Source organism: Pseudomonas sp. 43mfcvi1.1 (assembly GCF_900115935.1).
Taxonomy (GTDB): Bacteria; Pseudomonadota; Gammaproteobacteria; order Pseudomonadales; family Pseudomonadaceae; genus Aquipseudomonas; species Aquipseudomonas bijieensis.
On record NZ_UETT01000012.1, the window covers coordinates 112,997 to 170,019 of the forward strand.

Genomic DNA, 57,023 nt, shown 5'->3' on the forward strand with positions numbered 1-57,023 from the left:
ACCTGCTTGGCGGTGTCAGCGAGGGCGTGCTCGATGGCCGCGAGTCGGCCCAAGGCACCGATGGCGCCGCGATCATTTCCTCCGGCGAGCAAATGAAAGACCGCATCGCCGTTGAAGTGTTGAAGCTCGAACCCAGCGACGATAACGTCAGCATTACCCTCGGTTTCAAGAACAGCACCGACACCCAACTGCGCGTGGTCAACCTCGGCCAGACCGGCGTGCTGCTGGCCATTGACCAGGCGGGTTACTCCAACCGCCTCACCGGCCTGGAAAACCCGGATGAAGTCACCATTCCGCCGAAGACTGCCGTGCGGCAGAAGTTTGTTTTTGAAGGCATGAACGAAGCGGTCAGCACGGTACGGGTGTGGGGGCAGGATTACCCGGTCAAGAAATAGTGCGCCGGGCAGCCGAAAACATTGGCGGCGTGCTCCAAGGCCTTGGCATATGGGATTTCAGGCATCGATCTGTCCTCACGATATAAAACGAAGCTGAGCATGCCGGATACCACACGGAGCACCGAGGCAACGCCAGATCGTAAGTGCGGTACTTCCGAAGGCCAACCCTAAAAAGTTGTCAGAGATTTCCTCGACTTTCCCCAAAGTGATCACCTGTCCGTAGGACAGGGTTTCGTGGCACTCCGTGTGGCGACAACATCCAACGTCATTGCCCATATACACGACAGAATCAACCAACTTTTGCCCCACTCCCCGGCTCAAGCCTCAACGCCAGCACGCTCATCAACACAATCACCGCCCCAACAACAACCATCATTGACGGGCGCTCGGCCAGCACCAAAGAAGCCATCAACATCGCCGTGGGCGGTATCAGGTAAAGCGCCATGGAGGCACGGCTCACGTTGCTGTGCGCCAGCACGTAAGCCCAAGCGAGGTACGCCAGCGCGCTGGGGAAAATACCGAGAACCAACATCGCCAGATTCACCGAAACCGGAGCCTGTCGCGCCGCGCTCGACATTCCTGGCGCGAAAATGAACAACAGGATCGTGCCCGACCAGACGGTGTAACAAACCAGGGTCAATCCGTCATAGCGATGGGAGTGGCGCTTTTGCAAAGTGAAATACAGGCTCCAGGACAGCGCCGCCAACAGGATCAATAGTCCATGGGCGTCCATGTCACCCAAGCCACGATCCCCCGCAACCACCACGCCGGCGCCAAGCAAGCCGCACAGTACACACCCCCACTGCCACCCGCCGACTCTTTCCTTGAAAACAAAACTCGCCAGTAACGTGCTGAACAAAGGCGTGGACTGGGCCAGCACACTGGCCGCCCCGGCACTGACGCCCCGCTGGCCGTAATTGAGGGCGATGTGATGCAGACTGACGGCAAAGAAACCCAACACCGCCAGCAATGGCAGATCCCTGATACGCGGCAGGGAAATGCCCTTCACCATCGCGACAAGAGCCATGAACGCCGAAGCAATGAGAAACCGCATCAATGCCAGTTGACCGGGCTCGTAAGCCTGCAAGCCGATGCGAATGCCAATCGGCGAATAGGCCCAGCAAAAAATCACGAACAGCGTCGCCAGGATAATTTTCGCACCAGGTTTGCTGGAAAAACCTTCAAACGGCACACAACGCGTTTCCATCTAGAGTTCCTGCTCACTGAGCGCCTGGCCTATTTGCCTGGAAGTATCGAAACCACCTCCCCTCAGCACAAGTGACTTAAACTCAGTTCATCATTCACTTTTGGTGAGCCATGGAACTGTCTCAACTGCGCATGCTCAAGACGGTCTGCGACACCGGCAGCATCGCCCGCGCCGCCGAAGTGCTGCACTGCGTACCGTCCAACATCACTGCACGCCTCAAGTCCCTGGAACGGGAACTCGGCACGCCGCTTTTTTTTCGCGAAGGTCGCGGGCTGCGAGTCAGCCCGGCGGGCGAAGTGTTTCTGGAGTACGCGACAAAAATACTGAGCCTGACGGAAGAGGCCCGCCGCGCAGTAGCCCCCACCCGCGCACCGAGTGGCCCACTGCGCATAGGCGCGATCGAGTCCAGCGCCACCGGCCGCCTGCCTCAGTTGCTCGCCAAATACCACGCGCAGTACCCGCAAGTGTCGCTGGAACTGAGCACCGGCACCTGGGCGCAGTTGCTGGACGATATCCAGCATCATCGGCTCGATGGAGTGATCGTGGCGGTGGACATAGAACGGCCAGGGCTCAAGCGAGCCGTGATGTACCGCGAAGACCTGGTGCTCATCGCCTCCGAATCTCACGGCCCATTGCGCAGCGCCGCAGATTTGCAAGGCAAGGCAATCTTCATGTGGCCCACAGGCTGTCCGTACCGGTTAGCGCTGGAGCAATGGCTGCTGCGTCATGACCAAGTGCAACCGATCATCAGCATCGCCAGCTATGGCGCCATCGTCGGCTGCGTCAGCGCGGGCGCAGGCGTCTCGCTGGTGCCCCGGGGGATCTATGAACAATACCGCCAGGGGGCGGGTTGGACGGGGTATGAATTCCCTGAGTTGACGGGGATCGATAACCTTTTCTACTGGCATGAAAACGCCGGGAGGCATCCTGCCCGGGAGGCGTTTTTGGCGATGTTGCAAACGGAGTTCGAAGGCTAGCCGCATCACCCTCCCCTGTGGCGAGGGGATTTAGCGAAACGTCCTACCGTCCCCACTGGATTGCGAAGCAATCCCAAGATGCTGCTAGGTGATCGACTGCTAAATCGAGATGTAAGCTTTAGTCGCATGTAAGCCCAAACCGCAGGATGACAGGGAGTCCATTTTGGAATTAGCTCTTTAAGTGAGAGAGTCATGACAATGCTTGATAAACACGACGAGGATGCCGAACAGCAAGACGCCCCAACCGATAGCGCGCAATCCAGCAGCCTGCTTCGATCCTGAATCCTCTGAAGACTGCTCTATCCACTCAAAACCACAGACAAGTCGGGGTATCTGGCGCATATGAAATCCACGAATGCGCGGAACTTTGGAGGCGCAAGGCGCCTGGAGGTATGCAATACCCAAAGCGCGGGATTAGCCAACTGCCCCCTGGCTCGGCGAAATCGTCAGTAAAGCGTGCTCGCGATACGCCCTGGCAAGGCCTTGTCGTACGCGTCGCCATCCACTTTCGATGGGCAGATGCGCTTGAACACCTCGCCTGCGGTGGGCAGTGCGCTGCGTTCGATCTGCCGCGTCACATCCCACAGCCCCGCCCTGATCACAGCCCTGCTGCACTGGAAGTAAACGCTGGCTACGGTGATCTCCAGCACCGTTCGAGGGAGTTGCCCATTTACCGCGAACCGAGCCAACAGCGCTGGCTCGACCGATATCCTGGCCGTGCCGTTCACGCGCAAGGTTTCCCCTACGCCAGGCACAAGGAAGAGCAGTGCAACCCGGGGATCCTCGACGATATTGCGCAGCGAATCGATGCGGTTGTTGCCACGGCGGTCGGGCAAATACAGGGTCTTGCTGTCGTGGACATGAACGAACCCGTTCGCGTCGCCCCTCGGTGAGGCATCCAGCCCTCCAGGGCCTGAGGAAGCGAGGATCACAAAGGAAGCAGCCTCTATGAAGGGCTGGTAAACCGGATGAATATGGTCGACTTCCTTGAGAATCGAGGGCGCCGCGACGGGGCCGTAAAGGCTTTCCAGCGCTTGTGTGGTCGTGATGTAGGCGCTGCTGTCGTTATCGCGTTCCATGCTCATCTCCTCTGTAGATGTCTAAAAACCGCATTCAGGGATTGGATTTCATCCGGCCCTGGATCGCCGTGCGCAGGCAACCCCAGGCGACGACGCCGACGATCAATACCTCGGCGATGCCCACAAACAGGTTGAGTGAAAAGCTCAACGGTTGCTCGGCCCAGTAGAAGGTCGTCGAGCGATAGCCACCGACACGCAGCCGTCCGGCAAACAGAGCCGGAACCAATGCGATAACCTGGCTCAGCTCCAGCACAGCCAGGAAAGTGCCCACCAGCATGAGCAAGACGCGCGCGGGAATGCCGAACTTCTCGGTCGGCTCAGGCGCCGGCGTAGCCCCCTTTCCTCGGCGCTGCCTGGCTTCCCTCACCGCCTTACCGCTGGTGGGCGCTGGGGCAGGCCTATAGGGTGCCTTCACACCAGGCGCCAACCCCTCGATGACCTCGGCGGGCACCGCCACGTTCAGGTAGTCGGCCAACTCGCGCAACCATAAGTCGGTGCGTTGACTTCCCGGCACGACCGGAACGTTGTCGGACGTTAAGCGGTGCGCAGTGCCGTCGCGCAGCATCAGCCACAGCTGGGTGTGGGCTCGCTCAGCCTGTGGACGGCGGCGTAGCTCGAGGTACTTGGCGGCATCGATCCGAAAGACCGACTGCACCCGCTCGCGGCGTCCAAAAAAGTTTCGAGTGAGGCGCTTGCCCTCACCGTCGACTCGCGACAACACCAAGGTCTCGCGGATGCCGGTGTAAACCAGCAGTAAAAGGCCAAGGGCAGGAATCAGCAGCAGCCCGAGAACGATCAGCAGAGAGGACAGCGGATCCGCGTCAGCCAACGGCGAGAGACCATCAGCCATCACAAATACGGCGAACGCCACCGGCAAGATGAAGGCCAACGCGCCCGTCAGCAGCACGAATATGCTCTGCACCAGGTTGCGCGAGTGGATGTGCAAGTCGTCCTGCGCGGTGCGCTCGAACCGATATCCAATCAATATGCAAGCCTCCTGGTGCGCCGCTTTCAGACCGCTCGAGGGCTGAGACAGGCGATTTGCATGCCGCAGGCCGGGATGGTGTTTGAGGGCGGAGAATACCTGATGTCGGAGGGCTTGGGGGGTGGGGCTGAGTTCGAAGGCTAGCCACACCACCCTCCCCTGTGGCGAAGGAATTTAGCGAAACGTCGCACCGCCCTCTGGCCGGCGAAGCCGACCGCAAACCAACACCACGGTCGATCTGTCGATGGTTTGAATAAGTCGATTCGACCCTGTCAGATCCCTCCGGCAAAAGACGATCACAGCTCCTACGGAGCTTTAGGAACCCATCACCTTCCCCGCCCAATCCGACAAAACCTATAGTGATGCCCATCGCTCAATGGCGATCAGGTTTGGCGACCTGAGGATCGAGTGCGAAAGTGCTGCGTTTTTTGCAGAGGCTTTGGCACACTTGCACGGCTGCCCGTTACGGCAGTTGTGCGTGGGAGACCTTCGGGTCTGCCGGTTTCCGATCCCGGTTCGCCAACCTGCGTACAACTGCCACCCAATTGTTTGGCGACGATTGAGTGGTTAAAACCTCATTAGATCGGAGTTTTTAACATGGAAAGATACGTCCCTATCACTGGCATCGACTGCACCCCTGCTTCCCTTCTCATTGATACTCAAGCCCCGCTGGACGTCCTGCACGCCACCGCCGATTACCGCATCCGTGTGGTGACTCAGGTATTGGAGAACATTGCATTTCGCTCTGAAATCACCAGCGATACGGTGGTGCTTTCGGACTTTGCACAGCTTTTGGTGATCCCGTTGCGAGATGGGTGTGATTTGCTGGAGGTGATTGGTCGGCGGCTTCAGGCGCAGGTTGAAAGTTGATAGCGCTTCGGGCGCATAAAGCGCCCGTTTCTGCTTATCTACCAGATAGGTTCTGCACGGACTTCCCCTGCGGCGTTAATTCGACCTTACCTGCCATTTGTATCGGACTTGACCACCTATGACCGGCAGAGAGTGGCTATGTGCAGACGTTCGTCAAAGTCTGCTTTCGGCCGATTCTGTTGAAAAAGTCGGTTTTCCCAAAGCGCTCGAATTTTGATGGATGAAAACACCTCTTTTACACGCTGCTACGTGAAATCCGAGTCCTGAACCTTCTGCCCAAAACTCAGACTTCAATCTCAGGTGCGTACTTTTCTGCAGTGGAATTCGAAGCCGACTTTTTCAACAGAATCGGCCGAAAGCAGCCTATCCAAAGCTCGATTATGACCTCATATGAGCGCCAACCCGCGCACAAAGGGACCGTTGATTTATCTGTCGCCCCGTCGCGCACCTCTGAAGCCATTAATACCCAAACAGCGACTTGCTCTCCAGGTATTCTTCAAACCCCATCTCCCCCCACTCGCGCCCATTACCCGACTGCTTATAGCCGCCAAACGGCGCGGCCTGGTCGGCCCGGGCGCCATTGAGATGGACCATGCCGGTGCGCAATTGCCGCGCAACCCTGCGACTGCGTTCGAGGCTGGTCGAGGTGACGTAGCCTGACAAGCCGTAAGGGCTGTCGTTCGCGATGGCTATCGCCTCGGCCTCGCTGTCGTACGGCATGATCGCCAGGACCGGGCCGAAGATTTCTTCCCGCGCCACCAGCATGTCCGGGGTGACGTCGGCAAATACCGTAGGTTGCACGTAGTAGCCGCGCTCAATCCCTTGTGGTCGTCCCAGCCCTCCGGCGATCAATCGCGAGCCCTCGGCGATGGCTTGGGCGATCATGGCCTGTACCCGTTCGAATTGCAGGGCATTCGCCACGGGACCGATGGCGCAGGTCGGGTTACTGTCGTCGAAGCACACCTGCGCCAGCACTTCCCGGACGATATCAATCACCGCCGGTTGTTGCGCGCGCGGTACTAGCAGGCGCGTTGGCGCATTGCACGACTGGCCGCTGTTACGGATGCACGCCTGTACCCCGTGGCGCACCGCGCTCGGCAGGTAGGCATCGTCGAGCAGGATGTTCGCGGATTTGCCGCCCAGTTCCTGGGACACACGCTTCACTGTATCGGCCGCCGCCTTGGCCACTGCGATGCCGGCGCGGGTCGAGCCGGTAAACGACACCATGTCCACCTCGGCATGACTGGCCAGCGCAGCGCCAACCTCCGGCCCATTACCGTTGACCAGGTTGAACACCCCCTTCGGCACCCCGGCCTCATGCAGGATTTGCGCGACGATATACGCCGACAACGGCGCACACTCACTTGGCTTGAGTACGACCGTGCAGCCCACCGCCAGGGCGGGTGCGAGCTTGCAGGTGAGTTGATTGAGTGGCCAGTTCCAGGGGGTGATCAGGGCGCACACGCCGATAGGCTCACGCAGTACCAGCGTCTGGCCCAGGCGCCGTTCGAAGCGGTACTCGCGCAGCACTTCCAGCGCCTGCGTCAGATGGCCCAGGCCTGCCGGGACATGAGCGCTTCGGGCCAGGGACAGCGGCGCGCCCATCTCCAGATGAACCGCCTCGATCAACGCCTCGCTATGGTGTTTGTAGGCTTCGATGATGCGCTGCAGCAAGTCGATACGTGCCTCGATCGAAGTCGCGGCGAACGCCGGAAAAGCCCGCCGGGCGGCGCCGAGCGCACGGTCTACATCGCGAGCATCGCCCAGGATGATGCGCGCAACCCCCTGCTCGGTGGACGGGTTTACCACGGTCTCGACGGTTTCGCCGTGGGGTTTGACCCAGGCGCCGTCAATGTAGAACTCAAACAAATCGTACATACCATCGACTCCCTTCAGGCAACCTGGTTCAAGGCACCAGCCAAGGTGTCGAACACCTGGGCGATCTCGTGCTGGCTGATGACCAACGGCGGCGAAATCACGATGGTGTCGCCCGAACCGCGTACCAGTACGCCGTGCTCAAAGCACCACTGCGCAACTTCACTGCCACGCGCGCCGGCGGCACCGGGGCGCGGCTCGAGTTCGACGGCGCAGAGCAAACCGATGGTGCGTACGTCCAGCACCGGCCCCACACCCTGCAGCGCCAGTGCGGCCGACTGCCAGGGCCCGCTGACCGAATTGACGTGTTGGTTGATGCCCAGTTCGCGATGCACCTCGATGGTCGCCAACCCGGCCGCACACGCCAGCGGATGCGCCGAATAGGTGTAGCCATGCATCAGCTCGATGACGTTCGTCGGCCCGGCCATGAACGCTTCGTACACCGCCCCGCTTACCAGCACGCCGCCCATGGGCACGGCGCCGTTGGTCAGGCCTTTGGCGGTGGTGATCAAGTCTGGCGTCACGCCGAACGCCTGGGCGGCGAAGCTGGCGCCGACGCGGCCAAAACCGGTGATCACTTCGTCGAAAATCAGCAGCACGCCGTGCCGGGTGCAGATCTCGCGCAAGCGCTGCAGATAACCCTGGGGCGGCGGGTACACCCCGCCGGAGCCTGTCACTGGCTCCACGATCACCGCGGCCACAGTGCTCGGATCCTGAATGTCCAACAGTTGTGTCAGCGCGTCGGCGTAACCTTCGCCCTGCCGCGGTTGCCCGGCGCTGAAACGCATACCCGCGTCGTAAGGCAGCGGCAGGTGTGACACTTCGCCCAACAACGGACCGAAGTCACGCTTCTGCCGGCCGATACCCGACACCGACAGCCCACCGAAACCCATGCCGTGATAGCCCTTGGCACGGCCGATAAACTTGGTACGGCGGCTGTCGCCGCGGGCCTGGTGATACGCCCGGGCAATCTTCAACGCGGTGTCGACGGCCTCGGAACCTGAGTTGGTAAAGAACACCTGCGCCATGCCGGCCGGGCTGATGTCGATCAGGCGCTCAGCCATCTCCAGGGCGTGGGGGTGGCTCATCTTGAATGACGAGACAAAGTCCAGGCGCCCCGCCGCCTCGCGAATGGCCTCGACGATTTTCGGCTGGCCATGCCCGGCGTTGACGCACCAGAGTCCCGCCATTGCATCGAGTACGCGACGCCCATCGGTGGTGGTGTAGTACATGCCGTCAGCACTGGTGAACATCATCGGTTGTTGCTGGAACTGGCGCATCGGGGTAAACGGTGCCCAGAACGCGCCACACTTGGAATCTGTCGGGTTGGAAATATCGTTCATAGCGACTCCTGCAAAGCTGTTCTTGGATGGCCGATCAGCGTCGGGCGCTGCAACGGGCCGGCGTTAACGTTGACGCTGCGGTCCACGTACAACTTGCCGTGCTCAATACGGCAGCTGACACGGTCACAAAACGCCATCTCGACAAACTGCCAGGTCATGCTTAATACCCCGTCGTCGGTCCAGCGTGCCTGCGCCACCACCGGGGTGAGTTCCGGCTGGTATTGGTGATGCAGATAATGGCCGGTCATGCTGGTCTGACTTTCGATGCCGTTGGTAATGCCGGCGCGAATGCAGTGGGTGCCACGGGGGTCGGTGAGGTAGAAGTCGCAGTGGTCAGGGCCAAGCACCAAACGTATTTCGCTGACTTGATCTTCGTTGGCCTCCACCACAAACGTGCCGTTGAACTCGGCGTGACGCGGCGAGGTCGACGCCCCCGAGAGAGCCGGCCGCCGCTGGCGTGCCAACAGCGCCGCCAACTCGGCATCCGCCGCGCCGTCGGCGGGTACACCCAGCGCCGGCAACAGATGTTCCCAGAGCAGGCTGTGCAAGCGCCGCTCGCCCAAGGGCAGCCCGGCGGTAAACGCAATCACCGCGTTATGGCGTGGCAAGACGATGCACTGCTGGCCAAATACTCCAGAGGCGTAGTAGCCACCGTGCAGGGTCATCCACCACTGGTAGCCGTAGCCTTCGCGGCGCGTGACACCTGCGTCGCTCGAGTCGCGACCCTGGTAGCGCTTGCCGTCGAAGGCCCCCATCCATACATCATCGACGTGCCCACGGGTGGCTTCGGCCACCCATTCCCGGGATAACAGCTGCTGCCCTTCCCAGTTGCCTTGTTGCAAGTGCAGCACACCGAACTTGAGCAAGTCCTCGGTGCTGCAACTCAGGCCATTGCCGCCGGTGTTGAAGCCACCAGGTGCCAGGTCCCACTTGATGCTCCCCATGGCCATGGGTTGGAAGATACGTGCGTTGCACAACTCAAAGGCCGTCTGGCCGCTGACCACGCTGACAATTGCCGAGAGCATGAAACTCGAGGCGCTGCTGTAGATAAAGTGCTGCCCGGGTGGGTCTTCAACCGGTTCATCGAGGAACAGCTTGACCCAGCTTTCACTGCGCCCACGCCAGGCCCCGCCGGAAATGCCCTGGCGATGGCCGGTGCGCATGGTCAGCAAATCGCGCACGGTCATGGCTGCCAGGTTTGCGCTGATAGTTACCGGGCAATCGGCGGCAAAAAAATCCACCACCTTGGCGTCCAGCGACAGCACGCCGTCATCCACCAACAGCCCGACGGCCATGGATACCCAGCTTTTGGTGACCGAATGCTGAACATGCAACCGCTCGGCGCGATAAGGCGCCCAAAACGCTTCGGCCACCACCGCGCCGTCGCGGTACAGCATGAAACTGTGCAACTCCAGGCCCGCAGCGTTCACCGCATCAATGAAATCACTCACGCCACGCGCCGATACGCGTTGTTGGCTGGGCAGTGCCCGCCGCAACGGCAAACTCGTCATCTGATCTATCCCCTCATTTCCACTGCCTTGGCGTGCGACAGGCTGCCCCTGTTGCACGCCGTTACCGCTACCAGAGCGCCACGGTGTAACCCAGGATCACTCGGTTTTCGTTGGTGTCACGGGTGAAGTTGCTGGTGGCGCTGGCGTTCTGCCAACGCACAGACACATCCTTGAACGTGCCGCTTTGCACGACGTAGCCGAAGCTGAAATCGCGCTCCCACTCGCGTCCTTCGCCCTCGAAGCCGATGACCTTGGCGTTGTCGCCCCTGGCGTAACGCGTCGAGAACAGCAGGCCCGGCAGGCCCAGCGAGGCGAAGTCATAGTCATAGCGGGCATGCCACACGCGCTCGCCGGTCTGGGAGAAGTTGGCCAGTTGATACTCGGTGAACAGGTAGGTGTTGGTGCCGTCCACGTAGGTGAACGGCGTCGAGCCGTACTGTTCCTGGTACCCGCCGCTGAGGTTGTGGCCATAGAGGCTGTAGCCGATACGGGTACTCAATGCGCGGTTATCCACCTTGCCGGCCAGGGCCGCAGCGTCTTCGCTGGCGTTGAAGTAACGGATGTCGGTCTTGAACGTACCGGGGCCCCACTTGAAGCTGTTTTTCAAACCCAGGTAGTGCTGTTGGTAGAGGCTTTCCAGTTGTGCGTACTGATAGGTAACGACCGTGGTGGGCGTGAGCTTGTACTCGCCGCCGGCGTAGCGGAACTCATCACTTTTGGCGCTGCTTTTGTAGGCGCCGTACTGGCTGGTAAGGCCCATGTCCTCGTAGTGGGTCGAGTCGCGTTGCTTGACCTGGTCCAGTTGGCCCACGGTCAGGGTGAGGTTGTCGATGTCCTTGGAGGTGAGCGCCGTGCCACTGAAACTCTGCGGGAACAGACGGCTGAGGTTTGGTTGCAGGGTGGGCAGGTCCGGCACCATATAGCCCACACGCAGCTCGCTTTGAGCCATGCGCGCCTTACCGGTGATGCCGAGTTTGGAGTAGTTGTCATGGGCACGGCGTGCATAGCTGGGAGAGCCCGGTTCGGCCACGCTTGAGCGCGCCAGCAACCCGGTGCCGGAGTTATCCGGGCTCGAATCGAGCTTCACGCCCAGCATGCCGACCGCGTCCAGGCCAAAACCCAGCGTGCCGTCGGTAAAGCCCGATTGGAGGTTGAGAATGAACCCCTGCGCCCATTCGGCACGCTTGTTCTGTCCACTGGACTCGCGGTAGTCGCGGTTGAAGTAATAGTTCTTCAATTCAAGCGAGGCCTTGCTGTCGGCGACAAAGTCGGCCTGGGCAAACAAGGGCATGAAACCGACGCCCATGACGCTGGCACTGCTGACAACTTTGTTGATGCGGTTATTCATGTGTAGCTTCCTGGCAGACAGGTTGAGTGGGGTTGTTTTTGTTTTCTTCGGCCATGGCTTCGCCCGCCTCGCCAATCACCGATTGACGAAGGGATGGGTTTCAAACATGGCCTGGGGTGCAGCAGTACCTAAATCACACCGGTACGGAGGCGGTAACTGCCATCCGCACGTTTCTCCAAGGGGCTGGCCGCTGCGAGCAGCCGGCGGGTATAGGGATGTTGTGGGGTGTCGAAAATGGCGTTACGCGGCCCCATTTCAACCACCTCGCCCTGGTTCATCACCGCCACGCGATGAGCGATGCGCTCCACTGCCGACAAGTCATGGGAGATGAACAGGCAGGCGAACCCGTATTGGCGTTGCAAGCGCTCGAACAATTCGAGAATCTGCTTTTGAATGGTCATGTCCAACGCCGAAATCGGCTCATCGGCAATCACCAGCTTGGGCCGCCGGACCAGCGCCCGGCCAATCGCCACGCGCTGGCGCTGACCACCGGAGAGTTGATGGGCAAAGCGCTCACGGAACTGCTCGGGCAAGCCGACGTCGACCAGGGTCTCGGTGACCCGCTGACGTTTTTGCGCGGCCGTCAGCCCCGGCTCATGGCGTAGCGGCTCGGCAATGATCTGGTCGACGGTCATGCGTGGATCGAGGGATGAATACGGGTCCTGGAAAATCATCTGGCATTGCAGGCGGTGTGCACGGTTGGCGGCCTTGAGGATATCCACGCCCTGGAACAGGATGGCCCCAGCGCAGGGCGTGACCAACCCGACCACTGCACGCCCAAGAGTGGTTTTGCCCGAACCGCTGCCACCGACCAAGGCCAAGGTCTCGCCCGGTGCAATGCTCAGGTTCACCGAATGCACCACGCGCTTGGGTACGCTGCGCCCCCAGAAACTGCGCAGCCCCGGGTGTTCGATGCACACATCCCGGACCTGCAACAACGCGTTGTCGGTGGCCGGCAATGGCGCCAGTTCGCCGCGCCGTGGCAGCGCTTCAAGCAACTGTCGGGTGTAGTCGGCCTTTGGCGCGAACAGGATGTCTTCGATACGGCCCTGCTCCACCGCCTTGCCCGCACGCATCACCACTACCTTGTGGGCATAACGCGCCACCAGGGACAAGTCGTGGCTGATGAACAGAATCGCGGTGCCTTGCTCGCGCGTCAGCTCCAGCATCAACTCGATCACGTCCAGTTGTGCCAGGCAATCGAGCGCCGTGGTTGGCTCGTCAGCGATCAGCAGCGCCGGACGCAGCAACATCACCGAAGCCAGCATGATGCGTTGGCGCATGCCGCCGGAGAACTGGTGCGGGTAGGACTCCAGGCATTTCTCGGCATCCTTGATACCGATGCGTTGCAGCATGGCACTGCAGCGCTCGCGGATCGTCGCCGCATCCAACGCGGTATGCAGTTTGAGCGCCTCGCTCATCTGCCGGCCAATCGTCAGCGCGGGGTTGAGCGAGACCATCGGTTCCTGGAACACCATGCCGATCCTTGCTCCGCGCACCTTACGCATCGCCTTGGCGTTGCCGCTGTCCAGCGGTTCGCCCTGGAAGGTGATGCGCCCACCACACACCCGCATCGGTGCCGGCAGCAAGCCAATGGCAGCGCGTGCGGCCATGGTCTTGCCGCTGCCCGATTCGCCGACCAGCGCGACGATCTCGCCGGGGGCCATGGTGAAGCTGAAATCATCGACGGCCAACGGACCGTCTGCACCGACGCGAATCTGTAGATTTTCGACGGCCAGTAATGGGATTGGAACGCTCATGCTCATTTCCTCATGCGCGGGTCGAGACGATCACGCAAGGCATCGCCGAACAGATTGATAGCCAGCAGCGTCAGGCTGATAAAAATGCCCGGGAAGATCCCCAGCCACGGCGCCGTCGAGATGTAGGTGCGGCTCGCCGAGAGCATGCTGCCCCAGGTCGCGGCCGGCGGCGGAACGCCCAGCCCCAGGAAACTCAGCGCACTCTCCGAGAGCAACGCCCAGCCGAACATGCTCGTGCCCAACACACACAGCGGAGCCAGGCAGTTGGGGGTGATATGACGGAACATGGTGTACAGCTCGGAGTTGCCGATCACCCGAGAGGCCTCGATGAACTCCAGCTCGCGCAACGACAACACGCTGCCCCGCACTACCCGCACCACGGACGGGGTATAGGCAATGCCCAGGGCGAGGACGATGCCGTACTGGCTTGCGCCAATGATTGCCATGATGCCCAGGGCCATGAGAATGCCCGGAAACGCCAGCAGAGCATCGTTGAACATCATCAGCACGCGGTCGGTCCAACCGCGCAGGTAACCGGCAAGCATACCGATTACCGTGCCACAGATAACCGCCACGCTCACCGAGAGCAGGCTGATCCACAGGCTGGTGCGTGCACCAATGATCAATCGACTGAACACGTCACGGCCGAATTCGTCGGTGCCCAGCCAGTGCGCAGCATTGGGCGCGTGCAGGCGCGACAACAAGTCCAGCTTGAGCGGGTCATAAGGTGTCCACACCACGCCGAGCAACGCCAGCAATACCAGTGCCGCGAGTAAGCCGCCGCCGATCAACACATTCAACGGCGGGTAACGCCAGGTACGTCGAGGCTGGGTATCCAGCCCTGTCGGCAAGGCAGGAGTCTTGAGGTTCATAGCTTCACCCTTGGATCGAACAGCGGATACAACAGATCCACCAACAGGTTGACCAACACGTAGATGCAGGTGACCAGCAACAGGCAACCCTGCAGCACCGGGTAGTCACGGGAGAAAATCGCATCGACCATCAAGCGGCCGATACCGGGCAAGGTGAACACGGTTTCCAGTACCGCAATGCCGCCGAGCAAATTGCCGAGAATCAGGCCAATCAAGGTCCAGGTGGGCGCAAACGCATTGCGCAGAGCGTGTTTCCACAGCACCGCCCCCTCCGACAACCCCTTGGCCCGGGCATGGGCGATATACTCCAGGCGCAGCACTTCGATGGTGCTGGCCCGCGCCATCCGCGCAATGGCGCCGAACTCCACCAGGGTCAGGGTGATGATCGGCAGCACCACATAGGTCAACGCTTTCATCGGGTCGCTGGCAAAGCCGACGTAACCGATCACCGGCAACCAGCCGAGCTGGATGCCAAACACATAGAGCAACAACAAGCCCAACCAGAAACTCGGCACCGACAGCAGCAACGTCGCCGTAGCCACCAGGCCCAAGTCCAGCACACTGTTTTGCTTCCAGGCCGCGAGCAAACCCACCGGCACCGCGAGCAGGGTCGCCAGTAACACCGCGACAAGCACCACTGTGGCACTGACGCTGAATCGTTCGATCAGCAACTCCAATACCGGCTGGCGGCTGCTGATGGATATCCCCAGGTCGCCACTGAGCACCGACTTGATCCAGATCAGGTACTGGGTCACCACCGAGTGGTCCAACCCCAGGCTGCTGCGCATGTCGGCAAGGCTTTTGGGGTCGGCCATGTCGCCCAGCATCAACAACGCCGGGTCGCCGGGGATCAGGCGAATCAAGGCAAATACAATCACCGAGATCAACAGAAGGGTCGGCACCGCCATGCCGAGCCTGTGCAATATGAATCGAAACATAGCGGTACGCCTTACTTGGAAGTGTCGGCCAGCTTCACGCCCCACAGGCGCGGTTTGGCAACGGGCCAGGAGCGATAACCTTCAACGCGCTTGCCCATCGCGCCGATGGCGGTACCGTTGTAGATGACCACCATCGGTACATCCTTGAGCATCAAGGTGTGGAGCTTGTCGAACAGCGGCTGGCGCTTGGCGGGGTCAACCTCACGCTGGGCCTCGCGCAATATCGCCAAGGCTTCGGGGTTGTCCCAGACCTTGCGCGGCTCCTTCTGCTTGTCGCCGATCACTGATTCGAAGCTCTGCGCCGCATCGAAACGCCCCGAATAGGAGAAGGACATCATCTGGTAGCTGCCGGTCTGATAGCGCTCCAGCTGCGTGCCCCACTCCAGGGTTTCCATCTCGATATTCAGCCCCGCCGCCTGAGTCATGGCCTGGCTGAGCAAACCCATGTCGAACATCTGCGGGTAGCGCTTGTTGACCAGCATGCGGATTTTTTCGCCGCCGTAACCGGCCTCTTTCAACAGGCGCCGGGCCTCGTCGAGGTTGTAGGTGTAGCCCTGGCGCGCGGTGTCGTCGTAATACGGGCTGGCGGTGGGGATGACCGAGTTGTTGACCACCGACAAGCCATCGGACAAGGCCGCCACCATCTGTGCGTAATCCAGGGACAACGCCACCGCGCGACGAATGCGCACGTCCTTGAGCAACGGGTCACGGGTCTGGAACAGCAAGCCGCTGATGGTCATGATCGGGCTGACCTGGATCTGCAGATTCTTGTCCTGCTTGAGTTGTGCGGCGTCCATTGCCGTCACGTCCGGCAGCAGGTCGACGCCACCCGAGAGCAGCGCGGCCTTGGCCGAGGCCGAATCGGGGATCACTTGGAAACGCACCTTGTCGACAAACGCCTGCTTGTTGCCGGTGTACCCGTCCGCCTCGGCCTCGGCACGCGGCGTGTATTCCTTGAAGCGATCCAGTTCGACGTACTGGCCCTTCTGCCATTTGCCCAGGGTGAACGGCCCGGTGCCAATCGGTGCACGCCAACTGCCATCGGCGGCCAGGGAGTCCGGGTGCAGGATGCCGCTGCCGGCACAATCCGGGCGAGCCATCGCCGCGAGAAACAAGCCGTTGGCCTGGTCCAGCGTGAACACCACGGTTTTCGGGTCAGGGGTAGCGACATCGACAATCCTGGCTGCGCCACGCCCGTCGAACTCCGCCAGGCAACGCCACTGGGTCTTGGGGTCCAGGTAGCGCTGCCAAGTCCATTGCACATCCTTGGCCGTCAACCGCTGGCCATTCTGGAAGTGCACGCCGTCTCGCAGGCTGAAGGTGTAGCGCAAGCCGTCCGGCGAGACAGCGACTGCACTGGCCAGCATCGGCGCGATGCTGGTGTCTTCGCGATACGCCACCAGCCCTTCGACGATGTGCATCATCACCGCATCGGTATTGTCGTCGCGGTTGACGCCCGGGTCGGTGCTGCGGATATCACCATTGAGACCAACGCTGATGACCTTGTCTTGCGCGACGGCCATGGAAAAGGTGCACGCCGACATCGCGACGGCCAGTGCCGTCTTTACGTAACTATTCACGGGAGAAAGACTCCTTGAAGAAATTTTCCGGTCAGTGGCGGGAGCCAAGGCAGGACCGGCATCAGAATGAGTGAATCCTTGATTATTGTTGTACGGCCTGTTCTGAGTGCATCTACCAGCGGTGTATCAGCCAAGGCTGCGCTTGCGGCGCAACACCTTGGCGAAAAAGTCCTGGGCAGCGGGCATCACCTTGATGCCCTGGTGCGCGACGTTGGGCAACAGGTCGAAGTGCACTTGCACGCCGGCGGCTTCGAAACTCGCCTTCAAGCTGGCCAGGCGCTCCGGGCGCGTGCGTCCGGCAGCGTTGGCACCGGCCATGTAGTGTTTGCCCCCTTCGCGGTGGGTGATTTCCCAGGTTTCGAGGTCTGAATCGCCGACCACCATGTGCACCGGCAGTTGCTGCAAGGCTTGCAGGTTCAACGGTTTGCCGAAGCGCGTCGCAAAGTCCCGCACACCGACCCACCAGTCCTGCTCGAAATCCAGCAAGGTCACCGAGCCCGGCGCACCGATGGACGCCGCCCAGAGTTTCTCGGGGTGCAGGTAGCAGAACCGGTGGGTGAATTGCCCGCCGCCGGAATAGCCGAACAGCGCAAAGGTATCGAAGCGACGACCGTAGCGCTTGCCGACGCTGGCGATCATGTCGAGCAATACTTGGTCGTAACGGATATCGCCCTCGACCAGTTGCTTGTAGCCATCGCCGTTGCTGTCACCCAGCACGCCGACCGGGAACAGTGGCGAGAGGATCACACAATCGTTCCAGCGGCCAAACTCCGCGAAGCCATTGCGATAAATCTCCATCGCACGGGTCGAGCCGTGCAGCGACACCACCAGATCCACTGGCCGGGAGCTGTCTTCAATGGTTTCGGGCACATAGAGGGTGTAGGCAAAACGGCTGTCCTCGTGGTGCGAGTACACCGTGGTAGCGCCGAGGTGATACACGTTTTTGGCCGCACGCAAGGCCGTGTCGATGGGGTTGGTATCTGGATTGCTCATCTGGAAAGTTCGCCGAGTCAGTTCGGACTTGAGTATTGGCCGGGCGCTATAAAAAGAAAAACTAATTAAACTTTATCCAGAACAAACAAAACCTTTACGATCAAGCTCTACCCATGGCTGCGAGTTGACCCATGAGCAACATTCGTTTTTTCAAGACGTTTATCGCCGTCGCCGAGTACGGCAGCTTTGCCGCCGCTGCCGACCGCGTGGCACTGACCAACGCCGCCGTCGGCCAACAAATGCGCGCACTCGAAGAGGAAATGCGCCGGCCGCTGTTCGACCGCAGCCAGCGGCAAATCAAGCTGAGCCGCGATGGTGTGTTATTGCTGCCCAAGGCCAAGCGTCTGCTGGCGGACTACGAGCAAATGATCGCCGAAGCCCCCGACGGTGAAGCCATGGAGGGCGAAGTGTCGATTGGCGGCATTACCTCTGGCATGGGCCTGCTTGCCAATTGCCTGGTACAACTGAAAAAGCTGCACCCCAGGATATCGGTCAACCTGATGACTGCCCGTTCCGACGAAGTGGTCAACCTGGTACAGGCCACCAAACTCGACGCCGCGCTGCTGATCGAGACTGCGCGGCAAAACTTCGATGGCATGAGTTGGACCCTGCTCTACAACGAACCGATCGTCATGCTCGCCAATGCCACCCAGACCGCCGGCATCGACGACGCAGTGGAGTTGCTGAGAACCCAGCCGTTTATTCGCTACGACAGGTCCACGGCAGTGGGTCGCAAGGTGCAGTCGATCATCAAGAGTGAATCGGTCGAACCGCTGGAGATCCTGGAACTGAACTCGATCATCGGAATCGCCGACCTGGTGCGCCAGCAAGTCGGAGTGGCGATTGTGCCGTTGCTGAAAAACTTCGACTGGCACAAAGACCCAAGCCTGCGCGTGCTGCCGTTGCCGGGCGACCTGGCGGTACGCCGGGTGGGGATACTGGAACAAGGCACCAAAAGTGCGATTACAGGGGAAATTCGCAAGTTGCTCATGTCGGCGGTGGCAACGTAATCCTTCCCTTGGCGCGGCTCATGGACGTCTGTCATCGGGAAAGGCCGTGAACTGCGCCCCTGGCGGCCGCTCTTTGGCAGAGTATGGCGTGCGAGATTACCAGTGTAAGAGGCAGCCGCTGATCAGCGCAGCCCGGGCGCGGATACCTGCACACGGACGCGCCACTCGGAGAAACGCAGGCTGACGAAGGCAAGCAGCAGAAACATCAAAATGCCCGACCTCCCAGTGAGGTCGGGCGCAGGGCTCAGGCAACGGGGATGGGATTGTCGATGATCGACTGGTTGAACTGCTCCACCAGGGCGTACTCGTTCGGCCCGACGTTGGCGCGCAGCGCGGCGATGCCATCGACGATCACCTCGTCGGTCGCCGTCTCCAGCTTGGCCAGGGTCTCGGCGATGAAGGCATCCAGCGGCATGGCACGCGGGTCGCCACTCTTGTGGACCAGATCGGTGTCGACCCATGGCGGTGCGATTTCCAGCACCTTGACGCTGGTGTCGCGCAACATGAAGCGCTGCGACAGGCTGTAGGAGTGAATGGCCGCCTTGGTCGCCGAGTACAGCGCGGTGACGGCAATCGGAATGAACGCCAGCACCGAGCTGTTGTTGATGATGGTGGCATCCGGCTGACGCTTGAGGTGCTCGACGAAGGCCGCGCTGACGCGCACCGGGCCGAGCAGGTTGGTGGCCAGCAGACCCACCGCCTGCTCGTCGTCGAGATCACCCGAGGCGGCGTTATCGAACGGCATGATGCCGGCGTTGTTGATCACCACGTTGAGGTCGGGGTGACGCTCGATCACCTGCTGCGCCACCTGCTTGATCTGCTGCGGATTGTTGATGTCCAGCACCACGGTGTCGATACCGGGATTGGCCCGAGCGATCTCGTCCAGCAGGGCCTGGCGGCGGCCGGCGATGATCACCTTGTTGCCACGTTGATGGAAGGCTTCGGCCAGGCCGCGACCAATACCCGAAGTGCCGCCAGTGATGAAGATGGTATTGCCGTTGAGTTTCATGCTGTCTCTCCTTATGAGGGGTCGATCAACGCTCGGCGCTGTAGCGCGGCGCGGGTTGGTTGCTGGAAAGCTTGCTGAACATGGCCTTGCGCGCTGACTCGTAGACCTGCCACTGGCTGACGTCATGCAACGAGGGAATGGAGATCAATTCGCCGCGATCGAAGTCGATCAGCGCGGCGTCGACCAGGGCGCTGGCCGGCATCACAATGGCGGGGTCGAGGTGCTCCAGCGGCAGGCCGCCGTTGTCCCAGAACTCGGTGGCGGTCGCCCCTGGCAACACCGCCTGGATGCGCACGCCCTTGTCGGCCAGCTCGTGATGCAGCGATTGGCTGAAGGCGGTGACGAAGGCCTTGCTGCCGCCGTACACGCCGTTGAGCAACTCTGGGGCGATGCTGACGATGGAGGAAATGTTGATGATGGCGCCGTTGCCACGCTCGACAAACCCGGTGACGGCGGCATAGCTCAGACGCATCAGTGCAGTCACGTTGAGGCCGATCATCCGCGTCATCAGGCCGACGTCGCTGTCGAGCAGCGGCGTGTGGGTGCCGATGCCGGCGTTGTTGACCAGCAGGGTGATGCTCGCGTCTTCCTTGAGCTTGGCCTCGACACTGGCCAGGCTCTGGGCATCGCCCAGGTCGGCCTGCAGCACCTCGACCACGCGCTGGGTGTCATCGGTGATGCGGCGAGCCAGGTCATTCAGGCGTTCGCGGTTACGGGCGACCAGAACCAGATCGTAACCACGCTGGGCCAGGCGCTCGGCGTAAAGGGCGCCGATGCCCGACGATGCACCAGTGACCAGTGCGGTGCCTTTGGATGCGTTGCTCATGTTGTGTCTCCAGGTGGGGTGGGCTTGGGACACATCATGGCGAGGATTGGAAAAGACCTAAATGACGTATACAGTCATGTTTCAGGACACGACCAACATGAGATCCGACCATGCACAGAATCGGCTACCTGCTCTCCGACGACTTCCAGGTGCTGTCGCTGGCCACCCAGACCGTCTTCGAGTACGCCAACATCGTGGCCGAGGCGCCCTTCTATTCCATAGAGTTCTTCTCCGTCGCCAGCGGTATCGTGCGCTCGTCCCTGGGCCTGGGTATCGAAACCCGCGCTCTGAACACCCCTGGCCTGGCGGACACCTGGATGATTGTCGGGGTCAACAAGCCCTTGGAAACGCCGCCGAGTGAGGCAGCCCTGGCATTCGTACACCAGGCCGGGCAGCAGGCGCGCCGCGTCGCCGGTATCTGCACTGGAGGCTTCGTGCTGGCCCAGGCCGGCCTGCTCGATGGGCGTCGCGCGACTACTCACTGGGCTTATGGCGCGGCACTGCGTCGTCTGTATCCACAGATCAGCGTCGAGGATGACCGCATCTTCATAATCGATGGCAACGTCTGGACGTCCGCCGGCATGACTGCCGGCCTGGATCTGGCCCTCGGGATGGTGGAGAAGGACCTGGGCCCGGAAGTGGCACGTTCGGTGGCGCATAAGCTGGTCATGCACCAGCGTCGTTCGGGCGGGCAATCGCAGCACTCGGAGATGCTCACCCTCGCTCCGAAATCCGACCGTATCCAGAACGCGCTGAACTACGCCCGGCAGAACCTGCACAAGCCACTCAGCGTTGAGGATCTGGCCGAGGCCGTGCACCTTAGCCCGCGGCAGTTCACTCGCGTGTTCACGACGGAAACCGGGCAATCTCCGGCCAAGGCCATCGAGCGTCTGCGCCTGGAGGCCGCGCGGGTGATGATCGAACAGAGCCGTCATTCACTGGACGTGGTCGCCAAGGAAACCGGCTTTCGTGATCGACGCCATATGCGCGAAGTGTTCATTCGCGGCTTTGGCGTTCCTCCCCAGGCGATACGACGAGATGTTCGCGGAGTGAACATTTGATCTGTCCAAGCCAGACTTCACGCTTCTTTCAGTTGCATCCACTCACTCGACAGCTTCCAACCTTGCGGCGAAATTTCAGCTCACGACTTAGGCCGCCACGGCGCAAGAACGCCTTCGAAAAGTGAAAAGGCTCCATGCAGGAAACTGTTGAAGCGAGCGGCATCACGCCGCAGTCCTGCCTGTTGGCCACCAATCAGACACAGATGGGCCACCTGACCAATCACTTCTGCCTGGCCTGGCATAGGGACCAAACGGCGGCATGTCCGTATCGCGAAGTCCAGTCGTCTTGTGTCAACACGCTGCTGAAACTCGCCTACCAACGGATCGTGCAACGACCAGGCGCGGATGGAAACTTCCCGCCCTGGTTGTTTCTCCGCGGCAATACTCAAGTAGCGTTGCAAGGTTTCGCCCGCGCTACGCCCCTGCGCCGCATAAGCGAGCATGCGCTCGGTGTAGTCTTCTTCCCAAGCGGCCAGCAAGGTGCGGACAAAGTCTTCGCGATTGCGGAAATGGTGATAGAACGATCCGCGGGTCACATTCAATCGGCGCGAGAGACTCTCGGCCGAAACACCGATATGCCCTATTTGGTCGAGAGCCTCAAAACCTGCCGCGATCCAATGGTGACGCGTTAGTTTTCTCACCCGTTATTTCGCTCCAGATCTGGCGCCATACAGACTGTGTATGGTGCGCAACCGATTGATACGCTGCAAACACCAGCAAAGATGGTCGTTGCGTTTTGCACGCCAGCACTTTTCATGGAGTTCGCCTTGAAGAAAATCGTTCTGGTTGCTTTCGACCAATTCACCGATATCGACCTATTCCTGATGTGGGACATTCTAGGCCGCAACACGCAGGACTGGCACGTCCGAATATTGGGTTCTAGCGCTATCGTGCGATCGGCGCACGGCCTGCCTGTTTCGGTGCACGGTCCGCTTTGCGAAGCCAATAGTGCCGACGCGGTATTGTTCGTCAGCGGCAAGGAAGGGATACCCGCTGCACTTGCCGCGCCGGATTTCCTGCCGTCATTTGAACTTGACCCCAGGCGCCAGCGAATCGGCTCCATATGCGCCGGAGCTTTCATTCTCGAACGGCTTGGGCTGCTCAACGGCCAGGCAACCACACACCCGGATGCGCGATCGAGCTTGCAGGCTCTGGGGCTTGAGCCCATGGACCAGCCGCTTGTATGCCAAGGTAACGTGGCAACCGCTGGCGGATGCCTTTCGGCACTCTATCTGGTGGGATGGTTGGTTGAGTCCTGGTTCGGTGTCGACAAGCGCCGTGCGACGTTGCTCCCTGTTCTACCCGCCGGGCAGCAAGCGCTCTATGATGCCTTGATCGGGCTCAGTCTCCGACAAGGAGAAGTTGGCACCTCAACAACATCCAGTTAATCCATGCTCGCTCAGCGAGGCCCTGGGCCTCAAGGCGTGGACATCGATAAACCACCGCAAAGGAACGCGACATGGCATGTCGTCCAATCAGTAGTTGGAACTCAGGAGAGATCACCGATGCCCCGGGAATTTGAGCTCATCATGTCTGTGCCAGTCCCCTCGAGGTCCGGCATCACCCACCTTTACAAGTCGCTGAACCTGGCGGACGCTTTTGCAATTCGGCTCCCTGCGGGCACTTCCAGCGATCCAGTTCTACTAGCTCGATTCATCCTTTCCCACCAGCCAGCCTGGATCGGATGGCTCATGAAAGTCCGAGACACTATCGTTGCCTGTTTTGGTCTCAAGACAGCCAGACATTTGGCAACACTGGCTAATCGGATTGAAATCTTCAAGGTCTACAGCACGAACCAGACTGAAATCGTGTTGGGAGAGGACGACAAGCACCTCGACTTCCGGATATCGATCCTCTGTTCTGCAGAGGCAGAGCCAGAAGGCAGTCGCCAACTCGTTTTTTCCACCGTGGTCCACTGCCACAACCGTCTAGGCCGGGCCTACATCTTCGTTATTGCGCCCTTTCACCGCTTGGTTGTTAAAGCCAGCCTCCTGCGTGCAGCACGCATCGGTTGGCCTCTGGCTACCTGCCCCTAAGGCTCAGAGCGCTGTGTGCGCCTGAGGGCTAACCGTTCAATCGAAAGGCTGTCTGGCAAGCCTGGCCACGTCTCTCAGGTCAAAGCCTGATTAGATCCGGGCAGGCCCCGCAAAGTGCGGAGACTGTCCGAAAGACTCGATCAGCAGGTCCGTGAGCATTCGTATCTTGCGCGTGGGATGCTGGCTTGGCGGACGGACGACATATGCACCTGCCGGGGGTGGTGGATACCGAGTCATGATCGGTACAAGCGCCCCCGAAGTCACATGTTCGTAGGTCAGGCAATCTGGCAGGTACGCGAGCCCGAGTCCTGCTGTTGCGGCAGCCACGAGCGCTATGCCGTTGTCAGCCTTGAAGCGTCCCTGCGGGCGAACCGCGATGATCTTGTCGCCATCCATGAACTGCCACGCTTCGGTGCCCTGCAGGAGAGCCTCATGGATAGCGAGCTGCTCCGGTGACTCTGGTACCCCATGCGCTTTTATGTAGCCCGGGCTCGCAACGAGCTTCGTGTAAATCGGGCCGATACGCCTTGCGATCAAATTAGAGTCCGGAAGATAGCCGACTCGTATCGCACAATCGAACCCCTCGGCAATGAGATCAACGAAGCGATCGCTGTAACAGGTCTGGATATGAAGCTCGGGGTGGCGTCGTGCCATTTCCGCGAGCATGGGAGCGAAATGCGTAGGGCCAAAAGAGAGCGGCGCCGCAACTCGTAAGCGGCCACGAAGGACTCCCGCCGGCAGGATCGTTTCTCTGGCGGCATCAATCTCGGCGCGGACCCTGGCTGCATAGTCTCGGAATGTGGCCCCGGCTTCAGTGAGCGCTGCCCCACGGGTGGATCGTGCAAGCAACTGGATGCCAAGTTCCGCTTCAAGCCGGGCGAGCCTGCGGCTGACGATCGACTTGGAGACTCCGAGCCTGAGCGCCGCCGGCGAAACACCCCCAGCATCAGCGACTTCTACGAAAGTTTGCAGCTCTTCGATATCCAAATCAGCGTTCCCCTTTGAGCGACACAGCTAGCCTCGGAATGCTACTACTGCGTCGAAAATGGGAACAGCATAATCCCCCCTTCCTGACAGCGTCGCCGTTGGCGCACGTTTCCCGGAAAACCCAATCTACTAACAACATCAGTGGACGTGTCGTCACGGTCGCGCCTGTCCATCCGAACATGCGCTGGCCCTCCGACACGCGTGCATCACTGAGAAAAGGACCTACAGATGACAAGCGAGACTATACGCAACCCCCATACCGACCAGCTCTTATCGCCTGAAAATTCGGCGCTGATCATCATCGATTATCAGCCGATCCAGGTCTCCTCGATTCGCTCGATGTCCCGCGACGAACTCGTCTTCAACATCACGAGCGTTGCCAAGGCGGCCGTCAACTACAACCTGCCTATCATTCATTCGACCGTTAACGTCGCTACCGGCCGTAACAAGCCGCCGATTCGAGAACTGCAGGACGTGCTCGGCCATCTACCGACTTATGACCGCACCTCTATCAACAGCTGGGAGGACACCGAGTTCAAACAGGCGGTCAAGGCAATCGGCCGTCGGAAGCTCATCATGACCGCGCTCTGGACCGAGGCCTGCCTGACGTTCCCTGTACTGGACGCGATCCAGGAAGGCTATGAAGTGTATGTGCCGGTCGATGCGGTCGGAGGCACGTCACCCGCCGCACATGAGGCAGCCCTTCGCCGAATCGAGCAAGCGGGCGCGAAACTCATCAGCCGTGTGCAGATGTACTGCGAGCTCCAGCGCGACTGGTCGCGTGAGTCGACTATCCCCGGTTTCATGGGCGTATTCGAAAGTGCCGACGGTTTTAATGCCGAAAAGGCCGGTCAGGAAAAGACTGGGGACGTCTCTGACAGTTGATGCGTGAAGTAGGTGGGGCCCGCTAATGCAGGCGCCACCTTCACTGCCTGAGCGTCCTGAAATCAGCAACGATTTTAACGGCGCCGAGCGCACCATCATCACGGAAAAAGTCCTGGGCGATTAACCCTGTCCCCTCACAAAACCCTCAAAGCAGCCCATGCGTGCCAGAATCTCCTCACTGGATCGTCTTGGAGACCACCATGCTTCGCACGTTTGAAAAATGGCTCGACCCCTTCCCGCCCGACGAAGTACCGCCACCGCCTGAAGGCTTGTCGCGATTTCTCTGGGCCTGCACGCGCGGCGCCCGCGGTTATATTCTCGCGCTTGCGCTACTGAGTGCCGGTGTGTCGATTTACGAAGCCTGGCTGTTTTCTTTCCTCGGGCAGGTCGTGGACCTGCTGTCGACCTGGCAGGCCGGCGGCGATGCGGCGATACAGGAAAGTCGCGTGCTGTGGGGCATCGGCATCGTATTGCTGACCAGTATCGGGCTGGTCGCGTTGCGCACGATGGTGCAGCACCAGATATTGGCGATCAACCTACCGTTGCGGCTGCGCTGGGATTTCCATCGGTTGATGCTGCGACAAAGCCTTTCGTTCTTCTCCGATGAGTTCTCCGGCCGCGTCACCACCAAGGTGATGCAGACGGCGCTGTCGGTGCGCGAGGTGCTGTTCACCCTCATCGAGATCGCACCGGGGATCGGCGTTTACTTCATCGCGATCATCGCCCTGGCTGGCGGCTTCGACCTGAAGCTGATGCTACCTTTCATTGCCTGGGTCGCGTTGTTCGGCCTGGCCATGCGCTACTTCGTGCCCCGCCTGGGACAAGTCGGGCAGGAACAGGCCAATGCGCGGTCATCGATGACCGGTCGCATCTCCGATGCCTATACCAACATCACCACAGTGAAGCTGTTCTCGCACTCAAAACGCGAAGCCCACTTCGCCCGCGCGGCAATGGAGGATTTCAAGCAGACCGGCTTGCGCCAGATGCGCCTGGTCAGCCAATTCGAAATCGTCAACCAGGCACTGGTGGTCGCGTTGATCATGGGTGCGGGCGGCTATGCCCTATGGCTGTGGCACCAGGGCGAAGTCGGCGCGGGTGCCGTGGCGGCGATTACCGCGATGGCGTTGCGCATCAATGGCATGTCGCACTGGATCATGTGGCAAATGACCTCGCTGTTCGAGAACATCGGCACCGTGCAGGATGGCATGGCCACTTTGACCCGCGGCCCCAAGGTGCAGGACGCGCCGGATGCGAAAGTGCTGGTGACCACTGGCGGAGCGGTGACCTTCGACAACGTGAGCTTCAACTACAACGGCGAACGCCAGGTGCTCGATGGGCTGAGCCTGAGCATCCGCGCGGGGGAAAAAATTGGCTTGGTGGGTCGCTCCGGCGCCGGAAAATCCACGCTCATCAACCTGCTGTTGCGCTTCTACGATGTGGACAGCGGAGAGATTCGCATCGACGGGCAAAACATCGCGCACGTCACGCAAGACAGTCTGCGCAGCGCCATCGGCATGGTCACTCAGGATACGTCCCTGCTGCACCGCTCCATTCGCGACAACATCGCCTATGGTCGCCCCGATGCAACCGACGAGCAGATCCGTAGCGCCGCCATCAACGCCCAGGCCGATGGCTTCATCAGCCAACTGAGCGATAAGCATGGCCATTGCGGCTACGACACCCTGGTCGGCGAGCGTGGTATCAAGCTTTCGGGCGGCCAGCGTCAACGCGTCGCAATTGCCCGGGTGATGCTCAAAAACGCCCCGATCCTGCTGCTGGACGAGGCCACTAGCGCGCTGGACTCGGAAGTCGAAGTGGCCATCCAGGAAAGCCTCGATGACATGATGCAGGGCAAGACCGTGATTGCCATCGCCCATCGCCTGTCCACGATTGCGGCCATGGACAGGCTCATCGTCATGGATGACGGGCGCATCATAGAACAAGGCACCCACACGGAACTGCTCGGGAAAAACGGTACCTATGCGCGGTTGTGGCATCACCAGAGCGGCGGATTTCTGGGCGAGGATCAAGGGGTGGTTGAGGCAGTGGAATAGGCATGGGCGGTTTGGGCGATCATTGACCGCCCGAAGCAGCCCTTGATGTCCGTTTTTCGTCGCCCTATGTTATTGGCATTCATGGAGGATTCTGACTGATGGCACGTGTGGGTTTGATACTGACACCCGGTTTTGCGGACTGGGAATATGCTTTCATCGCAGGGACTGCCTCTCCTTTTTACGGGATCGACACCAGGTTTTTCACTTCTGCCACAGGGCAATTCCGCTCGCAGGGTGGATTGGCCGTAACGGTCGATAGCAGTTTGCAACAATGCCTGGGCTGGAAGCCGGACGTTGTCGTCGTCATTGGAGGAATGGGCTGGGAACGTGCAGAAGCGCCCGATATTCGAGACTTTCTTCATGCCAGTCGCTCAAACGGCGCGACGATTGCCGGTATCTGCGGGGGAACGCTGGCGCTTGCGAGGGCCGGCTTGCTCGACACGGTTGCTCATACCTCGAACAGCGCAGAGTTCTTGCAACACAATGCCGCAGGTTATGCAGGGCAGGCGCTTTATCGAAGCAGCCCGGTAGCCGTGGTCGCAGACCGCATCATAACGGCTCCAGGCCCCGCACCCGTTAGCTTCACCTGCGCAGTGTTCGAAAGCGCCGGGTTATCTGCAGAAGTCACTTCTCAATTCAGGTCAATGTTGGCAGCGGAACATGGGTGACTGCTTCGTCCTGAGAGGGTTTTGAGTGGCCGTTCATGGCAGATTTCTGACGGCCACGACCGACAGGAAACGCTTGATTTCTCCGGCTCTTCCTTGACCGTGCAGGTTGGAAACTCACCGTCTGGGAAAGTTTTTCAACCCCGCCCGTAAAATATCGCCCCAGCGCCGCACCAGATAATTGTGCTCATCCATCACCGAGTTCCACACGGCGATATGGCCCATGCGCTGCTCATAGGAACCACCATCGCGCACGTCACCAATGTCAATCAGCGGCAAACCATCACTGCCCAGTAACTCCTCCCGCGCCGGTTGACCGGCGTACCAGTAATCCCACTCGGCACTGCTCAGATGGTCGCGGCTGCGCGCCGGGTTGCCGATGTAGTAACCCTGGCGCGCCATCACCGCGCCGGGCCAGCCGGACAACCACCAGTTGAGGTATGCATAGGCCGCGTCCAATACCGGGCCCTGGGCGTGGCGCGACAATGACAAACCGCCGAACCAGGCGCGGTAACCCTCGCGAGGCACCGCCAGACGGTATTTCACCCCGGCGCGATGCAGGCGCATCAACGTCGGCGACCACAGGCTCTGGATATCGATGTTCGGGCTGAGCATCAATTGCGCGGCCTCCTCGTCATCGGACCAGAACGCCGCGAAGTGACCTTCCTTCTGTTTGCGCACCAGGATATCGGCCAGCACATCGATCTCTTCGATGCTCATATTGCCGATGTCCTTGAAGCGCGCCAGTCCCGCGCCCTGCACCGCCAGCGCGGCATCCAGGGCGCCGATGGCAGCGTCGCTCTGCAGTGCGGTGCGCGCGCGCCAGGCCGGGTCCAGCAGCCAGCCCCAGCTTTCGTTGTCGGGGCGAAAACCCTCGGGCAAGCGCTCGGGGCGGTAGGCGAAACTGTCGGCGTTATGGGTCAGGGGTAGCATGCTGATGCGCTCGGTGACCGTGCTGCCGAGGCTGCCATCGTGCTGCACGAACAAACGCTCGCTAGGCACGCTGCCACTGCCCAACCGATCATTCGCGGACAGGCGACCGCGCTTGGGCAGGTCGTTGATCTCATGCCACAACGCAATGCGCCGCGTGTCGATGGGCTGGATCGCCCGGGCCGGCCATACGAAGTCGACGTTATGGAACCATTGATCGTACAGGTCATAGCTGTCGGGCTGCATCACCGCGATGCGCTGGGCCTGCTCGACATCGTGCACCTGGTACACCAAGTGAATGCCCAATTCCTGTTCGGCACGAACACGCAGGCATTCGAGCAAGGTCACTGAAGTGCCGAGGACGCGGAGTGTGATCATGCGGCGAACCGCTGAGAGAACACGGCAAAGGAGCGCCGCAGCAGCGCGGGGTCGAGACCACGCAGGATGAACACCAGGCGCGATTGCCGATCCGTGCCCGGCCAGGCAGGCAAGTGCACGGGGGCATGCAGGCAATGCTGCACACCATGAATGACGATCGGGGCGTTACTGCTGTTCACGTTGAGCAGTCCTTTGACACGTAGAATTCGTTCGCCGTGGCATCTTAACAGCATCGACAACCAAACCCCGAAGCCGACCCAATCCAACGGCTGGTCGAAAGTCAGGCTGCACACTTGCGCGGCGCCGTGGGTGGCGCTGGTACTGCGATGCAGTTGCCAGCGACTGACTTCCACTGTCGGTTCGGCGCTGCGCAAACCTTCACCCAGCAACAGTTGATCGCCGCTATGGACGTCACAGGTATTGAGGACCGGCGTACCGGCATTGAGCGCTTGCAGGTGCGCGTGCAGTGGGGCGCAGTCCTCCACCAGGTCGGTCTTGCTCAACAGCAAGCGGTCCGCGGCGGCGACCTGGGCCAGCCATTCCGGATGCAGGCGTTCTTGCAGAGTGGCGTGGCTGGCATCCACCAGGGTAATCACCAGGCCGATATGGAAACGCCCGCGCAGTTGCGCGTCGTTGTTCAAGGTGGCGAGGATCGGAGCCGGGTCGGCCAGGCCGGTGGTCTCCAGGATCACCCGTTTGAACGCCGGGATTTCGCCGCGCTCACGGCGTTGCAACAGGTCGAGCAATGCGTCCTTGAGTTCGCCACGAATCGAGCAACAGACACAGCCGCTGGGCAGCAGCACGGTATCCGGGGCGACTTCTTCCACCAGCAGATGGTCGATGCCGACATCGCCGAACTCGTTGATCAGCAAAGCCGTATCGCCGAGGCTTTCGCCTTGCAGCAGGCGCTTGAGCAAGGTGGTTTTGCCGCTGCCGAGAAAGCCGGTGATGACATTGAGAGCGATGCTCATACGGCTGACTCCAAGTGATCCAACAGATGCGGGTCCAAGGGATCCAACGGGCGGCCGAGCATGATTTCGGCCGCTCGCCAGAGCTGATCCAGGCCACTCGCCAGCGCTTGCTTACCGGTCGCGCCGAGCAGCAGGTAAGAGGCGCCCTGAAAGTCTTCGACCTTGAGCCGGAACACCGCCAGTACCTGATTGATCGCAGCGATGCGGCGCAGGCGTTCGCGGCGCCTGGGCAGCTCATCGCCCAGGGGATCGCTCCAGTGCAGATCCTCGCCGAGCAAACCGCAGAGTCCACACATGGCTACACCTCACTCATGGCATGACATCGCCGGAATTCGGGCCGAGGGTCTGGCCAACGAACAGGTTGCCACCCGGCTCGCTGGCCAGCAGCACGGCGGTAGGCGCCACTTCATCCGCCAGGCCGAACCGGCCGAGGGGTAACTCGGCGGCCTTGGCGCGTTTCCAGTCGGCGCTGATCCCGGCGACCAATGGCGTTTCAATCGGCCCCGGAGCGATGGCATTGACCAGTACGTTGTCCTTGGCGACTTCCAGCGCCAAGGACTTGGTGAAACCGATGACCCCGGCCTTGGCCGCGGCGTAATGGGTAAGCTCGGCGCCGCCCTTGATGCCCAGTTGCGAGGCCACGTTGATGATCCGCCCCCAACGCTGGGCGAGCATATGCGGCAAGGCGCGCTGGCTGGCGACGAATACGCTGGTAAGGTCGACGCGCAGCATGTCGTTCCACATCTCGATCGTGAGGTCGACGCAACGTGCCTGGGTGAGCATGCCAGCGTTATTGACCAAAACGTCGATGCCGCCGAAGTGCTCGACGCAACGGTCGACACCGGCCTGGGCGCCTTCGACGGTGCCTACATCGGCGAGGCACTCCACCACTTCGGCGCCGAGGTTGCGGCAGGTGATCGCGGTTTCGGTGAGGCTGACGGCATTGCGGTCGGCCAGCACCAGGCGCGCGCCTTCAGCCGCATAGGCACGGGCAATGGCAGCGCCGATACCGCTGCCGGCGCCGGTGATGACGGCGCGGCGGTTGGTAAGTTGAGGCATGTAGAATCTCCTGAAGCAAACACAGGTCCCAGGTGGGAGCGGGCTTGCTCGCGAATGCGGTCTGTCAGTCACACCTGATTTATCTGAAACACCGCATTCGCGAGCAAGCCCGCTCCCACATTTGAATTGAGTACAGTCAGTCGGGCCAGCGTACGGTCAGGCCACCGTCGATGACGATGCTCTGCCCGGTCAGGTAACTCGACGCATCACTGGTCAGGAACTGCACCAATGAAGCCACTTCATCTGGCCGCCCTACCCGCCCCAACGGGATCGCCCTCGCAGCCTTCGCCAGGCCTTCCGGCCCGAGAGAGTTCTTCGCATCCAGTGACTGTGGCGTCTCGATCAACCCTGGGATCACCGCATTGCAACGAATGCCCTTTGCTGCCAACTCCACCGCCAGCGAACGACACAAGCCCGGCACGCCGGCCTTGGCCGCTGCGTAATGGCTGTGTTCTTGCCAGCCATACACGCCGCCGGCAATCGACGAAATCGCCACCAACGCACCGCCCTCGCCCATATGCCGAGTCGCCGCGCGAAAGGTGCGCATCACTCCCGTCAGGTCGACGTTGAGCATCTCGTCCCACAGCGCATCGCTCATTTCCAGCAACGGTGCACGGCGCAGCAAACCAGCGTTCGCCACGGCGTAATCCAGGCGGCCGAAGCGCTGCACGGCGTGTTCGGCCAGTGCATCCACCGAGGCGGTATCGCCCACGTCCAGCGGCAACATCAGGCACTCTCCACCGGCTTCTTCCACCAAGGTCACCGTGGTCTGCGGGTCATGGGGATCGGCCGGGTAATACCCGCCGACGACCGCCACACCATTGCGCGCATAGACCACAGCGAGGGCTTGGCCGATGCCGCTGGCGGCACCGGTAATCAAGGCAACTTTACGGCTCATCTAGAAATCCTCACTGAACGGTTTCCGGACGCACGTGGCGTGCGGCGAACATCAGCGCACCGGACAAGAAGCACGGCACAGCACCGAACCACAGTGCGGCGGTCTGCCAGTCACTGCCGGCGGACAACACCTGGGTGGCGCCAAACCCTGCGACCACCGCGCCAATCGGGCCCATGGCATGGATGATCGCGCCACCGGTGGCGCGGATGCTGGTAGGGAAACTTTCACTGATAAAAAACAACGCCGCCGAATATGGCCCGATCAGGAAGAACAGGCCCAGGCTGTACAGCCCGACCACCATCGCCATGTTGCTCGGGCCGAACAGCATCCCGGCAAACGACAGGCCGCCAAGCATCCAGCCCAGGCCAATCACGTTGCGGCGGCCAATCTTGTCGCCCATCCAGCCGTGGCTGAGGTAACCGCAGTAACCCACCAGGTTCGACAGCACCAGGATGATCAGCGAGTTCTCGAAGGAGATGTGGTGCACGCTGACGATCACTGAAGTACCGAGCACGCTGAACACCTGGATCGCCGCCCAGTTGAGCAACAACGCGGCGCCGATCACCAAGGTGGCGCGACGGGCCGGACCACGGAACGCGGCTTTGAGGCCGGCCTTGCTGTGTTCGTCGTAGTCCACGCCGTAAGTCACGGCGACGTTTTGCGCTTCTTTCACCGCGCCGTTTTTACGCAACTCAGTGATACGCTGATGGATCTGAAACTGCGGGCTCTCCTTGAGCTTGCGCGCCAGGATCGCAATCACCACCGCCGGAATCGCGGCGAAGATGAAGCAGCCCTGCCAGCCGATGATCGGCAGCAGCAGCGCGGTCAAACCCGCCGCGATCAACGCACCGACTGGCCAGCCGCCCTGCACCAGGCTGTAGATAAAGCCGCGACGTTTGGTCAGCCGCGGGTCTTGCGAGGCGCCATACAACTCGGTCAAGTAGGTGGCGTTGACGGTTTCTTCGGCATAGCCCAGGCCGCCCAACGAACGGATCAGAATCAGCGGCGACTTGCCCCACGCCCCGCCAATCGCGGTGAGCGCCGAGCACAGGGCGGAACCGGCCACCGTGAAGATAATCCCTTTGCGCCGCCCCAGCTTGTCGACGATCGGGCCGATGGCCAACGCAACGACGGCGGTACCCACCGCCACCCAGGTCGCGATTTCGGCCTGCTCCACTTCACTCCAGCCAAAGTGCCGGCCGATCTCGGGTAGCAAGGTACCGAACAGGATGAAGTCATACACCGCAAACACCCAGGCGAAGAAGGCGATCCAGGTGGCGAAGCGGACTTCCTGGGACGTCAGTTGCCGGGGTTTCCAGCCAGTCAGGTCAAGCTTGTTGTAGATAGACATGAATCGCGCCTCGGAAGGTGGGAGGGAATCAGGTACGCGGCTGGCGGCGGATAAAGTCGTCGGCGATTTCGTCGAAAGTGACGAAACGCACACCGGCATGGCTCTGGATGTGTTCGATCAGACGCTCAAGCATCAGCAGCACCTGGGGCCGGCCGGATACATCGGGGTGGATGGTCATGGTGAACACCGCGTATTCATGCTCGCGGTAGACCCAGTCGAATTGGTCGAGCCACATTTCCTCGAGGTGGCGCGGGTTGACGAAACCGTGACTGTTGGGGGCCTTTTTGATGAACATCATCGGCGGCAAATCGTCGAGGTACCAGTTGGCCGGGATCTCCACCAAGTCGGTTTCTTCGCCACGCACCAGGGGTTTCATCCAGGTGTCGGGATGTTGGCTGTAGTCAATCTTGGTCCAGCTGTCGCCCTTGCGCACGTAGTAGGGGTGGAAGTCGTTGTGCATCAGGCTGTGGTCATACTTGATGCCTTTTTTCAGCAGCAATTCGTTGGTGACCTTGCTGAACTCCCACCACGGGGCGACGTAGCCGGTGGGACGTTTGCCGGTGACCTGGGTGATCAGCTCGATGGATTTATCGAGGACGATTTCTTCCTGCTCGGCGGTCATGGCGATGGGGTTTTCATGGCTGTAGCCGTGCACGCCGATTTCATGGCCGGCGTCGGCCACCGCCTTCATCTGCTCGGGAAAGGTTTCCATCGAGTGGCCGGGGATAAACCAGGTGGTACGCAAGCCGTAACGCTCGAACAATTTGAGCAAACGCGGGGCGCCGATTTCGCCAGCGAACAGGCCACGGGAAATATCGTCAGGCGAATCCTCCCCACCATATGAGCCCAGCCAGCCTGCCACGGCGTCTACGTCGACGCCGAAGGCGCACAGAATTTCTTTAGCCATCATTGTTCTCCTGCGGTTTTATCAATCAGTCGTGGGATTTCTCAGGGCTGGCGCAACGCGGCTTCCACTGCCAGCGCCGCGCGCAACAATCGAAAGTCTTCGCCGGCAGGCGCGCTAATCAACATGCCGGTGGGCAAACCGAGCGCATCGCAGCCACTCGGCAGGGACACGCCCGGCAGATCCAGCAAGCTACCGGGCATGGTCAGGCGCAACGTCGCGAGATTGGTGCGCACGAACAGTTCGTCGTCGGCCTCCAATGGCGCCAGGGGTGGCGCGACATGGGATACGCTTGGCGTAATCAAAAACGCCCCATCCAGCTCATCGGCGATTTGTTGCTGCAGCCGGTCGCGTGCGCTGTAGAGGTTGACCAACTGGCTGGCGGGGAATGTACGTGCGCTTTCCAGACGGCGCCGCACGCGCGGGTCGAGTCGGGCGGCCGCCTCGCTGTCGAGCAGCGGCTGATGCAGCGCGAAAGCTTCAGGGGCGCCAAGCCAGCCTTGTTGCTCGATGAGATGGAGCGTCGCTTGGAAGGCTGGCGAAGGCCGCAGGTCAATCTGCGCACCGTGAGTTTTCAACACGCTCAAGCAGTTCAGCAGGTTGTCACGTACCGCAGGTTCTACGCGTGGATCATCAAGGACCGACGGGTCGACCCAAAAACGCTGCCCTGCCAGACCGCGAGGGATGAGTGAGGTCGACTTCGTACGCCCGCACAGGATGTCGTCGATAGCCAAGGCATCGCGCACGCTGCGCGTCAAAGGCCCCACGCTGTCGAGGGTATGCGCGAGTGGGAAGACACCTTCACGGCTATAGCGCCTGCAACTGCTGCGAAACCCCACCACCCCATTGAAGGCCGCTGGAATTCGGATAGACCCAGCGGTATCCGTGCCCATCGCAATCGGCACGATTCCCGCCGCGACCGCGACCGCTGAGCCTGAGGACGAGCCACCCGGAATGCGTGGCTGGTCGAATCCGACAGGATTGTGCGGCGTTCCAAAATGGGGATTGAGTCCAAGGCCCGAGTAAGCAAACTCGCTAAGGTTAGTTTTCCCGACACTGACCATTCCGGCTCGTGCCAGCAGACCTACGACATTGGCGTCGAGCAGCGCTGGCGTAATGTCGCGGCGCACGGCTGCGCCTGCGGTAGTTGGACTGCCTGCGACGTCGAACATGTCCTTCCAAGCAATGGGAACGCCATCCAGGGCGCTTGCCGGTTGTCCGGCCTTCCAGCGCGCAGCTGATGAATGGGCTTCGCGAAAGGCACGCGCCGAACAAAGAGAGATGAACACGTCATCGACTTCCGCCACCCTGGCCAGCATTTCTTCCAACGCCTTGACCGGGTCGCTGCTACCCGAGGCGAATGCATCCGCCATGGCCAATGCATCGGCTTCAAGCGGTAATTGAGGACTGGCGTAGGACATCTGATCCACCAAAAACGTATTCATTATTAAAATGTACGTTTTATACAGCAGATAGCGTGCCAAACTGAGTGCTTAAGGAACGCCAAGGCGAAAGCAATCCGCGTCTAGCCTACGGACTAGACGCCTTTCCAGACGGGTAGATATTCCATTTTTCGGAGCCTTTTATGCGGGACCAGCCAGCAACACAAATAATGTACTAATTAAAAAATATCCGTTTTGGTGCAGAACAGTAACAGCGGCCCCAGGAACGCGCACAAAGGACGTGGTCCACGGTGACAACCGACTTGTGCGAGAATCTTCCCCCGCCTTTCGAGAAGCGTATGAGATCGATGACCGCCGAGGATTACCGCACTGCATCCCGCTACGCCATGATCCGCCAGGTCCTGCACAACGCCATCGTTGATGGAGAGGTGGCCCAAGGACTTGTCCTGCTCGAAGCGCCTCTGGCCGACCTGTTCGGAACCAGCCGCGTACCGGTGCGCAAAGCATTGGACCTGTTGCATAAGGAAGGCTTGATCAGTCGATTCGATGGTCGTGGTTATCTGGTCAACCCAAAGGGGGTTGAAGTGGAGCCACTGCGGCTGGCCGTAACCCACAAGCAACTCGGTCTTGATAGCAGCGAAGAACTGGTCGATACCCGGCCGTTGGGCGAGCGGATGTTCGACGAGATTGGTTCGGCCTTATCGACCTGTATTGCTTTCGGGCACTATCGACTCGACGAGCAAATGGCCGCCGAGCATTACGGCGTCAGTCGGGCGGTGATACGCGAGGCATTGATGCGTCTGCGTGACCGCGGCCTGGTGGAAAAGGAACCCTACTCCCAATGGCTGGCCGGCCCGCTCACCGCCAGGGAGATCACCGAAGACTACGAGCTGCGCGCGTGCCTTGAACCTGAGGCGTTACGCCAGAGCGCACCCGGGCTCAGCCGGGGATCCCTTGAAGCCATGCTGTCGCGGGTTAAAGAGGCACAGAGCAACCCACGCTGCAGTCTGGCATGCATCGAGCAACTTGAAGAAGACCTGCATTACCACTGCCTCGCCGGAATAAACAATCGCAAGATCGCTACGCTGATCCGGCAGGCCCAGAGCCCCAGGATCATCAGTCGGATTTTTTACAGTCAGTTGGGCCTCGGCCCCGACGAAGCCATGCTGGCCGAACACCGTTTGATTTTAGAGTTGCTATTGCATGGCGCATTCGACGCAGCAGCGCTGAACCTCAAGGAACACCTCCACCGCGCCCGCCAACGCATGTTGCAACGGTTGAAAGTTCTGTCAGTGCTACCTGAGCAGCAAGTACCGGAGTATCTGACCAAGCTGAGCTGAAAATCGTCTACCAGTCAGTCCGTACACGTTTCAGGCTCATCATCAAGGCACTCGATACATGCATCCAGCAATTCATGGAGCGCCGCAACGCGATGCACGCCGAGTCGCTCATTAAGTGCCAATTGCGCCTCTTTCCAGGCGCGCCGCCCTTCGGCTTGCTTTTCCAGTCCCGCTTCGGTCACTTGGACAAGGCGGCTGCGCGCGTCGCCACCCGCCCCGACCGTCAGCCAGCCTTGAGCGACCAGTGGCTGCATATTCCGTGTCAACGTCGAAGCCTCCATTTGCATTCGCCTGGCCAGGTCGCTCGGGCGAATGGGACCCAGTCGAACGACGTGGGACAACAATGCGTACTGCGTGTTTTTTAATCCGGACTCGGCGATATAGCGATCGTAGTGACGCGTCACCATGCGATTGAGCTGGCGAATCTTCAGATTGGTGCAACCCTGTGGCTTGGTCATATTTTTCATGGTATAGATTGTATCTACAAGTATTGCATATACAAGTATCTGGAATGATAAAGGAGTCCGTGATGGAGGCTGACCAGGTCGTTGCGCGGTGGGACGAAGAGGAAAAAGCGATTCGTGCCCGTTGGAACACCTCCCACGCCGCAACGCACAAACAGATCACCAGCCTGACAGGCATGGAGTTGTTCGAGGCAATTTTTGCCGGGGAACTACCGCCCGCCCCCATCGGCGACACGCTCGATTTCCTGCCCATTCACATGGAACCAGGCATAGCGATCTTCCAGGGTCGACCGCAACGAAGGCACTACAACCCGCTGGGAACCGTACACGGCGGTTGGTTTTCCACGTTGCTCGACTCGGCGGTAGGTTGCGCCGTGCATTCGACCTTACCCGCAGGCAAGGGCTTCACTACGCTGGAGCTGAAAGTCAACATGGTCCGCGCCTTGACCGACGCGGTACCGCTAGTACGCGCCGAGGGAAAGTTGATCCATGCAGGAAGCCGGATTGCCACGGCCGAAGGCCGAATCGTTGGCCCCGACGGCAAGCTGTACGCGCACGCCACCACGACATGCTTGATCTTCGATTTCCCTGCACCTTCCCCGAGGCGTCCACATGAGCAAGCCTGACATTGTTCTCTGCGCTCCGGTCCGACAATGGAGAAAGTCATGAAATACACATCCTTTGGCAAGACCGGCCTGCGGGTTTCGCAGGTAGCGCTCGGTACGGGCAACTTTGGCACGGGTTGGGGCCATGGCGCCGACCCCGATACCAGCAAAGCGATGTTCAACGCCTATGCCGAGGCTGGGGGCAACTTCATCGATACAGCGGATGTCTACCAGTTCGGACAATCGGAGGAACAGATCGGCATCCTGCTGGAGGGGCGGCGCGAAGATTTCGTCATTGCGACGAAGTACAGCAACGGGGCGCAGCCGAATGCCAATAGGCTGGTCACCGGCAACAGTCGCAAGGCCATGGTCGCCTCCGTGGAAGCGAGCCTGAAGCGACTCAAGACAGATCGGATTGACATCTACTGGGTGCATCATCCCGATGGCCTCACGCCAGCCGAGGAAATCGTCCGTGGCTTCGAGGACTTGGCGCGCGCGGGCAAGATCCTCTATGCAGGCCTTTCGAACTTCTCCGCCTGGCGGCTCGCCCGTACAGTGACTCTGGCCGAACTGACTCGTACCGTTCCCATCGCGGCTGCGCAGTTCGAGCACAGCCTGGTTCATCGCGAGTCCGAAGCCGACCTGTTCCCGGCATCGCACGCGCTGGGCCTTGGTATCGTCACTTGGTCGCCGCTGGGCGGCGGCATGCTGACGGGCAAGTACCGCCAAGGGGAGAAAGGTCGCGCCGAAGGTTTGGGCGGCCGGGTGTTCCAGCCGGAGAATTCGGCGCAGCGTACGCAAATCCTCGACACCGTCATTGCCATCGCGGGCGAGATCGGCGCCAGCGCGGGTCAGGTCGCCATTGCCTGGGCAGGCACCCACGGGGCAGTGCCGATCATCGGGCCACGCTCAATGACCCAACTCACCGACAACCTCGGCGCGCTGTCGCTTGAGCTTTCACCCGAGCACATCAGCCGCCTCGATACAGCAAGCGTCCTGACACCCTCGGCGCCAGCGCGGGCGGTAACTCCCTGGGGCGAGAGCACGGATCGGATCGTGGCATAGCGCCATGGGGGCATTGGCCCGCAGTTTCTTGGACAACGGCCAACTCGACACCCAAACCTTGAAAGCCCACACATACGGCGAATTGAACGCTTTGATGGCGGCGAAAACCGAGTGATGCTGCCCCGCGGACGAGGCCAAACGCCAGTCTGAATTGAAAGTGTCCAGTTCTGAAATAGGCTTACACCGGTTTCAGGACTAGGACCACCGAAAGCAACGGCCTCCAAACCTGTACGGACACCGCTAACTTGTGCCCAGGGAATGGGCGAGTCCATCGACCTGTTTTGCCAGGATTTCGAGGGTGAAATGTTCAATCGCGCGGGCACGCCTTGGTCCGAGAGCGATGTGATCACGATAAAGCGGATCGTTCGACCCAACGCGCTCGATTTAGCCCAGCAACAGGCAACGCTCCTCCTCTGATTCTTCCAACCCGATAAACCGTCGCACCCGTTGGGCTCCATGCCCTGCGCGGATCGCCTCTGGCGAGGCATCCAACTGCACGTTGCCGTTCTCCATGAAAATCACCCGGTCAGAGATCGACAGGGCAAATTCCATTTCGTGAGTGACAATCAGCAGGGTCATGCCTTCGCGAGCCAGGTCGGCGATCACCGTAAGTACCTCGCCGACCAGTTCCGGGTCCAACGCCGAGGTTGGTTCGTCAAACAGCAGGATGTCCGGGTCCATGGCCATGGCCCGGGCGATCGCCACACGTTGTTGCTGGCCGCCAGACAGTTGATGCGGATATTTGTGAACGTGGGCCAGCAGGCCGACCTTGTCGAGCAGTTGGCAGGCCCGTTGCTCGCTCAGTGCGCGGTTGACGCCATGATAACGAGGGGCGAGGCAGATGTTGTCCAACAGTGTCCGGTGTGGAAACAGGTTGAAGTTCTGGAACACCATGCCGATGCGCTGTACGCCCTGACGAACCCGACGCCCATCCGGTTTGTCCTCGGCATTAATGAAGCCCTCCCCGAACAACAGGATTTCACCCTGATCGATGCGTTCCAGGCCATTAATGGTGCGGATCAACGAGGTCTTGCCGGAGCCGGACGGGCCGATGATGGAAATCACCTGGCCGCTTTGCACCTTCAGGTCGATACCTTTGAGCACATGATGATCGCCGTAGCGTTTGTGCACGCCCTGCAGGTGCAGGGCCGGGGCCGCCCCTTTGGCTGGGAGGCTGACCTTGCTCGATACCCTAGGTGCCAGACTGTCACGCAGCACTTGTGTCGAGGCGCTCTCCAGGGTTTGCGGTGTACGCAGGTTCAGGTCCAGGTAACGTTCCAGACGCTGCAAGGCGAAACCAAACACTGTGACGATCAGCACGTAGTACAGGCCCACAGCCGCCAGGGTCTCCATGACCAGGAAGTTCTGGGCATACAGGCGCTGGCCGACAGTCAGCAGTTCGGTCAGTGAAATCACCGAGATCAACGAGGTCAGTTTGACCACCGTGATGTATTCGTTAATCAACGTCGGCAGTGAGATGCGAAACGCTTGAGGAATGACGATCAGCCGTTGCACGCCAAGCAGCCCGAGCCCCAGGGCGCGGCCCGCTTCCTTCTGGCCTTTGGCGATCGAAATCAGCCCGCCACGATGAATTTCTGCCATGTAGGCGGCCTCAGTGACCACCAGCGCCAACAGACCGGAATAAAATGGCACCGACAGCACCGGCCCGGCACCAGGCAGCAACTGCGGCAGGTTGTAGACGAAGACCACCAGCACCAGCAGCGGAATGCTGCGAAAGAACCAGATGTAGAGTGATGCGGGTATGCGCAGCCAGCGCACGCTCGACAGTTTGGCCGATGCCAGGACGAAACCCAGCAGCATGCCCAGGAACCAGGCCAGGGTGCTCAGTTCGATGACGGTCAGGCTCGCCGCCCAGAAGTCAGCCAGGGTGAACAGCGAAAAAAAGTAATCCCAATCGAATTGCATAGACACCTCGCGCAAGCCGCGCCCCCGATCAAGGGCGCGGTTTCAGGCATTACTCAGAGACCGGTTCCAGGTCATACGCCTTGAGAATGGCGGCGTACTCGCCGTTGGCCTTGCTCTCAGCCAACGCCTTGACCAGCGCCTGATAGGTCGCGTCGGCGTCTTTCTTGACGTAGATGCCCAACGTTTGCGGGTAAACCAACTTCTGCGAGCTGACGATCACACGGCCGTTGGTACGCTGAGCGATCATGTGCGCGGCGCCGGCAATTTCCACTTGAGCCTGGATGTTCTTTGACAGCAGCGCCTGCGTCACCTCGGGTGCCGAGGGAAACTCACTGACGGTGATGGCACCCTTGTTGTTGGGGACGCAGTAGTCGCTGGACAACTGACGGAACTTGCCGACCCAGGTGGTGCCCTGCTCCAGCCCGATTTTCAGGCCACACAGGTCTTCGGGAACCTGCGGGTTCAGCTCACTGCCCTTGGGCACCATGATTGCCGCGCCGGTGTTGGCATAAGCAATGGTCCGGGCCTGGGCCTGGCGCTCCGGGGTGATGTACATGCCGGAGATGATTGCGTCGTAATGCCCGGCGTTGAGGCCGTTGAGCAGATTGGGAAACTTGGTGTCGACGAAGTTGGCCTTGACGCCCATTGCCTTGGCCAGAGAATGGGCCAACTCCGGGTCGGAGCCGACCACGTTCTTGTTGGCGTCATAGGATTCGAACGGCGGGTAGGTGATTTCCATACCGACCTTCAATACACCCGGCGTCGCGGTGCTGGCGAAGGCGGCACTGGCACAGAACAGACCAGCGGCGAGCAGACTCAGTCGGGTCAAGGCGTAGGGGGTTTTCATGATGGGAAGCTCCGTTGGTTTTTTTAGGAATGAGAGGCAGTGTTTTTCAGGCGACCGAAGCTCGATGGCTTGCGGGCTCGGGATGGCAGCTCAAGCTCGCCGTTCTCGACGCGTTTGCGCAGGTACTGATAGGTCTGCAGGGCTTGACTCCACATGTGTTCACCAATCGTTAGCTCCTCGTAGACCTGAGCGTCATTGATGAATGCCGGCAACGGCTTGATCAGCGTGTGGTAATCGCAGGCGTAAAACAGCGGGAAGCTATAGCGCTCCTGAGCCACCTTGCGCACTCGGTGAGCGGTGGCCACGAAGGTCCCGGAGGTCATGACTTCCAGCATGTCGCCGATGTTCACCACAAACGCACCGGGCATTGGCGGTGCATCGATCCACTGATCCTGGTCGTTCAGCACCTCCAACCCTGGCTGATCGGCGTGCAGGATGGTGAAGCACTCGTAGTCGGTATGCGCGCCGATGCCTGGAGCATCCACGGCAGTGGCGTCGAAGGGGTAATGGATCAGCCGCAGCTTGGAAGGCGGACGGGTGACCAGTGCGTCGAAGTAGCCCTCTTCCAGGCCCAGAGCCAGAGCGAAACCATCGAACAATCGACGGCCCAGGGCAAACACGGCCTGATAGTAATTTTGTACCGCAACCTGAAAACCCGGCACGTCGGGCCAGTGGTTCGGGCCCAGCAGCGGCGTTCGACTCAGGAATAGCGGATCGTCCACCGGCACTTCAAAACCGATGTCGAAGGCCTCTTTGTGGTCCGGCTTGCCCTTGGAGTACACCTCCTCTCCTTCGGGCACGAAGCCCTTGTGGCTTTCCGAGGCGCCGATGTAATGGCGCATCTTGGTCTCCAGGGGCTGCGCGAAATAATCCTTGCTTGCCTGGCGCAGGCCCTCGATCAGTGCCGGATCAATGCCGTGCCCGGTGATGTACAGAAACCCTACATCGCTGGCGGCACGACCCAGTTGCTCGGCCACGGCGAGGCGATGCTCCAGTTCGATACTGAAGAGGCCAGCGATGTTCACCACTGGAATGCTATTGAAGTTGGCCTGGGTCGGCGAAGTCTTATTCATGGCGGGCTCCTTCACAGGTAAAACGGTTGAAGTGTTCGCGCTCGGTTCGCGCCATCCACTGGTTCAAGGTCCAGAGATCGGCAACCGGCATGTTGGTGAAGGGCAAGTGATGCAGATACCCGTCGGCACCGAACTCCGGGGTCAGGGTGCTGACTGCATAGCCACGCTGAATTTGAGAAGCCCAGATCGCCTCCCAGTGATGCTGGTGAAACATCAGTTCACGGGCATATTCCGGAGCGGCGGGATGGGGAACTTGCGGGCCCTGGTCATAACCGACCCGAGCTTGAATGTGATGAACGCGCTCGACGAAGGACGACAGATCGTCGGCCGGGTCGTCCAGTAATCGCTCACAGCACACCACCCAATGGCTGATGTCACTGGTGAAACGCAGTTCCGGCAGTTGGCGAATCAGTTCCAGCGTCACCCAAGGGCTGTACAGGGAGCGGGCGCGGTGAGTCTCGAAACTGCAGAACACCCCATGCCTGGCGGCCAGTTCCAGGGCCTGACCGAAGAACTCGACCTGCTGCGCCAGAGGCCAGCGATCATTGCCCGCAAGCAGATTGACGAAACGGGGGGTCAGCTCCGTGGCCCAGCCGAGCTTGCGATCGATGTCGACCAAGTGCTGGGCAGGCGTAGCGCGCTGATCAGGCAGGACATCGTAGGCACTGAACAGGGTGCAGATGTAGGGGACGTGATTGCTGCGCAGGAAAGCGCCGAACTCGCCACGCTCATTGGCCTGCAGTGGCAGGCGTGCTTCGATCCCATCAAAACCGGCGACGAGCAGTTCATCCAGCGCGGATGAATGGCTGGCGGTATAGCCCCACAAGGTACGGAAAATCTCTAGCTTCATGCATTCCTCTCGACTGCTTCGGGCCACTAGCGGATTGGGCTGGTGGCGTTGCTGGGCAGTCGAAAAGGGGCCGCTGCGGGCTGCTGCTCTGATGGCGTCGGTCCCGTGTGGAGGATCCTAAGGCCATCGTGACAAATGATTGAATAGGCTGTAGCAAATAGTTAGTTCAGAAATCCATGAACTAACAACGCTGGTGAGTTTCGCGAGAACGAAAAAAGAGATCAATACCTGAATGGCGCCTACCTGACCTTCTTCGGGTGTCCATTCCTCCTGACCTCAGTCCTTGCTGATCGACGTGTTTTCATCAGCATGGGGTAAGGTTTAGGTCTTCGTTTCATGACACGCGGCTCAATCCTGCCCTGACACGCTCGACGACATCCCCAACAGCGACAACCGTCAAGTCATCGACGGTGGCTCGAAAGCCGTTACAGGCGGCAACGCCTGATCCCACTTCACAATGTCCACCGAGGCGGTTTGCGCCGAACAGCCCTGGGACAGACTCGATGAGCCGACATCAGCGGTGATCATGTTCGGGTTGCCGTGTTTATCAAGGCTGTTTCGCTCACCGTTCACCAACGGATCAAACCAGGCACCCGTGGCGATCTGCACGACACCCTGGCGGATTCCATCGCTGACAATCGCCCCGGCCAGAAAAGCCCCGCGCTCGTTGAACACCTTGACCACGTCGCCATCGACAATACCCCGGGCGTGCGCGTCCGTCGTGTTGAGGGTCAAGGGCTCACGCTGCCGGATTTTCGAGGAGCGGCTGTAGGTGCCGTGATCGTATTGGCTGTGCAGACGGGTTTTCGGCTGGTTCGACAGCAGTTGCAACGGGTACTGCGCCACTGGCTTGTCCAGCCACACCGGGTGACCGGGACAATCGGCGTAGCCAAAACTCGCGATGCGTTCGCAGAAGATTTCGATCCGTCCCGAAGGCGTCGGCAGCGGATTGGCCTCGGGGTCTTCGCGGAAGGCTTTGAGCAATACCGTATCGGTGTCGGGGTAGGCAATTTCGAACAGGCCATCTCGCCAGAACGTGTCGTAGTCCGGTAGCTCAATCCCTTGCTCCTGCGCCCTGCCTCGGGACTCGTCATAGGTAAAGCGCAGCCATGCCTCGGCATCACGCCCCTCGGTGAATGACTCGCCGAATCCCAGACGCTCGGCGACTTGCGCCAGAATCCAATAGTCGTCCCGGGATTCGCCCACCGGCTTGATCGCTTGCTGCATTGCGATCATGAAGCGGTCCGACGCGGAGCTGCCGATATCGTTGCGCTCCAGGGCCGTCGTGGCCGGTAGCACGATATCCGAATACTTGGCCTGGGCAGTCCAGAACTGCTCATGGACGATGAGGGTTTGCGGTCGCTTCCAGGCCTCCAGCAGACGGTTGAGGTCTTGATGATGGTGGAAAATATTCCCCCCCGCCCAATAGACCAGGCGTATGTCCGGGTAATGCATCCGCTTGCCGTTATAGTCGAACGGGGCTCCTGGATTGAGCAGCATGTCGGTCACTCGCGCCACCGGAATGAAGTCTTTGACCGGATTGACCCCTTGGGAAAAGCGCGGCCCGGAAAACGCTTTGCGACCGCTGCCCGTGTTGTTCATGCAGCCATAGCCAAGGCCGAATCCGCCGCCAGGCAGGCCGATCTGCCCAAGCAGCGCGGCCAGCGTTACCGTCATCCAGAACGGCTGTTCGCCGTGCACCGCACGCTGCAAGGAATAGGCAATGTTGATCATGGTGCGCTGGCGGGCCATGCGCCGCGCCAGGTCGATGATTTGCGGTGCCGGGATGTCTGTCAGGGTCTGCGCCCATAACGGATCCTTGGGTTGGCCATCGACATGACCGAGCAGGTATTGGCGAAACCGCTCATAGCCGACCGTATAGCGCCGGACGAATTCCTCATTGTGTAAACCTTCACTGACCAACACGTAGGCCAACGCCATCATCAGCGCCGTGTCGCTGCCGGGGCGCACCGGTAACCATTGATTATTTGTCGGCCCAACCAGGTCTTCGCGCAAGGGACTGACGTTGACGAACTGCACGCCGGCCTCGGACATCTTTTCGAGTGCTCGAGACAACAGATGCTCGCTGGCCCCGCCGGGGCTGGTCTGGGCGTTTTTCGCCGGCAGGCCACCGAAAGCGACAAACAACTCACAATGCTGCGCCAGGTTTTGCCATGAGGTATGCGCGGCCAGCAACCAATCCATGTTGCCGACGATATGCGGCATCAACACCCGCCCGGCGCCAAGGCTGTAGCTGTCCATGCTGAACACGTAGCCGCCGAACAGATTGAGGAAGCGATGCAGCTGACTCTGGGCGTGATGGAAGCGTCCGGCACTGCCCCAGCCGTAGCTGCCGCCGAAAATCGCCTGGTTGCCATGCTCGGTCTTGACCCGTTTCAGCTCCCGGGCGACCAAGTCCAGCGCCACTTCCCATGACACTTCGACGAAGGGTTCCTGACCGCGCCGCTCGGGGTGAGATCCGGGCTCGGCGAGGTAACTGCGGCGCACCGCCGGCCGCATGATCCGCGTCGGCGAAGTAATGGCCCCGGGAATCGAAGCACCGATGGGCGACGGATCTGAGTCCCATTCAACAGGCACCATCGCATCCAGTTTTCCGTCGACGACCTGCGGACGGTACGCGCCCCAATGCAGTGAAGTGAAACTCATGGCGCGATGAACTCCCAATGGAATACGGTCGATAGCACGCAACAGATCTGATGTGGGAGCGGGCTTGCTCGCGAAAGCGGTGTGTCAGTCGCCATCAATGTTGAATGCCAGTCCCTCTTCGCGAGCAAGCCCGCTCCCACATTTGTGCTCTGTTGTCCTGCAAAGAGTGCTCGGGCACTCAACCAATAATTACCAGCTCTCACCCAGCCCCAGCAACCCTAGGATCTGGCGTCTCAGATCCACCAGATAAGGATCGTCGCGATGACGCGGATAAGGCCGTTCGATGGTCAATTGCGCTTTAATCGCTGCCGGTCGGTCACTGAATACGATCACTCGATTGGCCAGCAGCAAAGCCTCTTCAACATCATGGGTCACCAGCAGCGCGGTGTAACCCTGACGTTGCCACAAATCGATCAACTCTTTCTGCATGGCAATGCGGGTCAGCGAATCCAGCTTGCCTAATGGCTCGTCGAGAATCAGTAGCCGCGGTTCGTTGACCAACGCCCGAGCCAACGCAACACGCTGGGCCATCCCCCCTGACAGCTGCCGTGGATACGCTCGGGAGAACGGGCTGAGGCCAACTTTTTCCAGTGCCTCATCGACCTTGGCGGAATAGGTTTTGAGCAGGCCCTGGGCCTCAAGGCCAAGGGCGACGTTGTCCCACACGCGCCGCCACGGGTACAGCGTCGGGTCCTGGAACACCACGACCCGGCTCGGGTCCGGCCCCGTAATCGGCAGGCCATCAGCCAGCAAAGCGCCCGAATCGGCAGGCTCCAGCCCCGCCACCAGGCGCAACAATGTGGACTTGCCGCACCCTGAAGGCCCGAGCAGCGCGACGAACTCGCCGGGCGCCACGTCGAGGGAAACCCGATCCAGTACCGGCAAGTGCTGACCGTCCAGGGCAAAACCATGGCTCAGGTTGTCAATGCGCAGGGCCAACCCTGCCGATGCGGTTGCTGCGTGTGCCAGCGCTACCATTTCATCGCTCCTTTTTGCCAGGCCAACAACCGGTCACGGATCAGAAACAGCGCCGAGATCAACCCCGAGCAGGCCAGTGCCATGATCAACAATGCCGCGTACATATTGGCGTAGGCCGCCCAACCCTGGGCCCATTGCAAGTACCAGCCGATGCCAGATTTGACTCCCATCATTTCCGCGACCACCAGGGTCGAGAACGAGGCGCCCAACCCCATGAACAAACCGACAAACACGTGGGGCAAAGCGGCCGGGATCGCCACTTTGAAAATCAGAAAGCCCTGCTTCGCGCCCAACGTCCGGGCCACGTCGTAATAGGCTTTGTCGACACTGGCCACACCGGACCACGTCAACACCGTCACCGGAAACCAGGTTGCCAGAGCAATGAGAAAGACACTGGCACTCCAACTGGTGGGAAACAGAAAGAAGCACAGTGGCAACAGCGCCGTCGAAGGCACCGGCCCGAGAATGCGCAGGACCGGGTGCAACCAGTAGCCGATACTGCTCGACCAACCGATCGCAACTCCGGCCACAAAACCGGTCGCGGCACCCAGCGCCACTCCACTTCCAAGCAACAGTGCCGAATGCAGCAAGCTGTCGGCCAGGCGTGGCCAGTCATCGACGTACACCGCGAGCAACGCTTGCGGCGGTGCAAAGAATGGCACCGGCAGCAGGCCCAGCTTGGCGGTGAGCAGTTCCCAGATGCCCAGCAGAATGGGCAGTGCGATCAACCAGGCGCCTGCTGCCCGTAGGCGCGTGGCGAGCTTCGCCGACCAGTGACCGACGATGCCCAGCAACCCGATCAATGTCGCCACGGCCAGGCATAGATTCGCCAGGCCTTGGGTCATCGGCCAAAGGCGCGTGGCGTTGGGCCAATAGCTGATCAACAACGCAACCGCCACCCATGCCGTCACCGCGACCGCACCTTGGCGCCAAAGCTTGAATACCCACGGCCTGGCGGATGCGGCCAACGTCGAAACATCAGCTGAAGACATCGGCGGTGATCTCCTTGGCGAACGCTCCGGCGTCGGTCCCCTGACTGATCACCTCCACGGTTTTCAGGTCGGTGACGTAAGTGGTGATCTCCTTAGTCAGCAACGGGCCAACGGCATGATGACCGTGGGTATGGTCGTGCAGGATCGCCTCGACTTCTTCGGTGGAAGTATTCAACGCATAAGCCTGGAAACCCTTGGCCACGGCCTCGGGGTTTTTCACCGAGTAATCGTGGGCCTCGAGAATCGCCTGGGTCAGGGCTGCGACCACGCGTTTGTCCTCACGCACCAGTTTGCCGGTGACGCCGACGACGCAGCAGCTGAGGTTGGCGTACTCCTCGACCAGGTTGGTGGACAACTCCTGGGCTTTGCCGGTCTTGATCAGGCGGTACATGAACGGATCACTGCCGCTGACTGCCTGCACTTCACCACGCTCCAGCGCTGTGCCCAGCAGGTCGGCCGGGTACAGTCGCCATTCCACATCCCGCACCGGATCGATGCCGTGTTTTTTCAGCAGGATCGAGAAGAAGTTACGGTCCGGGCTGGCCATGTCGGTGACGCCTATGGTTTTGCCCTTGAGGTCTTCAAGCTTATGCACGTTGCCGTTTACTGCGCTGAGCAAACGCAGGCAACCGCCGTGAGTGCCGGCGGTGAGTTTGACGTCGAAGCCCTGCTCCAGCGCCTTGAGCCAGCGCAATGCCATGCCGACTCCAGCATCGGCCTTGCCGGTGGCGATGGCTTCAAGCAGCACTTCGGTGGAGTTGCCAAAGTTGACCAGTTCGACATCGAGGTTGTGCTTCTTGAAGAAACCCTGACCGTGGGCGATGACCACTGGCGCCAGACAAACCGCATTGAGGTTGACCGCCAGTTTCAGCGCGCGCGGGGCATCCAGGCGAATGAATTCGCCCGTGCCGGCGGGCTCGCTGGAGCTATCGATAACATGGCCGGCGTGCTCATCCGCCGCCCGGCTAAAACGCGGCAGCGACATCAACAACGGACTCGCCAGGGCAACACTGGCCAGCCCCAGCAGGTGACGACGGGTCAAACGTTCGAAAACAGCCATTCAAATATCCCTTTGGTTGGTAGAAGAGTTCAGTTCTTCAGCTCGCCGAGCCCCAGGTGCTCACGCAAGGTCGAGCCTTCATAAGCGCGACGGAACAAGCCTTTGCGTTGCAGATGGGGGATCACGCTTTCGACGAATTCGCTGAACGATCCCGGCAGGTAACCCGGCGAGATCACGAAGCCGTCGCAACCTTCGCCCTGGAACAACTCGGCCAGTTGGTCGGCGATTTGCGCGCCGGTGCCCACCAGTTGCGGAACGCGAACGCTGCTGGCGAAGATCCGCCCCAGTTGCTCCAGCGTGGTCTCGGCACCCTGCATCAGTAGTTTTTCGGCCGCCGCCGGATGGATCAGCGGCGATTGGGCTATCTGCGCCAGCGTCGCGGATAACGGAAACGGTGACAGGTCGACATTGAGCTGTGAGGCCAGCGTGACCAGCCCTAATTCGGGACGTGCCAGTGCGTTGTGTCGATCGCGTTTGGTCCGTGCTTCGGCTTCCGTGCCGCCAATGAACGGCATGACCGCTGTCAGCACTTTGCAGCTGTCAGCCTCGCGCCCTTGTTGCACGACCTGCGCACGTACGTCGTCGCGGAAGGCGCGCATGGCGCTCAGGTGCGGATGAATGGTAAAGATCGCTTCCGCCCAACGCGCTCCGAAACGCCGACCGCGACCGGACGAACCGGCCTGGATCAGCACCGGTCTTCCTTGGGGCGTGCGCGGAATATTCAGGGGGCCTTCGACCTTGAACCACTCGCCACGGTGCTGCACCGACTGGATCTTCGATGGATCGGCCAGCTCCCCGCTTTCGCGATCGAGCTTGAGCGCGCCAGGTTCCCAACTGCGCCATAGCTTCAACGCCACTTCGACGAACTCGTCGGCACGGTCGTAACGCAGGTCGTGCTCCAGATGCTTGTCCCTGCCGAACAGCCGACCTTCGCTGTCGTTCATCGAGGTGACGATGTTCCACGCCGCGCGGCCCTTGGACAGGTGATCCAGAGTGGCGAACTCCCGGGCGATGTGCGCGGGTTCGTAATAGGTCGTGGAGCGGGTTGCACCCAGGCCGAGCTTGCTCGTTTGCCCGATCAGGTAAGACAGGATCGGAAGTGGGTCCAGGCGTGTCGCATCCTGAGCGCCATAACGCAATGCCAGATCCCGGGAGCCGCCCATTTGATCACCCACTGCGAGGCGATCGGCGAAGAACAGAAAATCAAACAACCCCTCCTCCACGACTTTTGCGACGCGCGCGTAATATTCGGGATCGAGGTAATTGCCGACGGTTTCAGGGTGACGCCAGACGGCGTGACTGTGAACGACAGGCCCCGTCAGCAAGAACGCTGACAGGTGAATTTGACGACTCATGCCAACGCCCCCCTACTTCGCCTTCGGCGTCCAGACTGCGATATCGGAAACCTTCAACGGCTTGGGCGTCAGCTTCGCCGCGTAATAGGTGTCAGCGATACGTTGCTGCTCGGCCAGTTCATCAACCTTGACCGGGACGATGTCATAGCTGCGGCGGGTGTTCGCCAGCTCCACAGTGGCGGAAGGAATGTTGCCCCACAACGGGCCGAGTATCTTCGCGGCCTCTTGTGGGTGCGCTTTGACCCACTGCCCCGTCTCGCGCAGGGTATCGAAGGTAACTTGCAACACGTCCGGGTGCGCGCTGGCGAACTTTGTCGTCGCCAGGTAGAAGCGGTTGTAATCGGCCAGGCCGTCCTTGCCATCAGCCAGCACGCGCACGTGATGATCCAGTTGTTGGGTCGCCAGGAACGGGTCCCAGATAACCCAGGCATCGACACTGCCGTTGGCGAATGCCGCCCCGCCATCCGGTGCTTCCAGGTAACGCGGGGTGATATCGGCGAGCGTCAAACCGGCTTTTTTCAACGCCGAAATCAATAGGAAGTTGCTGCCCGAGCCTTTGGAAACCGCGACGGTCTTGCCTTTCAGATCGGCAACGCTGTGGATGGGTGAATTGTCCGCAACGATGATGGCCTGGGCGCCAGGCGATGGGTTTTCTCGGGCGTAGTAGGTCAATGGCGCATCGGCCGCCTGGGTGAACAGCGCAAAGGCGTCGGCGACGTCGGCATGCAAATCGACACTGCCGGCGTTCAGGGAGCTGAGCAGGCCGGTGCTGAATTCATGCCAGTTGACAGTGAAGCCCAAGGGCTTCAGTCGCTCTTCCAGTTGGCCGTTTTGCTTGAGCAATATCCATAAGGTCGATGAACGCTGGTAGCTGATATCAATGGCTTGTTGGGCATGTGCCCCGGCGGCGGCGAACAACAGGCTGGCGGCGATGATGAGCTTTTTAAACGTCATGAAAGGCCTTTATAGGGGGTGGGGCGGCGTGGCTGAGGGAAAAAACCGAGTCAGCAGTGTTGCGTCCAGCAAGACGCGAAGGTCGAGGCTGAAAGCATCAACGATTATATTAATGATGAAAGATTATGAAAGAATCATATAACGCTAAGGTTATTCCTGTTTAAGCGTTTGGTCCTGACGTGGGCAAGTGGGGCCGGTCAGCACAAGGTAAAACTCCGTGTTCAAGATGATCTCGAACATCGGCGCGAGAGCAGGTTCGAGTTATTCATGAATATGACGACCATGAACTTGTTGAGCGCGGTGATGGGTCGCTAGCGGTGAAGGCTGAGCACTTACGCGGTCATCACAATCACTAATCCGATCTATCGTTAGCGTCCAAAATTCTAATCCGCGATTTAAATAGGACGTTACAGTAAGTTCCTTCTTGCCCTTGAAGGACGCCAGCATGTCATTAACCGCAGAAGTTGCCTGGGTAAACGGGGTCGGTGCTGTCGAAGGATTAGGCGCGGCGCTGGCACGACGATTCGCCAAAGGTGGATATAAGGTCGCCGTGAGCGGTCGCAGCCCCGATAAGCTCAAGGCCGTCGTCGAGAGCATCCAGGCACAGGATGGCGATGCGGTGGCGTTGCCGGCAGACGCAGGCAATGAAGCCGATATCCTGGCTGCGATCAAGGCTGTCAGGGAGCTTGGCCAACTGAAGGTCGCGATCTTCAATGTGGGTAACTCGGTGTCATCCCCCAGCCTTGAACTCAGCGCCGACCTGTTCGAACAAACTTGGCGAGCTTCGACCCTGGGTGGTTTTTTGTTCGCCAGAGAAGCCACCCGCGCGTTGCTTGAAAACGGTGGCGGCACATTGCTGTTCACGGGGGCCACGGCCTCCTTGAGGGGCAAGCCACCGTTCGCGGCGTTTGCAGCGGCGAAGGCCGGACTGCGCTCGTTGAGTCAGTCCTTCGCTCGTGAGTTCGGCCCGCAAAATGTTCACGTCGCGCACGTGGTGATCGATGGCGGCATCAATGGCGAACGCTTACGCAGCCATGCTCCGCAGCGTCTTGAGCAGCTAGGCGCTGAAGGCGCATTACAGCTTGAGGATATCGCCGAAGCTTACTGGTACCTGCATACACAACCGCGCAGCGCATGGACGCAGGAATTGGATTTGCGGCCGTTCAAGGAATCATTTTAAAGCGGCTCGCATCGAGCCAAGGAGTTCTTATGGGAACCCATCAGCAAGACATTGCACCTGTATCCGTAATCGGCGAGCTCAACTATCTGCTGGACAATGGCATACGTCCGGTCAATTACGCATTCGCGCAGCCCGACGGCCAACCACAACGCACGGGTGTCCTGCAGCCGACTCGGGTCAATATTCATAACGCACGCCTGCTCGACACTCCCGCCACCCTCGATGTGCAAGGCTTTGAGCGAATCGAGCGTCCAAGTGCGGTGCCTGATCTGGAAGACGAAACGCAAGTTCGCCTGCTCTATTACCCCGAGGCTGACGCACTGATTCGCGAGCAAACGGGCGCCATCAAAACCGTGATCTTTGACCACACCATTCGTGTTGATCAGCCTGGCAGAGAGGCTGCAGGAATGCGCGAACCGGTGCGTTATGTTCATAACGACCAGACCGAGCGTTCCGCCGTGCGCCGTGTGCGCGATCACTTGCCCCCGGAAGAAGCCGAGCAACGGTTGCTCAAACGCTTTGCAATCATCAATTTGTGGCGTCCCATCGGGGGACCGGTCTTTACCACACCGTTAGCGCTGTGCGATGCCAGCACCATCGATCCTGCCGACTTCCTGCCCAGCGACCTGGTGTATCGCGACAAAGTCGGGGAAACTTTTTCCGTGCGCGCAAACCCGAATCATCGCTGGTATTACTACCCCCGCCTACGACCTGAAGAAGCGCTGCTGCTCAAGATCTTCGATTCGCGCACCGATGGTGTGGCACGAGCGGGTGCACACACCGCTTTCGATGATCCTTCTACGCCACGTGATGCCCCTCCAAGGCGCAGTATCGAATTGCGTGCATTGGTATTCTTTGCCCAATAGTTCACGACCGTAGTTCTTCTCCCCTTCGGTGCGCCTTCACTGGCGCCCGCTCTCAGTCCTGATCTGTTGATCCGGGTTGCGGCCGCCACGCCCGATCACCTAGCCGTATATTCGCGCACTGAGCCGCCCCCGGGCGACACGATCACACCCGCAAAACCTACGAACCCTGGCGAAGCCAGGATCTGCGTGGCTTTGCTCCCGCGTTGAACATTCCAGGCATATCCATAGCAATAAAGGATATTGGTATATACCAGATTGCCTCGCTATAAATCGCCGCAATCAAACACAGTGCCTTGCGTCCATACGCGACGTCAGGCTGGAGTCGATAGCGATGATTTCTGTAAGGGTAATGCTGGAGTACTTTCATCCCTGGCCTAATTCGGCAGGTTTGTATCTGGCTCGCGAACGCGGCTGGTACCAGGAGGCAGGGCTGGATGTCGAGCTGGTGGTGCATGACCCTTGGCGCGGCGACACCCTGGATCATTTACTGTCCGCGGCTGTGCACTTCGGCGTGTTCCCCAGCAACCGACTGCTCGTACGCCGCAGTCTGGGGCAACCGTTGCGGGGAGTGGCAGCGATCAACCACCGTGGCCTGGAGTCAATCCAGACCCTCACCGATTCGGGTATCCAGCGGCCACGGGACCTGGTGGGACGGCGTCTGGCACTCAATCCAACCCCTCGCGGCCTCGCCATGGTCCGGCATTTGGTGCGGATCGATGGTGGTGATCCCGATGCGCTAATCCTGGTAAATAGTGGTACCCGCGAATTGCGCCCCGAGCAACTGGCTGCCGGTGTCGCTGATGCAAGTTTTGGCGGCTACTGGGCATGGGAAGCGCTAATGTCCAGCCCGGTCGAAGCTGAACGGCGCGTAGTCTGGCCGGTCGATGAGCTCGGAGCACCGGCTTATCACAGCTACCTGCTGGGCGCCCATGAGCGGACGCTGGAAACGCAACCCGAACTGACTCGCGCCTTCCTGGCAGCCACCGCCCGTGGTTACCTGGCCGCTGCTGCCGATCCCGCCAGCGCCCTGCAAGCCTATGAGACTGTCACCCCCTATTTTCCCCGTGAGCTGCTGGCGGAATCACTGCAGAAGATCGCCCCGACCTGGTTACACGAGGGCGCCTGGGGCCGGCAACGGGATGAATTGCTCAAACCTTACGCTCACTGGCTGCAAGACAACGGCGTGCTTGACGATGCCGAAGCATGGCGCCAGGCAACCAGTAACGCCTACTTGCCGGAGACGGTCTGATGGCCACCGTCGAAGCCTTGATGGTGCACGGTTTGAGCCACGAGCCGGTGGCTGCGGACTGGCCGCCACTGGATACCCGCGATGTCGAACAACTGTTGCTCGGCTACCCGCAACTCGGGCCGCTACTCAGCCTCAATTGGCATAGCCCCCGACCATTTTCGGCGGCCAGCCTGGTACAGACTCGCGCCGCAACGGTGTTCATCAAACGCCACCATCAGCGAATTCGCACCCCCGCTTGGCTGAGCGAGGAGCATCGGTTCATGGCGCATTTGCGTCAACGTGGTGTACCGGTGAGTCAGGTATTGGCCGACCGCAACGGCGAAACGGCGGTCGCCCAGGGCGAATGGACGTATGAAGTGCATGGGCTGGCGGAAGGTCAGGATCTGTATCGCGAGTCGTTGTCCTGGACACCGTTTTTCAGTCAGCAACACGCCTGGTCCGCCGGCGCGTCCCTGGCCCGATTGCACCTCGCCGCCAAGGACTATCAGGCCGCACCCCGCCAAACCCCGGTGCTTCTGGCTAACTTCAAACTCTGCACCTGCCAGGATCTGCGTGCCAGTCTGCAAAAGGCCATACACTTGGACCCCGTACTCACCGACTACATGAGTCAGCACGACTGGCGCGGCGAATTGCTGCCGCTGCTACTGCCCTGGCATCGCCAGTTGCAACCGTTGCTTGGCCAGCAGCCCGGGTTATGGACCCACAACGACTGGCACGGCTCCAATCTGCTATGGAGCTCAAGTGCCGTCGACGCAGCGGTGAGTTGCGTGCTGGACTTCGGCCTGTCGGACCGCACATTCGCCCTCTTCGACCTGGCCACAGCCATCGAGCGCAATGGCATTCCCTGGCTGGAGCTGGACGATGGCGGCAGTGCCCAGGCCGCGTTGGATGACATCGATGCCTTGCTGGATGGCTATGCCAGCGAAAAACCCTTGTCCTCGGCCGATCTACTGACGCTGGCAGCCTTGTTGCCACTAGTCCATGTGGATTTCGCCCTGTCCGAAATTGCCTATTTCCAGGGTGTGGTGGGTTCCACCGCCAGTGCCGACGTGGCGTACCACGCCTACTTGTTAGGCCACACGCGCTGGTTTTCCACTGAACCGGGCCAGTCTCTGCTCGATCATTTACGGCGCCTTGCCTTAACCAGGAGTTCTGGATCATGACCGCCACCGCAGCCCCCATCCTGATCAGCCCCGAAACGCTAGTCGGGTACATGGCCGATCCCGATCTGCGAATTCTCGATGCCAGCGTCGAATTGCCGACGCCGCGTTTCGATCAGGATTATCGCGTCGCCAGCGGCCGCGACGGTTGGCTCCAGGCCCATATACCCGGTGCGCTACACGCGGACCTGCTCGAAGAACTGGCCCAGCCTCAGGCCTCATTCAGTTTTGC

At 60.4% G+C, this 57,023-nt stretch carries 53 protein-coding genes and 1 pseudogene (2 of these 54 running past the window's edge); 18 read left to right on the forward strand and 36 right to left on the reverse strand.

All coding sequences use genetic code 11. The annotated features are described in order from the left end of the window. Positions 1-395 carry the 3' portion of a hypothetical protein gene (locus tag DTP52_RS21995; protein ID WP_109755224.1) on the forward strand. It extends 148 nt beyond the left edge of the window, so 395 of the gene's 543 nt are visible here — the last part of the coding sequence; its start codon lies off the left edge, out of view; it ends in the stop codon at positions 393-395. A gap of 289 nt (positions 396-684) precedes the next feature. On the opposite strand, the gene DTP52_RS22000 is transcribed toward DTP52_RS21995, so the two are convergent. After that, positions 685-1,602 (reverse strand): DMT family transporter, encoded by a 918-nt coding sequence (locus DTP52_RS22000; RefSeq protein ID WP_109755225.1) that lies wholly within the window; start codon positions 1,600-1,602, stop codon positions 685-687. 110 nt (positions 1,603-1,712) lie between these two features. Between DTP52_RS22000 and DTP52_RS22005 the strand changes: the two genes are divergently transcribed. Then, complete coding sequence (locus DTP52_RS22005; protein ID WP_109755226.1) at positions 1,713-2,579, forward strand: LysR family transcriptional regulator; 867 nt, start codon at positions 1,713-1,715, stop codon at positions 2,577-2,579. A 299-nt stretch (positions 2,580-2,878) separates the two neighbouring features. Here DTP52_RS22005 and DTP52_RS22010 read toward each other — a convergent pair. The 3 genes and pseudogenes from DTP52_RS22010 to DTP52_RS22020 all read right to left on the reverse strand — a co-directional run. Next, positions 2,879-3,013 (reverse strand): annotated as a pseudogene (locus DTP52_RS22010) (LysR family transcriptional regulator); the annotation flags it as partial. Between the two features lie 12 nt (positions 3,014-3,025). Beyond that, positions 3,026-3,658 (reverse strand): pyridoxamine 5'-phosphate oxidase family protein, encoded by a 633-nt coding sequence (locus DTP52_RS22015; RefSeq protein ID WP_025569623.1) that lies wholly within the window; start codon positions 3,656-3,658, stop codon positions 3,026-3,028. 34 nt (positions 3,659-3,692) lie between these two features. Continuing rightward, positions 3,693-4,646 carry a hypothetical protein gene (locus DTP52_RS22020; protein ID WP_109755303.1) on the reverse strand — a complete coding sequence of 318 codons (954 nt, stop codon included), beginning with the start codon at positions 4,644-4,646 and terminating at the stop codon, positions 3,693-3,695. A gap of 594 nt (positions 4,647-5,240) precedes the next feature. On the opposite strand from DTP52_RS22020, the gene DTP52_RS22025 reads away from it, so the two are divergent. Next, positions 5,241-5,513, forward strand: coding sequence for a hypothetical protein (locus DTP52_RS22025; RefSeq protein WP_025569626.1), 273 nt, complete (start codon positions 5,241-5,243; stop codon positions 5,511-5,513). Positions 5,514-5,972: 459 nt separating this feature from the next. Here DTP52_RS22025 and DTP52_RS22035 read toward each other — a convergent pair whose 3' ends face one another. From DTP52_RS22035 to DTP52_RS22075, 9 genes are all read right to left on the reverse strand, one after another. Next, entirely contained in the window at positions 5,973-7,391 is a 1,419-nt protein-coding gene (locus tag DTP52_RS22035; RefSeq protein WP_109755228.1) for an aldehyde dehydrogenase family protein, read from the reverse strand. A 14-nt stretch (positions 7,392-7,405) separates the two neighbouring features. Next, the gene (locus tag DTP52_RS22040) at positions 7,406-8,731 is read right to left on the reverse strand and encodes an aminotransferase class III-fold pyridoxal phosphate-dependent enzyme (RefSeq protein ID WP_109755229.1); all 1,326 of its coding nucleotides are present in this window, start codon (positions 8,729-8,731) and stop codon (positions 7,406-7,408) included. Then, a complete protein-coding gene (locus tag DTP52_RS22045; RefSeq protein WP_109755230.1) occupies positions 8,728-10,242 on the reverse strand; it encodes a serine hydrolase in 1,515 nt (504 codons plus the stop codon). The genes DTP52_RS22040 and DTP52_RS22045 overlap by 4 nt, the downstream gene beginning before the upstream one ends. 67 nt (positions 10,243-10,309) lie before the next feature. Next, the gene (locus DTP52_RS22050; RefSeq protein WP_109755231.1) at positions 10,310-11,590 is read right to left on the reverse strand and encodes an OprD family porin; all 1,281 of its coding nucleotides are present in this window, start codon (positions 11,588-11,590) and stop codon (positions 10,310-10,312) included. A gap of 128 nt (positions 11,591-11,718) precedes the next feature. After that, on the reverse strand, positions 11,719-13,350 hold the full coding sequence (locus tag DTP52_RS22055; protein WP_109755232.1) for an ABC transporter ATP-binding protein: 1,632 nt from the start codon (positions 13,348-13,350) through the stop codon (positions 11,719-11,721). Positions 13,351-13,352: 2 nt separating this feature from the next. Beyond that, positions 13,353-14,222: an ABC transporter permease gene (locus tag DTP52_RS22060; RefSeq protein ID WP_109755233.1), complete on the reverse strand. Its 870-nt coding sequence runs from the start codon at positions 14,220-14,222 to the stop codon at positions 13,353-13,355. Then, entirely contained in the window at positions 14,219-15,160 is a 942-nt protein-coding gene (locus DTP52_RS22065; protein WP_109755234.1) for an ABC transporter permease, read from the reverse strand. The genes DTP52_RS22060 and DTP52_RS22065 overlap by 4 nt, the downstream gene beginning before the upstream one ends. An 11-nt stretch (positions 15,161-15,171) precedes the next feature. After that, a complete protein-coding gene (locus tag DTP52_RS22070) occupies positions 15,172-16,740 on the reverse strand; it encodes an ABC transporter substrate-binding protein (protein ID WP_109755235.1) in 1,569 nt (522 codons plus the stop codon). 126 nt (positions 16,741-16,866) lie between these two features. Beyond that, a complete protein-coding gene (locus DTP52_RS22075; protein WP_109755236.1) occupies positions 16,867-17,733 on the reverse strand; it encodes a hydrolase in 867 nt (288 codons plus the stop codon). Between the two features lie 131 nt (positions 17,734-17,864). Between DTP52_RS22075 and DTP52_RS22080 the strand changes: the two genes are divergently transcribed. Next, on the forward strand, positions 17,865-18,743 hold the full coding sequence (locus DTP52_RS22080; protein ID WP_109755237.1) for a LysR family transcriptional regulator: 879 nt from the start codon (positions 17,865-17,867) through the stop codon (positions 18,741-18,743). Between the two features lie 244 nt (positions 18,744-18,987). Here the strand turns inward: DTP52_RS22080 and DTP52_RS22085 are convergent, their stop codons facing one another. Further along, positions 18,988-19,752 carry an SDR family oxidoreductase gene (locus DTP52_RS22085; protein ID WP_109755238.1) on the reverse strand — a complete coding sequence of 255 codons (765 nt, stop codon included), beginning with the start codon at positions 19,750-19,752 and terminating at the stop codon, positions 18,988-18,990. 25 nt (positions 19,753-19,777) lie between these two features. After that, positions 19,778-20,578, reverse strand: coding sequence for an SDR family oxidoreductase (locus DTP52_RS22090; RefSeq protein ID WP_109755239.1), 801 nt, complete (start codon positions 20,576-20,578; stop codon positions 19,778-19,780). Positions 20,579-20,688: 110 nt separating this feature from the next. On the opposite strand from DTP52_RS22090, the gene DTP52_RS22095 reads away from it, so the two are divergent. Beyond that, positions 20,689-21,639, forward strand: coding sequence for a GlxA family transcriptional regulator (locus tag DTP52_RS22095; protein ID WP_109755240.1), 951 nt, complete (start codon positions 20,689-20,691; stop codon positions 21,637-21,639). Between the two features lie 80 nt (positions 21,640-21,719). On the opposite strand, the gene DTP52_RS22100 is transcribed toward DTP52_RS22095, so the two are convergent. Beyond that, positions 21,720-22,280, reverse strand: coding sequence for a TetR/AcrR family transcriptional regulator (locus tag DTP52_RS22100; protein ID WP_109755241.1), 561 nt, complete (start codon positions 22,278-22,280; stop codon positions 21,720-21,722). An 81-nt stretch (positions 22,281-22,361) separates the two neighbouring features. On the opposite strand from DTP52_RS22100, the gene DTP52_RS22105 reads away from it, so the two are divergent. Both DTP52_RS22105 and DTP52_RS22110 read left to right on the forward strand, forming a co-directional pair. Then, positions 22,362-23,027: a DJ-1/PfpI family protein gene (locus tag DTP52_RS22105; protein WP_256594274.1), complete on the forward strand. Its 666-nt coding sequence runs from the start codon at positions 22,362-22,364 to the stop codon at positions 23,025-23,027. Positions 23,028-23,144: 117 nt separating this feature from the next. After that, positions 23,145-23,675 (forward strand): DUF2867 domain-containing protein, encoded by a 531-nt coding sequence (locus tag DTP52_RS22110; RefSeq protein ID WP_109755242.1) that lies wholly within the window; start codon positions 23,145-23,147, stop codon positions 23,673-23,675. Positions 23,676-23,765: 90 nt separating this feature from the next. Here the strand turns inward: DTP52_RS22110 and DTP52_RS22115 are convergent, their stop codons facing one another. After that, complete coding sequence (locus tag DTP52_RS22115) at positions 23,766-24,662, reverse strand: LysR family transcriptional regulator (RefSeq protein ID WP_109755243.1); 897 nt, start codon at positions 24,660-24,662, stop codon at positions 23,766-23,768. Positions 24,663-24,890: 228 nt separating this feature from the next. Here DTP52_RS22115 and DTP52_RS22120 point away from each other — a divergent pair, with 228 nt between their 5' ends. The 3 genes from DTP52_RS22120 (at position 24,891) to DTP52_RS22130 (ending at position 28,269) form a co-directional block, all read left to right on the forward strand. After that, entirely contained in the window at positions 24,891-25,547 is a 657-nt protein-coding gene (locus DTP52_RS22120; protein ID WP_109755244.1) for a hydrolase, read from the forward strand. 200 nt (positions 25,548-25,747) lie between these two features. Further along, entirely contained in the window at positions 25,748-27,601 is a 1,854-nt protein-coding gene (locus DTP52_RS22125) for an ABC transporter ATP-binding protein (RefSeq protein WP_109755245.1), read from the forward strand. Between the two features lie 98 nt (positions 27,602-27,699). Next, on the forward strand, positions 27,700-28,269 hold the full coding sequence (locus DTP52_RS22130) for a DJ-1/PfpI family protein (protein WP_109755246.1): 570 nt from the start codon (positions 27,700-27,702) through the stop codon (positions 28,267-28,269). 114 nt (positions 28,270-28,383) lie between these two features. On the opposite strand, the gene DTP52_RS22135 is transcribed toward DTP52_RS22130, so the two are convergent. From DTP52_RS22135 to DTP52_RS22170, 8 genes are all read right to left on the reverse strand, one after another. Next, positions 28,384-29,574, reverse strand: a complete 1,191-nt coding sequence (locus DTP52_RS22135) for a PotD/PotF family extracellular solute-binding protein (protein WP_109755247.1) — start codon at positions 29,572-29,574, stop codon at positions 28,384-28,386. Then, positions 29,571-30,545 carry a GTP-binding protein gene (locus DTP52_RS22140; RefSeq protein ID WP_109755248.1) on the reverse strand — a complete coding sequence of 325 codons (975 nt, stop codon included), beginning with the start codon at positions 30,543-30,545 and terminating at the stop codon, positions 29,571-29,573. The genes DTP52_RS22135 and DTP52_RS22140 overlap by 4 nt, the downstream gene beginning before the upstream one ends. Beyond that, entirely contained in the window at positions 30,542-30,841 is a 300-nt protein-coding gene (locus DTP52_RS22145; protein ID WP_109755249.1) for a hypothetical protein, read from the reverse strand. The genes DTP52_RS22140 and DTP52_RS22145 overlap by 4 nt, the downstream gene beginning before the upstream one ends. Positions 30,842-30,854: 13 nt before the next feature. Continuing rightward, positions 30,855-31,604, reverse strand: coding sequence for an SDR family NAD(P)-dependent oxidoreductase (locus tag DTP52_RS22150; protein WP_109755250.1), 750 nt, complete (start codon positions 31,602-31,604; stop codon positions 30,855-30,857). A gap of 136 nt (positions 31,605-31,740) precedes the next feature. Continuing rightward, the gene (locus tag DTP52_RS22155; RefSeq protein WP_109755251.1) at positions 31,741-32,502 is read right to left on the reverse strand and encodes an SDR family NAD(P)-dependent oxidoreductase; all 762 of its coding nucleotides are present in this window, start codon (positions 32,500-32,502) and stop codon (positions 31,741-31,743) included. A 10-nt stretch (positions 32,503-32,512) separates the two neighbouring features. Continuing rightward, positions 32,513-33,853 (reverse strand): MFS transporter, encoded by a 1,341-nt coding sequence (locus tag DTP52_RS22160; protein WP_109755252.1) that lies wholly within the window; start codon positions 33,851-33,853, stop codon positions 32,513-32,515. Positions 33,854-33,881: 28 nt separating this feature from the next. Further along, positions 33,882-34,760 (reverse strand): polysaccharide deacetylase, encoded by an 879-nt coding sequence (locus tag DTP52_RS22165; RefSeq protein WP_109755253.1) that lies wholly within the window; start codon positions 34,758-34,760, stop codon positions 33,882-33,884. A gap of 41 nt (positions 34,761-34,801) precedes the next feature. Further along, entirely contained in the window at positions 34,802-36,178 is a 1,377-nt protein-coding gene (locus DTP52_RS22170; protein ID WP_109755305.1) for an amidase, read from the reverse strand. Between the two features lie 329 nt (positions 36,179-36,507). On the opposite strand from DTP52_RS22170, the gene DTP52_RS22175 reads away from it, so the two are divergent. After that, entirely contained in the window at positions 36,508-37,500 is a 993-nt protein-coding gene (locus tag DTP52_RS22175) for a GntR family transcriptional regulator (RefSeq protein ID WP_371925620.1), read from the forward strand. 14 nt (positions 37,501-37,514) lie between these two features. Here DTP52_RS22175 and DTP52_RS22180 read toward each other — a convergent pair whose 3' ends face one another. Beyond that, positions 37,515-37,967, reverse strand: a complete 453-nt coding sequence (locus DTP52_RS22180) for a MarR family winged helix-turn-helix transcriptional regulator (protein ID WP_109755255.1) — start codon at positions 37,965-37,967, stop codon at positions 37,515-37,517. Between the two features lie 62 nt (positions 37,968-38,029). Here DTP52_RS22180 and DTP52_RS22185 point away from each other — a divergent pair, with 62 nt between their 5' ends. Together DTP52_RS22185 and DTP52_RS22190 are read left to right on the forward strand one after the other, a co-directional pair. Beyond that, positions 38,030-38,590: a PaaI family thioesterase gene (locus DTP52_RS22185; protein ID WP_109755256.1), complete on the forward strand. Its 561-nt coding sequence runs from the start codon at positions 38,030-38,032 to the stop codon at positions 38,588-38,590. Between the two features lie 39 nt (positions 38,591-38,629). Beyond that, complete coding sequence (locus DTP52_RS22190; protein WP_109755257.1) at positions 38,630-39,634, forward strand: aldo/keto reductase; 1,005 nt, start codon at positions 38,630-38,632, stop codon at positions 39,632-39,634. 384 nt (positions 39,635-40,018) lie between these two features. Here the strand turns inward: DTP52_RS22190 and DTP52_RS22200 are convergent, their stop codons facing one another. From DTP52_RS22200 to DTP52_RS22250, 10 genes are all read right to left on the reverse strand, one after another. After that, entirely contained in the window at positions 40,019-41,560 is a 1,542-nt protein-coding gene (locus tag DTP52_RS22200) for an amino acid ABC transporter permease/ATP-binding protein (RefSeq protein ID WP_109755258.1), read from the reverse strand. A 49-nt stretch (positions 41,561-41,609) separates the two neighbouring features. Further along, positions 41,610-42,407, reverse strand: a complete 798-nt coding sequence (locus DTP52_RS22205) for a transporter substrate-binding domain-containing protein (protein ID WP_109755259.1) — start codon at positions 42,405-42,407, stop codon at positions 41,610-41,612. 23 nt (positions 42,408-42,430) lie between these two features. Beyond that, on the reverse strand, positions 42,431-43,480 hold the full coding sequence (locus tag DTP52_RS22210) for an isopenicillin N synthase family oxygenase (protein ID WP_109755260.1): 1,050 nt from the start codon (positions 43,478-43,480) through the stop codon (positions 42,431-42,433). Beyond that, positions 43,473-44,330: a sugar phosphate isomerase/epimerase gene (locus DTP52_RS22215; RefSeq protein ID WP_109755261.1), complete on the reverse strand. Its 858-nt coding sequence runs from the start codon at positions 44,328-44,330 to the stop codon at positions 43,473-43,475. Before DTP52_RS22215 ends, DTP52_RS22210 begins: the two co-directional genes overlap by 8 nt. Before the next feature lie 396 nt (positions 44,331-44,726). Beyond that, positions 44,727-46,997 carry a molybdopterin guanine dinucleotide-containing S/N-oxide reductase gene (locus DTP52_RS22220; protein ID WP_109755262.1) on the reverse strand — a complete coding sequence of 757 codons (2,271 nt, stop codon included), beginning with the start codon at positions 46,995-46,997 and terminating at the stop codon, positions 44,727-44,729. A 189-nt stretch (positions 46,998-47,186) separates the two neighbouring features. Continuing rightward, positions 47,187-47,975, reverse strand: coding sequence for an ABC transporter ATP-binding protein (locus DTP52_RS22230; RefSeq protein ID WP_109755263.1), 789 nt, complete (start codon positions 47,973-47,975; stop codon positions 47,187-47,189). Beyond that, on the reverse strand, positions 47,969-48,967 hold the full coding sequence (locus DTP52_RS22235) for an ABC transporter permease (RefSeq protein ID WP_109755264.1): 999 nt from the start codon (positions 48,965-48,967) through the stop codon (positions 47,969-47,971). The genes DTP52_RS22230 and DTP52_RS22235 overlap by 7 nt, the downstream gene beginning before the upstream one ends. After that, positions 48,954-50,027: an ABC transporter substrate-binding protein gene (locus DTP52_RS22240; RefSeq protein WP_109755265.1), complete on the reverse strand. Its 1,074-nt coding sequence runs from the start codon at positions 50,025-50,027 to the stop codon at positions 48,954-48,956. The genes DTP52_RS22235 and DTP52_RS22240 overlap by 14 nt, the downstream gene beginning before the upstream one ends. Positions 50,028-50,056: 29 nt before the next feature. After that, positions 50,057-51,382, reverse strand: a complete 1,326-nt coding sequence (locus DTP52_RS22245) for an LLM class flavin-dependent oxidoreductase (protein ID WP_109755266.1) — start codon at positions 51,380-51,382, stop codon at positions 50,057-50,059. 12 nt (positions 51,383-51,394) lie between these two features. Beyond that, entirely contained in the window at positions 51,395-52,336 is a 942-nt protein-coding gene (locus tag DTP52_RS22250; RefSeq protein ID WP_109755267.1) for an aliphatic sulfonate ABC transporter substrate-binding protein, read from the reverse strand. A 445-nt stretch (positions 52,337-52,781) separates the two neighbouring features. On the opposite strand from DTP52_RS22250, the gene DTP52_RS22255 reads away from it, so the two are divergent. From DTP52_RS22255 to DTP52_RS22275, 5 genes are all read left to right on the forward strand, one after another. Then, positions 52,782-53,516, forward strand: coding sequence for an SDR family NAD(P)-dependent oxidoreductase (locus tag DTP52_RS22255; RefSeq protein WP_109755268.1), 735 nt, complete (start codon positions 52,782-52,784; stop codon positions 53,514-53,516). A gap of 29 nt (positions 53,517-53,545) precedes the next feature. Then, positions 53,546-54,382: a CmcJ/NvfI family oxidoreductase gene (locus tag DTP52_RS22260; protein WP_109755269.1), complete on the forward strand. Its 837-nt coding sequence runs from the start codon at positions 53,546-53,548 to the stop codon at positions 54,380-54,382. Positions 54,383-54,713: 331 nt separating this feature from the next. Continuing rightward, the gene (locus tag DTP52_RS22265) at positions 54,714-55,631 is read left to right on the forward strand and encodes an ABC transporter substrate-binding protein (protein ID WP_109755270.1); all 918 of its coding nucleotides are present in this window, start codon (positions 54,714-54,716) and stop codon (positions 55,629-55,631) included. Further along, complete coding sequence (locus DTP52_RS22270) at positions 55,631-56,794, forward strand: phosphotransferase enzyme family protein (RefSeq protein WP_162893814.1); 1,164 nt, start codon at positions 55,631-55,633, stop codon at positions 56,792-56,794. Before DTP52_RS22265 ends, DTP52_RS22270 begins: the two co-directional genes overlap by 1 nt. Continuing rightward, positions 56,791-57,023, forward strand: the 5' end (the start) of a protein-coding gene (locus DTP52_RS22275) for a sulfurtransferase (protein WP_109755271.1). 652 nt of this gene lie beyond the right edge of the window; 233 of the gene's 885 nt are visible here — the first part of the coding sequence; its start codon is at positions 56,791-56,793; its stop codon lies beyond the right edge, outside the window. Before DTP52_RS22270 ends, DTP52_RS22275 begins: the two co-directional genes overlap by 4 nt.

Excerpts from the sequence above, each read along its gene's own strand:
- DTP52_RS22000 (WP_109755225.1), bottom strand. The coding sequence starts at position 1,602 with ATGGAAACGCGTTGTGTGCCGTTTGAAGGTTTTTCCAGCAAACCTGGT.
- DTP52_RS22005 (WP_109755226.1), top strand. The coding sequence starts at position 1,713 with ATGGAACTGTCTCAACTGCGCATGCTCAAGACGGTCTGCGACACCGGC.
- DTP52_RS22015 (WP_025569623.1), bottom strand. The coding sequence starts at position 3,658 with ATGGAACGCGATAACGACAGCAGCGCCTACATCACGACCACACAAGCG.
- DTP52_RS22025 (WP_025569626.1), top strand. The coding sequence starts at position 5,241 with ATGGAAAGATACGTCCCTATCACTGGCATCGACTGCACCCCTGCTTCC.
- DTP52_RS22035 (WP_109755228.1), bottom strand. The coding sequence starts at position 7,391 with ATGTACGATTTGTTTGAGTTCTACATTGACGGCGCCTGGGTCAAACCC.
- DTP52_RS22040 (WP_109755229.1), bottom strand. The coding sequence starts at position 8,731 with ATGAACGATATTTCCAACCCGACAGATTCCAAGTGTGGCGCGTTCTGG.
- DTP52_RS22045 (WP_109755230.1), bottom strand. The coding sequence starts at position 10,242 with ATGACGAGTTTGCCGTTGCGGCGGGCACTGCCCAGCCAACAACGCGTA.
- DTP52_RS22050 (WP_109755231.1), bottom strand. The coding sequence starts at position 11,590 with ATGAATAACCGCATCAACAAAGTTGTCAGCAGTGCCAGCGTCATGGGC.
- DTP52_RS22055 (WP_109755232.1), bottom strand. The coding sequence starts at position 13,350 with ATGAGCGTTCCAATCCCATTACTGGCCGTCGAAAATCTACAGATTCGC.
- DTP52_RS22060 (WP_109755233.1), bottom strand. The coding sequence starts at position 14,222 with ATGAACCTCAAGACTCCTGCCTTGCCGACAGGGCTGGATACCCAGCCT.
- DTP52_RS22065 (WP_109755234.1), bottom strand. The coding sequence starts at position 15,160 with ATGTTTCGATTCATATTGCACAGGCTCGGCATGGCGGTGCCGACCCTT.
- DTP52_RS22075 (WP_109755236.1), bottom strand. The coding sequence starts at position 17,733 with ATGAGCAATCCAGATACCAACCCCATCGACACGGCCTTGCGTGCGGCC.
- DTP52_RS22080 (WP_109755237.1), top strand. The coding sequence starts at position 17,865 with ATGAGCAACATTCGTTTTTTCAAGACGTTTATCGCCGTCGCCGAGTAC.
- DTP52_RS22085 (WP_109755238.1), bottom strand. The coding sequence starts at position 19,752 with ATGAAACTCAACGGCAATACCATCTTCATCACTGGCGGCACTTCGGGT.
- DTP52_RS22090 (WP_109755239.1), bottom strand. The coding sequence starts at position 20,578 with ATGAGCAACGCATCCAAAGGCACCGCACTGGTCACTGGTGCATCGTCG.
- DTP52_RS22095 (WP_109755240.1), top strand. The coding sequence starts at position 20,689 with ATGCACAGAATCGGCTACCTGCTCTCCGACGACTTCCAGGTGCTGTCG.
- DTP52_RS22105 (WP_256594274.1), top strand. The coding sequence starts at position 22,362 with ATGGTCGTTGCGTTTTGCACGCCAGCACTTTTCATGGAGTTCGCCTTG.
- DTP52_RS22110 (WP_109755242.1), top strand. The coding sequence starts at position 23,145 with ATGCCCCGGGAATTTGAGCTCATCATGTCTGTGCCAGTCCCCTCGAGG.
- DTP52_RS22120 (WP_109755244.1), top strand. The coding sequence starts at position 24,891 with ATGACAAGCGAGACTATACGCAACCCCCATACCGACCAGCTCTTATCG.
- DTP52_RS22125 (WP_109755245.1), top strand. The coding sequence starts at position 25,748 with ATGCTTCGCACGTTTGAAAAATGGCTCGACCCCTTCCCGCCCGACGAA.
- DTP52_RS22130 (WP_109755246.1), top strand. The coding sequence starts at position 27,700 with ATGGCACGTGTGGGTTTGATACTGACACCCGGTTTTGCGGACTGGGAA.
- DTP52_RS22135 (WP_109755247.1), bottom strand. The coding sequence starts at position 29,574 with ATGATCACACTCCGCGTCCTCGGCACTTCAGTGACCTTGCTCGAATGC.
- DTP52_RS22140 (WP_109755248.1), bottom strand. The coding sequence starts at position 30,545 with ATGAGCATCGCTCTCAATGTCATCACCGGCTTTCTCGGCAGCGGCAAA.
- DTP52_RS22145 (WP_109755249.1), bottom strand. The coding sequence starts at position 30,841 with ATGTGTGGACTCTGCGGTTTGCTCGGCGAGGATCTGCACTGGAGCGAT.
- DTP52_RS22150 (WP_109755250.1), bottom strand. The coding sequence starts at position 31,604 with ATGCCTCAACTTACCAACCGCCGCGCCGTCATCACCGGCGCCGGCAGC.
- DTP52_RS22155 (WP_109755251.1), bottom strand. The coding sequence starts at position 32,502 with ATGAGCCGTAAAGTTGCCTTGATTACCGGTGCCGCCAGCGGCATCGGC.
- DTP52_RS22160 (WP_109755252.1), bottom strand. The coding sequence starts at position 33,853 with ATGTCTATCTACAACAAGCTTGACCTGACTGGCTGGAAACCCCGGCAA.
- DTP52_RS22165 (WP_109755253.1), bottom strand. The coding sequence starts at position 34,760 with ATGGCTAAAGAAATTCTGTGCGCCTTCGGCGTCGACGTAGACGCCGTG.
- DTP52_RS22170 (WP_109755305.1), bottom strand. The coding sequence starts at position 36,178 with ATGTCCTACGCCAGTCCTCAATTACCGCTTGAAGCCGATGCATTGGCC.
- DTP52_RS22175 (WP_371925620.1), top strand. The coding sequence starts at position 36,508 with ATGACCGCCGAGGATTACCGCACTGCATCCCGCTACGCCATGATCCGC.
- DTP52_RS22180 (WP_109755255.1), bottom strand. The coding sequence starts at position 37,967 with ATGAAAAATATGACCAAGCCACAGGGTTGCACCAATCTGAAGATTCGC.
- DTP52_RS22185 (WP_109755256.1), top strand. The coding sequence starts at position 38,030 with ATGGAGGCTGACCAGGTCGTTGCGCGGTGGGACGAAGAGGAAAAAGCG.
- DTP52_RS22190 (WP_109755257.1), top strand. The coding sequence starts at position 38,630 with ATGAAATACACATCCTTTGGCAAGACCGGCCTGCGGGTTTCGCAGGTA.
- DTP52_RS22200 (WP_109755258.1), bottom strand. The coding sequence starts at position 41,560 with ATGCAATTCGATTGGGATTACTTTTTTTCGCTGTTCACCCTGGCTGAC.
- DTP52_RS22205 (WP_109755259.1), bottom strand. The coding sequence starts at position 42,407 with ATGAAAACCCCCTACGCCTTGACCCGACTGAGTCTGCTCGCCGCTGGT.
- DTP52_RS22210 (WP_109755260.1), bottom strand. The coding sequence starts at position 43,480 with ATGAATAAGACTTCGCCGACCCAGGCCAACTTCAATAGCATTCCAGTG.
- DTP52_RS22215 (WP_109755261.1), bottom strand. The coding sequence starts at position 44,330 with ATGAAGCTAGAGATTTTCCGTACCTTGTGGGGCTATACCGCCAGCCAT.
- DTP52_RS22220 (WP_109755262.1), bottom strand. The coding sequence starts at position 46,997 with ATGAGTTTCACTTCACTGCATTGGGGCGCGTACCGTCCGCAGGTCGTC.
- DTP52_RS22230 (WP_109755263.1), bottom strand. The coding sequence starts at position 47,975 with ATGGTAGCGCTGGCACACGCAGCAACCGCATCGGCAGGGTTGGCCCTG.
- DTP52_RS22235 (WP_109755264.1), bottom strand. The coding sequence starts at position 48,967 with ATGTCTTCAGCTGATGTTTCGACGTTGGCCGCATCCGCCAGGCCGTGG.
- DTP52_RS22240 (WP_109755265.1), bottom strand. The coding sequence starts at position 50,027 with ATGGCTGTTTTCGAACGTTTGACCCGTCGTCACCTGCTGGGGCTGGCC.
- DTP52_RS22245 (WP_109755266.1), bottom strand. The coding sequence starts at position 51,382 with ATGAGTCGTCAAATTCACCTGTCAGCGTTCTTGCTGACGGGGCCTGTC.
- DTP52_RS22250 (WP_109755267.1), bottom strand. The coding sequence starts at position 52,336 with ATGACGTTTAAAAAGCTCATCATCGCCGCCAGCCTGTTGTTCGCCGCC.
- DTP52_RS22255 (WP_109755268.1), top strand. The coding sequence starts at position 52,782 with ATGTCATTAACCGCAGAAGTTGCCTGGGTAAACGGGGTCGGTGCTGTC.
- DTP52_RS22260 (WP_109755269.1), top strand. The coding sequence starts at position 53,546 with ATGGGAACCCATCAGCAAGACATTGCACCTGTATCCGTAATCGGCGAG.
- DTP52_RS22265 (WP_109755270.1), top strand. The coding sequence starts at position 54,714 with ATGATTTCTGTAAGGGTAATGCTGGAGTACTTTCATCCCTGGCCTAAT.
- DTP52_RS22270 (WP_162893814.1), top strand. The coding sequence starts at position 55,631 with ATGGCCACCGTCGAAGCCTTGATGGTGCACGGTTTGAGCCACGAGCCG.